The sequence below is a fragment of the Kingella pumchi genome (assembly GCF_022288825.1).
In the GTDB taxonomy this organism is placed as follows: domain Bacteria; phylum Pseudomonadota; class Gammaproteobacteria; order Burkholderiales; family Neisseriaceae; genus Kingella_D; species Kingella_D pumchi.
This window is the reverse complement of sequence record NZ_JAKOOW010000021.1, coordinates 1-49483: the sequence shown is the minus strand read 5'-3', so window position 1 is coordinate 49483 and position 49483 is coordinate 1. Positions and strand designations below refer to the sequence as shown.

The following is a 49483-nucleotide window of genomic DNA, read 5'->3' as shown; positions in this document are numbered from 1 at the left end:
TTTTTTTTTTGTCTTTCCAGCAGCCAAGCAGCCTGAAAGGCTTGTTTCGATATTGTTTATCAATTACATTCTGTAAATCGGATTATCGATGAATTGGAGCGGTTTATGGGTATGGATGAAAACGAACGCTATGCTTGGGTGCAGTTGGCGTTAACGCCCTATATCGGCGCGGAAAGTTTTTTGCGGCTGTATCAGCATTACGGCAGCGCGCAAGCGGCATTGCGGGCGCCGGCATCGGAAGTGCGGCGTTTGGCGGTTCACGGCAATCAGGCCGCAACTGCATGGACAGATAAAGACCAAGCCCGTATGGCGGCGGATGAAGCGCTGGAGTGGGAGCGACAAGCGGGCTGCCGTTTGCTGCTGCTGTGCGATGACGATTATCCGATGATGCTGAACGAAGGTTTGACTGCTCCGCCATTGCTGTTTTTACGCGGCAACAGCGAATTGCTGCAACGGCCGGCGGTAGCGATTGTCGGTAGCCGCCATGCCACGCCGCAGGCCATGCGTATTGCCTGTGATTTTGGCCGGGACTTGAGCGGGCGCGGTATTACCGTAGTTTCCGGTATGGCGGCGGGAATTGATACCGCCGCGCACACCGGTGCGCTGCAGGAGCAGGGCGGTACGATTGCGGTGTGGGGCACCGGTATTGACCGTGTTTATCCGCAGTCAAACAAAGCGCTGGCGCACAAAATTGCCGAATCGGGGCTGATTGTTTCCGAATTTCCACTCGGTACACGGCCGCTGGCGGGCAATTTCCCGCGCCGCAACCGCCTAATCGCCGCGCAAAGCCATGCCGTGTTGGTGGTGGAGGCCGCGGTGGGCAGCGGCTCGCTGATTACCGCATCGCAGGCGGCGGAAATGGGGCGCGAAGTGATGGCGGTGCCCGGTTCGATTGATAATCCGCACAGCAAAGGCTGCCATCATCTGATTAAAAACGGCGCCAAGCTGGTGGAATGCAGCGACGACATTCTCAGCGAGTGTCCCGCGCTCGTCCCGCTTTCAGGCAGCCTGAAAACCAAAAAGGCAGACAACAAGCAGCCTGAAAAAGCTTCCGCTGCCAAGCGCCGCCCCCAATCTGCCATCCACCTTCCCGCAACCGCAGCAAAGCAGCCTGAAAACCCAGAAGCCGATATTCCGGAGCAGACGCCGCCCGTTGCCGTTTCGTCGGACGACGAACACCCGCTGCTGCGTGGGATGGGTTACGGCGCGGTGCATCCCGATGTGCTTGCCGAAAGCCTGTCGCTGCCCGCGGCCGACGTATATGCCTGCCTGGTTGAATGGGAGCTGGACGGCATCGTTGCCGCCATGCCCGGCGGGCGTTATCAGCGCATCCGCTAAACCGGATAATGCGTTTTCGCTTTTTTAGGCTGCCTGAAAGCAAAAAAGCAGCCTGAAAAACAGACAAATGCCCCAATATGCTTGCAAAGTGGCCGGTTCTTGTTAGAATCGGCCGCGGACGCAATCCCGCAACACCAATAACCAAGGAAACCTTTATGACGCAAAATCTTTCGCAATTTACCAACAGCCACACCTTATCGGATCCGGAGGTTACGCTGCAGAAAACCTACGGCCTGCTTTCCCTGTCGTTCATTCCCTGCGCCGCCGGCGCTTTGCTGGGCATGGCCTTCAACCCCTTTGCCATGCTCGGCGGCGGTTGGGCAAGCGTGATTGTGATGATGGCGTTTTTCTACGGCATGTGTTTTGCCATTGAGAAAAACCGTTACAACAAAACCGGCGTTACCCTGCTGATGGTGTTTACTTTCGGCATGGGGCTGATGCTCTCGCCCCTGCTGCAATACAGCGCCAATTTCAGCAATGGCGGCGGCTTGGTGGCAACCGCCGCGCTGATGACGGCCGGCATTTTCTTCAGCATGACCACGCTCGCCCGCCGTTTGAACTTCAATACCAACGCGCTCGGCCGTTCGCTATCGATGGGTGTGATTGTGCTGATGATTGGCGTGGTGGCCAATCTGTTTTTCAATATTCCCGCTTTATCGCTGGCCTTGGCTGCCGTTTTTGTGATTGTCAGCTCGCTGATTATCATGTGGCAAGTGCGTACTGTAATTGAAGGTGGCGAAACCAGCCACATCAGCGCTGCGCTTACCATCTTTATTTCCATCTACAACATCTTCAGCAGCCTGCTGCGCCTGCTGCTGGCCTTTGCGGGTAGCGACGATTAAACCCGGTTCCCGTGTTTCAGGCTGCCTGAAACGCGAAATGCAGCACCCAAATTTTCAGGCTGCCTTCGATGATTCGAAGGCAGCCTGAAAAGTTTTGGGCGTTTGGTGTTTGGCAGACCATTTAGGCTTCCAGTTTTTCCAGCCCACCCAAATACGGGCGCAGAGCGGCGGGGATGTTGATGCTGCCGTCGGCGTTTTGGTGGTTTTCCAGCACCGCCACCAAAGCGCGGCCGACGGCCAGACCCGAGCCGTTGAGCGTGTGCACCAGGCGATTTTTGCCGTTTTCGTCTTTAAAGCGCGCCTTCATGCGGCGGGCTTGGAAGTCTTCGCAGTTTGAGCAGCTGGAAATCTCGCGGTAGGTGTTTTGCGCGGGCACCCACACTTCCAAATCGTAGGTTTTGGCCGCGCCGAAGCCCATGTCGCCGGTGCACAGGGTAATCACGCGGTAGGGCAGTTCGAGCGCTTTGAGAATGTTTTCAGCGTGGCCGACCATCTCTTCCAGCGCGGCGTAAGACTGATCGGGGTGCACGATTTGCACCATTTCCACTTTGTCGAACTGGTGCTGGCGGATCAGGCCGCGCGTGTCTTTGCCGTGCGAGCCGGCTTCGCTGCGGAAACAGGGCGAGTGGGCGGTGAGTTTCAGCGGCAGGGCTTTTTCCGGTAGGATTTGGCCGGCTACGGTATTGGTCAGCGTTACTTCGGCGGTGGGAATCAGATACTGGGTGTGCTTGGTTTCATCGCCGCCACGGGTAACGTGAAACAGGTCTTCGCCGAATTTGGGCAGCTGGCCGGTGCCGAACAGCGCCGAATCGTTGACGATATAGGGCGTGTAGCATTCGGTGTAGCCGTGCTGCCGGGTGTGGGTGTCGAGCATAAACTGCGCCAGCGCGCGGTGCAGGCGGGCAATCGGACCTTTCATCAGGCTGAAGCGGGCGCCGGAGAGTGTGGCGGCGGTTTCAAAATCCAAGCCCAGTTTTTCACCCAAATCAACATGGTCGCGAACGGTAAAATCAAATTCGCGCGGCGTGCCGATGCGGCGCACTTCCACATTGTCGTTTTCGTCTTCGCCCACCGGCACGCTTTCGTGCGGCAGGTTGGGAACGGCGGCCAGCCACGCTTCTAATTCCTGCTGGATTTGCGCCAGCGCCGCTTCGTTGGCGATCAGGCTGTCTTTGATGCGGGCGACTTCAGCCATCGCCGCTTCGGCTTCGGCGTGCTTGCCTTGGCCTTTGAGGGCGCCGATTTGCTTGGAGGCGCTGTTGCGCTGCGCCTGCAGCTCTTCGGTGGCGGTTTGCAGCTGTTTGCGCTGCGCTTCCATGTTTTCAAAAGCGGTGCTGTCCAAAGCAAAGCCGCGCTGCGCCAGCTTGGCGGCAACGGCGGCGGGATCGGCGCGGAGCAGTTGGATGTCGAGCATATCGGTTCCCGTATGTAAAGAAATGGCAAAGGCGGTATTCTAATGGAAACGCCGCCGCCGTGCAGCTTTCGAGCGCTGCCGGAGTGTATTCAGGCAGCCTGAAAAGCAGGGTGTGGCGGAGAATCGTTTGTAAAAATAAAATCCTGTAAAAAAACGCCGGCGCGCGTCTTGACGCTCTTTCAGGCTGCCTGTATATTTCGCCCTTTCATGCGGGGCGTAGCGCAGCCTGGTTAGCGCATCTGCTTTGGGAGCAGAGGGTCGTGAGTTCGAATCCCACCGCCCCGACCACATGAATCAGCCCGCAAGCGAATGCGCCCGTAGCTCAACTGGATAGAGCACCGACCTTCTAAGTCGGGGGTTACAGGTTCGATTCCTGTCGGGCGCGCCAAAAAGTTTTATGGTGGCTGTAGCTCAGTTGGTAGAGCCCCGGATTGTGATTCCGGTTGTCGTGGGTTCGAGCCCCATCAGCCACCCCAAATAAAAACCGCACCTGCTTCAGGTGCGGTTTTGCTTTGCCCGACGTTTTCAGGCTGCTTTTCAGACAAAGGCAGCCTGAAAACTTATTTGTGTGAAAAACGGGTAATGCCGCGTTCGCAGACGAAATAATCGGTGCGGATGTCGTGTACTTCGGTGGGGAAGTCGTCGCAAAGCTGGCAGGCAAAGCCGATGCCGATTTTTTTCGGCTGCAGCCGCCCGCGCGTGGCACCGAGGCTGACGTCGTAATAACCGCCGCCCTGGCCGAGCCGGTAGCCGCGCGAGTTGATGCCGACCAGCGGCAGCAGCATGGCGTGCAGCCGTTCGGCACGGATTTTCCGACCGGCAAACTGCGGGATTTTCAGGCTGCTTTTGCCGCGCGGGTGCTCGGTTTTCGCCTTGCCGGCAGGGTAGGGGGTAAACCACAGCCGCAGCGAACGGCTGTCGATATAGGGCAGATAGATTTGCGCGCCGCGGCGGCGGGCGCTGCGGATAAAGTTGTCGAGCCGCATTTCGCTGCCCACCGGCCAATACACGGCGATGCGTTTGCCACGACGGATAAAGCGCTTGAGCAGGCGGTTGGCCTGTATTTCGGCGCGCTGTTTTTCGGCCGGCGACAGGGCGGCACGCCGGCGGCGCAGGGCTTGGCGCAGGGCTTTTTTGCCGTTCATGCGTTTCAGCCGCGGCCGGTGCTGCCGAAGCCGCCTTCGCCGCGCTCGCTGGCAGCAAAGTCGCTAACCACTTCAAAAGCAGCCTGAACCACGGGCACAATCACCATCTGCGCAATCCGCTCGAAAGGTTGGACGGTAAAGGCGCTTTGGCCGCGGTTCCATACCGAAACCATCAGTTCGCCCTGATAGTCGGAGTCGATCAGGCCGACGAGATTGCCGAGAACGATGCCGTGTTTGTGCCCCAAGCCGGAGCGCGGCAGAATCATCGCCGCCAGATTGGCATCGGCCAGATGGATGGCGATGCCGGTGGGGATCAGCTCGGTTTGGCCGGGTTGGAGAATGAGTTCGCGCTCGATGCAGGCGTGCAAATCCAGGCCGGCGGAGCCCTGGGTGGCGTAACGCGGCAGGCGCTCCTGCATTTGCGGGCGGACGATTTTGAGTTGGACGGTTTGTTTGGACATGGCGGGTTTCCGTTGGTTTTGGGCGCTTAACGGCGGCTGCCTTCGCGCCACATATAGTAGTCGCGCAGCGGCGGTACGGGCGGGTTGAGACAGTGCGGACAGATCAGGGTGGTTTCTTCGTCTTCATCTTCGTAGTCGATGTGCGAAGCGTTGGGGTCGAAGCGGCTTTGCTGCATCACCGCTTGCACCAGCGCCTGCTCTTGGACGACATCGAAGTCGAAACGTTCGAGAATTTCGTCAAGCAGCGCCTGCTCAGGTGGAGTGAAGCCGGCGGCATTGCGGCGAATCATGCCGGCGTAGTCGGGATTGCGGATTTTTTGGTCGAGTAACGGATACATGATGTTTTCAGGCTGCCTGAAAGCGCTGCGGCAGCCGGCAAAAAAAGCGCCATGATACCCGAATCTGCCGGCGGACGGCAGCGCGGCGAAGCATGCCGCTTCGCTGCGTTTTCAGGCTGCTTTGCCGGCCGGCGCAGTTGGGCGGTGCGGGGAATTCGAGTACAATGCCCGCCGTTTTGCCGCAAGGCTTGGTAACGAGAGGAATTGGGATGGACGGATCGGTTTGGCAGCAGAAATGGGTAATCGGCAACTGGAAAATGAACGGCCGGCTGCAGGACAATAATGCTTTGGTGCACAATTTGCGGACGCTGCCGGAAATGCCGCGCGTCTGCATCGGCATCGCGCCGCCTACGGTTTATCTGCTGCAGGCTTTCAATGCGGTGCAGATTGTTCTCGACAATCCCATCCGCACTTGCGCCCAAGACGTCAGCCGCTTTGCCGGCAAGGGCGCCTATACCGGTGAAGTGTCCGCCGAAATGCTTGCTGATGTGGGCGTGGACATCGTGCTGATCGGCCATTCCGAACGCAGCCTGTATTTCAATGAAAAAAACGATACCCAGCGCCACAAAATCGAAAACGTGCTGAAAGCCGGCATTACGCCGCTGCTGTGCGTGGGCGAAAGCTTGGAAGAGCGCGAAGACGGGCGCGAAAAAGAAGCTGTGGCTTACCAGTTGTCGGTATTGAAAGGGCTGCCGACCAAGAATTTTGTTGTCGCATACGAGCCGGTTTGGGCGATCGGCACCGGAAAAGTTGCCACAAAAGAGCAGATTGCCGATATGCACGAATTTATTTACCGCGAAGTCTTGTTATTGTGTGGTGAAGGTGTTAATATCCGCGTCCTTTACGGCGGCAGCGTTAATGAAAAGAACGCCGCCGAAATTTTTAGCGTGCCGCATGTCGATGGCGCACTTGTCGGAGGCGCATCGCTGAAATACGAATCTTTCAGCGCTATTATTCGCGCCGCACAAGAAGCTTGAAAACATTATGGTAGCGTTTAAGACCCTGATTTGGATTATTAATATTTTCTCCTCTTTGTCGATTATCGTGCTGGTTTTGATGCAGCAGGGCAAAGGGGCAGATGCCGGAGCCGGTTTAAGCGGTACCGGCAGCGCGCAGGGCGTATTCGGTTCGGGCGGTAACGCCACATTCCTAACCCGGATGACTGCCATCGCCGCCGCAGTATTCTTTGCTTCCGCACTCGCTTTGAGCTACATCCACTCCAATGCCGCCGGCACCACACTGGATTTCAGCAGCGTGAAGCAGAAAAAACAACCGGCCGCAGGCCATACCACTCCCAGCCAGCAGCAGCCGGCATCCGGAGTAAACAACTGAGTTAAAGTCTATTGCCGACATGGTGGAATTGGTAGACACGCTATCTTGAGGGGGTAGTGACCGTAGGTCGTATGAGTTCAAGTCTCATTGTCGGCACCACATTAGAAAAGCCTGCTAAATCAGCAGGCTTTTTCTTGCTTTTCATTTGCGACACATTGTGATAGACGGAAATAAAAAAGACCGCGGTTTGCGGTCTTTTTCTAATTTGGTGCCCGGGGTCGGACTCGAACCGACACGCCTTGCGGCGGGGGATTTTGAGTCCCCTGCGTCTACCAGTTTCGCCACCCGGGCGGCAGCAAAGCGGGCATTATAGTTTTTTTTCGGCGTTTGTCAAAAGAATGTGCGTGAAAACGGGATGGTTTCCGAATAAATATTTGTTGAAATATCGTTTTTAGTTTTATTTTTGGGTCTTTTCAGGCAGCCTGAAAAGGCAAATTAAAGATATTTGCCCGCTTTTCTTTTTGTGATTAAACGGTTATAATCCGCAAAATTTTTCATGTTTACTTTTAACTGAGAAATGGCCCCCGCAGGCCATTTTTTGTTTTTTATAGCAGATGTAAATGGATATTCAGCAAATTTTAGACAAAACCCTGCCGGGTTTGGGTTACGAGCTGGTGGATTCCGAATTGGATGCCCACGGCACCCTGCGCGTATTTATCGACAAAGAAGGCGGCATTACCGTGGAAGACTGCGCTACCGTCAGCAACCACCTGAGCCGTTTGTTTGCGGTGGAAGACATCGACTACCGCAATCTGGAAGTGTCCAGCCCCGGCTTGGACCGCCCTTTGAAGAAAGCAGCCGACTTCGTGCGTTTTTCAGGCAGCCTGATCAAGTTGAAAACCCGCTTGCCGGTGGACGGGCAGAAAAACTTTATCGGCCGCATCGAGGGTTTTGACAACGATGTATTGGCCTTGTCTTTCGACGGCAAGACCGTTGCCATCGAACTTTCCAATATCGACCGCGCCCGAATCAAGCCGGAATTTAAATTTTAACCGCATGGCGGATAAACAGGAGACAACATGAGCCGCGAGATTTTGCAGTTGGCCGAAGCCTTGGCCAGTGAGAAGAACGTTGATGCCGAAATCGTATTCGGTGCTTTGGAATTTGCTTTGGGCATCGCCGCCAAGAAAAAGGCCGAGCGCGAGCATATGGACGTGCGCGTGGAGATCGACCGCGATACCGGCAGCTACCAGACTTTCCGCCGGTGGCTGATTGTGGAAGACGAAGCCTATACCTATCCCGAACTGGAAAAAACCATCGAGCAGATTCAGGAAGAAATTCCCGGCATCGACATTGCCGTGGGCGATTACTACGAAGAAGAGTTGCCCAACGAAAGTTTTGGTCGCCAAGCCGCGCAAACTGCCAAACAAATCATCCTGCAGCGCATCCGCGATGCCGAGCGCGAGCAGATTCTGTCCACTTTCCTGGCAAACCGCTCTGATATCGTGGTCGGTACGGTCAAGCGAGTTGAGCGTCAGGGCATTATCGTCGAGCTGGCACCGAAACTTGATGCGCTGCTGCCGCGTCAGGAAATGCTGCCGCGCGAAAACTACCGCAATGGCGATCGCATCCGCGCCCTGTTTTTGCGGGTGGAAGAATTTAACGGCGGTCGCAAACAAGTCATTCTGAGCCGTACGCAGCCTGAATTTCTGCGCCATCTCTTTGAGCAGGAAGTGCCGGAAATCGGCGACGGCCTGCTCGATATCCGCGAAGTGGCGCGCGATCCTGGCCAGCGTGCCAAAATCGCCGTTAAGGCCAACGACCAGCGCATCGATCCGCAGGGCACCTGCATCGGCGTGCGCGGCGCCCGCGTCAATGCCGTTTCCAACGAATTGGGCGGCGAGCGCATCGATATCGTGCTGTGGTCGATGGATACCGCGCAATTTGTGATTAACGCCCTGTCGCCTGCCCAAGTCAGCCGCATCGTGATTAACGAAAGCGACGACGGCCGCGAATCGGTGGACGTAATCGTTGCCGAAGACCAGCTCGCGCTGGCTATCGGCCGCAGCGGCCAGAACGTGCGTTTGGCCGCCGAGCTGACCGGCAAAGAGCTGAACATTATGACCGTGGAAGAGGCCGAAGAGCGCCATGCCGCGGAAGACGCACAAATCCGCGCCCTGTTTGTCGAGCACCTGAATGCCGACGAAGACACCGCCAATATTCTGGTGCAGGAAGGCTTCACTTCCTTGGAAGAAGTGGCTTATGTGCCGGCTGAAGAGTTGCTGGAAATCGAAGGCTTCGATCAGGAAACCGTCGATACCCTGCGCAGCCGTGCCCGCGATGCGATTCTCACGCTGGCCATTGCTTCCGAGGAAAAACTCGACAATATCGCCGAAGATCTGCGCACCTTGGAAGGGGTTGACCAAGACATGCTGCGCGATTTGGCCGATGCCGAAATCACTACCCGCGACGATTTGGCCGAGCTGTCGATTGACGAGCTGATTGAAATCACCGGCATCGAAGAAGAAGAAGCCAAAACCGTCATTATGGCCGCCCGCGCCCACTGGTTTGAAGAAGACAGCGGCAACGGGCAGGCGGAACAACAACAATAAAGGGGGCCGAACACAATGAGTAATACCGTAGAACAATTTGCCGCCGAGCTGAAAAAAAACGTTGCCGATTTGTTGGAGCAGTTGAATAACGCCGGCGTGGCCAAACAGTCCGGCAGCGACAGCATCACAGCAGACGACAAAGCCGCACTGCTGGCTTATCTGCGCCGCACCAACGATACCCAAAGCAGCACCATCCGCGTTGCGCGCACCAAAACCGAAGTGAAAACCATCGGTTCCGTCGAAGTGGCCACCAAGCGCCGCAGCCGCAAGGTGGTGGTGCCGTCCAGCGAGGAGATTCTGGCGCAGGCGCGTGCTGAGCAGGCGCTTCAGGCTGCCGAACCGCAGCCCGATGCCGCCGAAGAAGCCGCCCGCGCCGAAGCACGCGCCAAAGCAGAAGCTGAAGCCGCCCGTCTGAAAGCGGCCGTCGACAGCAAACGCAGCGCCGGCAAAGAGCAAAGCGAAGCGGCTGCTGAAGCAAACGCTGCGCCTGAAACGCCTGCCGAAACCGTTGCCCCCGAGCAGCCTGAAACTGATGTAAGCGAGCCTGCTACTGCCGTGGCAGCCGATAAGCAGCCTGAAAAAACCGCAGCTGCAGGTGACGAAGGCGAAGCCAAAGGCCGCCGCAAGAAAAAGGCCAAGGCTGCCGAAGAGCCGCAGCAGCCGGTTGAAGTCGTCAGCGCTGCCGAAGCAGAGCGCCGTGCCGAAGAAGAGCGCCGTGCCGTCGCCCTGCGTGAGCATCAGGAAAAACTGCAGCGCGAAAAACTCGAACGCGCCGAGCGTCAGGCCCGCCGCGAAGCCGCGAAAAAACAGGCGCAGGAAGAAGCCCGTGCCGCGCAGGCCGGCGCCCAGCGCAGCGCCAAGCCCAGTCAGGAAAAACCTGCTGTGGCCGCGTCTGCCCAAAGCGCTCCGTCTGCCGCCAAACTGGTTTCAGGCAGCCTGAATGATTCCGGCAGCGGCAACAGCCGTAAAAAAGACGAACGTCGCAACAGCCGCGACGACGAAGGCCAAGGCCGCAACGCCAAAGGCAAAGGCGGCAAGGGCGGCCGCGACCGCAACGCCGGCCGCGACGACGAGCGCGTGCGCGGCGGCAAAAAAGGTAAGAAACTCAAACTTGAGCCCAATCAGCACAGCTTCCAAGCACCGACCGAGCCGGTGGTGCACGAAGTGCTGGTGCCCGAAACCATCACCGTGGCCGATTTGGCACACAAAATGGCGGTGAAAGGCGTGGAAGTGGTCAAAGCCCTGATGAAGATGGGCATGATGGTCACCATCAACCAATCGCTCGATCAGGACACCGCGCTGATTGTAGTGGAAGAACTCGGCCACATCGGCAAACCGGCCGCCGCCGACGATCCGGAAGCCTTCTTGGAAGACGGAGCAGTACAGAACGATGCCGAAGCCCTGCCGCGTCCGCCCGTCGTTACCGTGATGGGTCACGTCGACCACGGTAAAACCTCGCTGCTCGACTACATCCGCCGCGCCAAAGTGGTGCAGGGCGAAGCGGGCGGCATCACCCAGCACATCGGCGCCTACCACGTGGACACCCCGCGCGGCGTCGTTACCTTCCTCGATACTCCCGGCCACGAAGCCTTTACCGCCATGCGTGCGCGCGGTGCGAAAGCCACCGACATCGTAATTTTGGTGGTGGCCGCCGACGACGGCGTAATGCCGCAAACCATCGAAGCCATCGCCCACGCCAAAGCGGCGGGCGTGCCGATTGTCGTTGCCGTCAACAAAATCGATAAGGACGCCGCCAATCCCGAGCGCATCCGCCAAGAGCTGACCGCGCACGAAGTGATCGACCAGGCTTGGGGCGGCGACGTGCAGTTTGTCGACGTATCTGCCAAAAAAGGCACCAACATCGACGCCCTGCTCGAAGCCGTGCTGCTCGAAGCCGAAGTGCTCGAACTCAAAGCCCCCGTCGCCGCGCCCGCCAAAGGCATCATCGTCGAAGCGCGTCTGGACAAAGGACGCGGCGCCGTCGCCACGCTGCTGGTGCAGAGCGGTACGCTGAAAAAAGGCGATATGCTCTTGGCCGGTACGGCGTTTGGCAAAATCCGCGCCATGACCGACGAAAACGGCAAAGCCATCAGCGAAGCCGGTCCGTCGATTCCCGTGGAAATCCTCGGTTTGTCTGACGTGCCCAACGCAGGCGAAGATGCCATGGTGTTGGCCGACGAGAAAAAAGCCCGCGAAATCGCCCTGTTCCGCCAAGGCAAATACCGCGACGTGCGTCTGGCCAAACAGCAGGCCGCCAAGCTGGAAAACATGTTCAACAACATGGGCGAAAGCCAGGCGCAATCGCTGTCGGTCATCATCAAAGCCGACGTGCAGGGTTCTTACGAAGCGCTTTCGGGCAGCCTGAAAAAACTGTCCACCGACGAAGTGAAAGTCAACGTGCTGCACAGCGGCGTCGGCGGCATCACCGAATCCGACGTCAATCTGGCAATTGCCTCCGGCGCCTTCATCATCGGCTTCAACGTGCGCGCAGACTCCTCCGCCCGCAAGCTGGCCGAAAACGAAGACGTGGAAATCCGCTACTACAACATCATCTACGACGCCATCGACGATGTAAAAGCCGCCATGAGCGGCATGCTGGCGCCGGAAGAGAAAGAGCAGATTACCGGCACGGTGGAAATCCGCCAGGTCATCAGCGTGTCCAAAGTGGGCAACATCGCCGGCTGTATGGTTACCGATGGCGTGGTCAAACGCGATTCGCACATCCGCCTAATCCGCAACAACGTCGTTATCCACACCGGCGAACTCTCCTCGCTCAAACGCTTCAAAGACGACGTCAAAGAAGTACGCATGGGCTTCGAGTGCGGCCTGATGATCAAGGGCTACAACGAAATCATGGAAGGCGACCAGCTCGAATGCTTCGACATCGTCGAAGTGGCGCGTTCGCTGTAAATAAAGCCAAACAAAAGCAGCCTGAAAACCGGAATAAGGTTTTCAGGCTGCTTTTTTGCGTTTGATTCGGCGTTTGGGAAGCAATTGTTGCAGTTGGTTTTCAGGCTGCCTGAAAACACGTTGCGGGTGGGCGGCACGGATAATCAGACCGAGATTCGTATCAGCCTTTTGTAGAGATGGGAAGCTTTTTCAGGCTGCTTTGGATTCGGATAAAACAAACAGGCAGCCTGAAAAAGTTTCAGGCTGCCTGTTGGGTAGGCCGCGTGCGGGCTTATTGGCAGTATTTGGCGATATCGGAGTCGTAACGCTGAACCAAGTCGCCGCGGGATTTGGAGCTGCGGGCGGCGTTGTCGCGGTTCATGCGCGCCATTTTGCAGTTCTCGGCCTTGGTTTCTTGTTCGCGTTTGGCGTTTTCTTCTTCAATTTTTTTGTTTTGCTCAGTGATTTCCTGATTCAGCTGCGCCTGGCGCTCGGCCAGGGTTTGCGGTGCGGCGGCCGGTTTGGTGGGCGGAATCACGGTGTTGGTGCGCACGTTGAGTACGTTGGTACGACCCATCAGCATGTTGCGGGGCGTGTCGGCGTAGGAGTTGCCGCTTTTTCCTTTCCAGTAGAACACTTCGTTGTCGGCGGCGGTGCCGGCGGCGGATACGGCCAGAAGTACGGCGGCGGCGAGCAGTTTTTTCATCATGATAATGTTTCCCTTTGCTGTTTTCAGTAGGATGCAGATAATTCGGGATTGTACTGGGTTGTGCCGTGCCTGTCATGGGAAACCCTTTTCAGGCTGCCTTTAGCGGGGCAAATATGCTACAATCACGTGCATTTTAAGCAAAACCGCCAAAGGTAGATAAAATGCGTATCGTAGAAAAAGCCTACACTTTTGATGATGTTCTTCTGGTGCCGGCACACTCTCAAGTTCTTCCCCGCGATGTCTCGCTCAAAACTCCCCTTACCCGCGAAATTACTTTGAATCTGCCGCTGCTCTCTGCGGCGATGGATACCGTTACCGAAGCGCGTCTGGCCATTTCGATGGCGCAGGAAGGCGGCATCGGCATCATCCATAAAAACATGACGATCGAACAGCAGGCGCTGGCGGTGCGCAAAGTGAAGCGCCACGAAAGCGGCGTGGTTAAAGATCCGGTAACTGTGGCGCCCGATATGCTGATCGGCGATTTGCTGGCGATGCGCGCCGAGCGCAAACGCAAAATGTCCGGCCTGCCGGTGGTGAAAGACGGCAAAGTGGTCGGCTTGGTTACCAACCGTGATTTGCGGTTTGAAACCCGATTTGACCAGCCGGTTTCCGCGATTATGACTGTTCGTGCCGATTTGGTTACCGTGCCGGAAGGCATCGGCATCGACGAAGCGCGCGAGCTGATGCACCGCCACAAGGTTGAGCGCGTGCTGGTGCTGAACGAGCGCGACGAGTTGCGTGGTCTGATTACCGTGAAAGACATCATTAAAAACACCGAATTTCCCAATGCCAATAAAGACAGCGAAGGCCGCTTGCGCGTCGGCGCAGCCGTCGGCACCGGCGGCGAAACCGAAGAGCGCGTGCGCGCGCTGGTAGAAGCGGGTGTGGACGTGATTGTCGTCGATACCGCCCACGGCCACAGCCAGGGCGTGATCGACCGCGTGCGCTGGGTCAAACAGAATTTCCCGCAGGTTCAGGTAATCGGCGGCAACATCGCCACCGCCGCCGCCGCGCTTGATTTGGCCAAAGCCGGTGCCGACGCGGTGAAAGTGGGCATCGGCCCGGGTTCGATCTGCACCACCCGCATCGTCGCCGGTGTCGGCGTGCCGCAGCTGACTGCGGTGCACAATGTGTCCGAAGCGCTCAAAGGCACCGGTATTTCAGTAATTGCCGACGGCGGCATCCGTTTTTCCGGCGACATTGCCAAAGCGCTGGCGGCCGGCGCCCATTGCGTGATGCTCGGCGGCATGTTTGCCGGTACCGAAGAAGCCCCGGGCGAAATCGAGCTCTATCAAGGCCGCTCGTACAAATCCTATCGCGGCATGGGTTCGCTCGGTGCCATGAGCCAGGGTTCGAGCGACCGCTATTTCCAAGACAAACAGGAAAGCGCCGACAAATACGTTCCCGAAGGCATCGAAGGCCGCGTGCCTTATAAAGGGCCGATTGTGCAGATTATCCACCAGCTCGTCGGCGGCCTGCGCTCCAGCATGGGCTATCTCGGCTGCGCCAGCATTGCCGAAATGCACGAAAAAGCCCAGTTCGTCGAAATCACTTCGGCAGGCATGAGCGAATCGCATGTTCACGACGTGCAGATTACCAAAGAAGCGCCGAACTACCAGCTGCGTTAAGCGGTTGGGCATCGTCTAAAAGCAGCCTGAAAACTTTTCAGGCTGCTTTTTCGTTTGGTTTTTGCATTCAGGCAGCCTGAAAGGGCATATCGTATAGAAGCGATTGCTCCTAAGCGCGCTTGCGCAAGCTGTTAGAATGCCCCGCGGTATCGGTTGCCGGCCAAACGGCAGACCGAACCGCCCAAACCGGCGCGGCAGAATTTTTCAGGCTGCCTGAAACGCCGCACATCACGATTATTATCCGACGGAGTAGAAACCATGTACCTGAATCCCAGTTTGAAAAGCATATTGGCTGCCGTAGCGCTCAGCTTCGGGCTAGCCGCCTGCGACGGACAAGGCGGCAAATCGGCCAGCCAACCGCAGCAGGCTGCCGGCGGCGACACGCTGGCCACCATCCGTGCCAACGACAAAATCCGCATCGGCGTTTTCGGCGACAAGCCGCCCTTCGGCTATGTGGACGCCAACGGCCAAAACCAGGGCTTTGATGTCGAAATCGCCAAAGAAATGGCCACCGATCTGCTCGGCAGTCCCGACAAGGTTGAATTCGTGCTGACCGAAGCGGCCAACCGCGTCGAATACCTGAAATCCGGCAAAGTGGATTTGATTCTCGCCAACTTCACGCAAACGCCCGAGCGCTCGGAAGTGGTTGATTTTGCCAGCCCGTATATGAAAGTGGCGCTCGGCGTGGTGTCGCCGGAAAAAGCGAAAATCACCGATGTCGCGCAGTTGAAAGACAAAACACTGCTGGTAAACAAAGGTACGACTGCCGATGCGTTCTTCAGCAAAAACCATCCTGAAGTCAAACTGCTGAAATACGACCAAAATACCGAAACTTTCGACGCGCTGAAAGACGGCCGCGGCGTGGCGCTGGCGCACGACAATGCGCTGCTGTGGGCATGGGCGAAAGAAAACCCCGGCTTTGAAGTGGCCATCGGCAACATCGGCCCGGCCGAGAACATCGCCCCCGCGGTACGCAAAGGCGATAAAGCGCTGCTGGACTGGGTGAACCAAGAAGTGGCAGAATTGAAGAAAAACGGCAAGCTCAAAGCGGCCTACGAGAAAACCCTGAAGCCGGTTTACGGCGACAAGGTCAAACCCGAAGAGCTGCTGGCGGAATAAACGTCCCGCCTTCGGCCTCAAGGCAGCCTGAAAACCGTTTTCAGGCTGCCTATTTTGTTTTCCAACGCTTGAAACCGCAGCATCCAACCTTTATATAGGCGTGCATATGAAATTCACCAATCCGTTCAAAAAAGGCAAAACCATGACCGAACAAAACCAGAATCCCGAAACTGTCGAAACCGCCGAGCAGCAGGCTGCCGAACTCAGCCATGAAGAGCTGCAGGCGCGCGTGGCCGAATTGGAAGGCATGCTGAAAGACGAACAGCTGCGGGGCTTGGCCAACGAGCAAAATCTGCGCCGCCGCCATCAGGAAGAGCTGCAGGCCGCGCATAAATTCGCTGCCCAGCGCTTTGCCGCCGAAATGCTGACGGTTAAAGATTATCTGGAAATGGCTTTGCTCGATCAGAGCGGTAATTTCGATGCTTTGAAAATGGGTGTGAGCATGACTTTGAACGAGCTGAACAAGGCGTTTGAAGCTACCAATATTCAGGAAATCCAAGTAGCGGCAGGCGACAAACTCGACCCGCACCGCCATCAGGCGATGCAGGAAGTGCCGAGCGAACAGGAAGCCGGCACCGTGGTCGGCGTGCTGAAAAAAGGTTATGCGATGAACGACCGCGTACTGCGCCCGACTTTGGTTACCGTGGCCAAAGCGGCCGCGGGAGCGGAGCAGTAGGGTGGTTGCCCAAAAACATTTTCAGGCTGCCTTTTTCGTTTCAGGCAGCCTGAAAAAACCAAACAGCCGAATGCGCTTGGGCATTCGGCTGTTGTTTTTTGCGTGGAAAGCCTGCTTACTTATTGGGCAGCCTGTTCTTCGCTTTGTTGGTACATGGCTTCAAAGTTTACCGGAGCCAGCAGAACCGGCGGGAAACCGGCGCGGCTGATGGTGGAAGAAACCACTTCGCGGGCGTAAGGGTAGAGAATATTCGGGCAGGCTACGCCGAGCAGCAGTTTGATGTCGTCTTCCGGAATGTTGGATAGACGGAAGATGCCGGATTGGGTAACTTCGTTCAGGAAAACCACGCGGCCGTCGGAGAGTTTGGCGGTAACGGTGGCGGTTACGCTGCACTCGTAGAAGCCGTCTTCAACCGGTTTGCTGTCGGTGCTGATGCGCAGATCTACTTCGGGCGTTTCCTGTTCCAAAAAGATTTGCGGTGCGTGCGGCACTTCCAAAGACAAATCTTTTACATACAGTTTTTCAATGGTAAAAACCGATTGTTGTTGCTCTTGGTCTTGTTCGCTCATAAGTCTCTTTCTTTCAAAAATTGGGCTGTTGGCAACAGCGCGGGAGGGAAAAGCGGCATCGGTATTTCCGAGACGGAAAACTGTCGGACATCCGGTTGAACGCGGGCAGATTCTAACATTATTGCCGGCGCTTGGCAGCAAAATAAAAACCGGACTCCTTTGGGAGTCCGGCCGTTTAATCGCGCTTGGAAACGGATTATTGTACTTCGCGGGTAATCAGAGAGCGGATGCGTACGTCTACGCGGCGATCCGGCTCGATACATGCGATAAGGGCAGAGCGTTTTTTCGCTTTGGATACTTTTTTGCCCAGTTTCGCAACTTCGGCTTGGCAGCTCTCGGTCATGCGGGCTTGGCTTTCGCCCAGACCAACTGCAGACACTTTGCCGGCAGGTACGCCGTGGCTGGTCAGGTAGTTGGCCACAACATTAGCACGGCGCTCAGACAGAGCTTGGTTGTACTGCTCGGTACCCATGAAGTCGGTGTTGCCTTCTACGCGTACGGATTCTACGCGGGTGTCAGACAGGCGTTGAACCAGGTTGTCCAGAGTTTGAACGGCTTCAGTGCGCAGAGTGTCTTTGTCAAAGCCGAACAGGAAGTTGCTGGACAGGTTAACCACTTCCTCTTTGTATTGCGGTTCGGGTTGCGGTTCGGGTTGGGGCGGAGCTTCGGGCTGACGGTCGCCACATTCAACCAGGCCGTTTTCGGCTTTGTTCAGGAAGCTGTTTTCCCAGCATTCGTTGTAGCTGTTGCGAACCACTTCGCCTGATTCTTGGCTGGTGGTGTAACCGTAGGCGTTTTGTTCGTGAGCCATAGCGCCTGAAGAAGCCAGCAGGGCAACGATCATTGCGCTTAATTTCAACTGTTTAGTCATTGTTATTCCCTCATCAAAAATGATTTGTGGGGCGGAGGATACAGAACTTCCGCCTAGTATAGGAGGTCTGAGTGCCGTGTTGGCGGCGCTTTGCAAACCTGAATTTAACCGCGTCTACTATAAGAACCTGCATGCGTTCTGTCAATAGAAATGCGGTTTGCCAAAGGGGTTTGGCTGACTTTAATAATGCACAACTGGCTGTTCTTTGTCATATATTTTATGGTGCCGCGGTGGGTTTTGCGGCAAATTGCGTTGCAATAATGCAACAGAAAAGCAGGCGAATTCGAGTTTTTGATTTATTGCGGTGCGCATGCTACATTTGCGCGCTTTATTTACATTTTTGCCAAAATTCAAACCACTATGAAATTACAGCAATTGCGCTATGCGGTGGAGGTTTTCCGCCGCAATCTGAACGTTTCGGAAGCGGCCGAGGCGCTGTTTACTTCCCAGCCCGGTGTGTCCAAGCAGATACGGCTTTTGGAGGAGGAGCTGGGCACGCAGATTTTTATCCGCAGCGGCAAGCGCATTGTATCGGTTACCCAGCCGGGGCAGGCGATTTTGGAAACTGCCGAGCAGATTTTGCGCGAAGTTCAAAACATTAAAAACATCAGCGGCGAATTCACCGGTACGCGCAGCGGCAGCCTGACTTTGGCGGCCAGCGGCACATTGGCGCGTTTCAGGCTGCCTGAAACCGTTGCCCGCTTTACCGCGGATTATCCCGACGTTCATTTAAACATCAAATGCGGCAGTCCGCAGGAAGTGGCCGATATGGTGTACCGCGGCGAAGCCGATTTGGCGCTTTCCGGCGATTTGCCCGACTTGCCGGCCGATGTCGGCAGCCTGCCGTGCGGGCAATGGCATTATGCAGTGTTTGTGCCGCCGTCGCACCGTTTGGCCACGCTGCCTGAAATCACGCTGCGCGATTTGGCCGACGAGCCGCTGCTGGCTTACGGGTTCAGCTTTGACGCCGGTACCGTGCTGGCGCGCGCCTTTGGCCGTGGTCGGGTGGCGGATTATCGCGTGGCGCTGGCGGCGGACGATGACGATTTGCTGAAAACCTATGTCCGTCTCGGTTTGGGCGTCGGCCTGCTCAACCGCGATGCCCACGACGATGCTGATGCCGGTATTGTGATGCGCGACGCCGGCCGCCTGTTCGAGCCGGTGCCGGTGCAGATTCTGCTGCGCGGCGACGCCCTGATCCGCAACTACGTTTACGATTTCATCGCCATGCTGGATGCCGGCCTGACCCGCGATCGCGTCAACCAGCTGCTTTACACTCCCGCCCAAGAAGACTTTTCCATCTGATGATGAACGAGCTGCTGCACCGCATTTCCCGTTTGCCGCCTTTCGGATTCGCCGCCTTTGTTTGGCGGCGTTTTCAAAAAGTGCGGCTGATGCAGGTCGCGTCCAGTCTGACCTTTACCACGCTGCTGGCGCTGGTGCCCCTGCTGACCGTTACGTTGGTGGTGCTGACCGCGCTGCCCGACTTCAGCGGTTTTCAGGCTGCCTTAAACGGTTTTATCACCAGCCTTATCGTTCCCAGCGGCGCAGCGGCGGTGGCCGACTATCTGCAGGGTTTTCGCGAGCAGGCCGGGCAGCTTACCGCCGTGGGCGTGGCGTTTATGGCGTTTTCGTCGCTGCTGCTGGTGCAGACCATCGACGAAACCTTCAACCGCATCTGGAACATCCAAAAGCCGCGCCCGCTGCTGATCGCCCTGCCGATTTATGTGCTGCTGCTGACTTTCGGGCCGGTGCTGGTTGCCGTGAGTTTGTCGGCATCGGCGTATGTGTTCAGTCCCGAATATCTCGATGCCCATCTGCCGTGGCTGGCAGGCAGCCTGAAACAGCTCGGCGCATCCCAGATCCCCGGCCGCTTTTTGCTCGACACGCTGACCCTGTGGCTGCTCTACCGTGTGGTGCCCAACTGCCTGGTTCCCGCCGCCAACGCCCTGATCGGCGCCGCGCTCACTGCCGCGCTGCTGGAAGCCGCCAAATGGGGCTTTGCTTTTTATATCGCCAATTTCAACAGCTACCGGCTGATTTACGGCGCGTTTTCAGTGGTGCCGGTGTTTTTGGTGTGGCTGCATCTGTTGTGGCTGATTGTGCTGTTCGGCGCTCTGATTACCGCCTGCCTGCCCTACTGCCGCCGCCGCGCCTATCTCAAGGCCGACGGCGCGCAGGTTTTGTTTGACGACGCCGTTTACGTGCTGCTGGTGCTGTGGCGCGCGCAAGAGCAGGGCGGTTTGCGCCAACGCGATTTCAGGCTGTATATCGCCATCGGCTACGACGCGCTGGCCAATCTGCTGGACGCCTTAAAACGCCTGGGCTACATTAAAACCGTCCGCGGCCGCTGGCAGCTGAAGCCCGATGCCGGCGAAATCATGCTCGACAGGCTGTTTGCCCAGTTTGTGTACGACCCCAAACACCATCCCGACGGCCGCATCGCCGCCGAAATGGCCGGCCTGCTCGAACCCGCTATCCGCGCCCTGAATATCAGCCTGCGCGAATGGGGTGAGCGCAATCCGCCGCAATAAACTGCCGGCGAACCAGTTTTCAGGCAGCCTGAAACGGCTGCCACCCGTTTGTTCACCCCCAACCATAAAGGAAGTGCTATGAAACCCGTTTTATACCGTCCGCTTGCTGCGTTTACCCTGCTGGCGCTTGCCGCCTGCGGCAACCAGCGCGCCCCCGAATCCCAAGTTGCCGAAGTATCCGGCGTGCCGGCCGAAGCGATGGACAGAGCGGAAGTGATGTACAAAGCCGAACCCTCAAGCGCCAGCAGCAAACGCTCGGGCGGCGTAACCCTGTATGGCCAAATCATGCCCTTCGCCATGATGGTCAACCAACGCAGCCGCACCGCCGCCGAAGCCCGCCCCCTGCGCACCGACACCGAACGCTACCAAAAGCAGCCTGAAAACCCCGTCAAAGCCGTTGCCCAAGAGCCCGTTTCCACCTTCAGCATCGACGTCGATACCGGCAGTTACGCCAACGTGCGCCGCTTTCTCAACAACGGCCGCCTGCCGCCCAAAGACGCCGTGCGCATCGAAGAAATCGTCAACTACTTCCCCTATTCCTACCCCTTGCCGCAAGACGGCCGCCCTTTCGCCGTCCACACCCAAACCGTCGATTCCCCGTGGCAGCCTGAAGCCAAACTCGTCAAAATCGGCATCCAGGCGCAGGACACCGCCAAGAAAAACCTGCCGCCTGCCAACCTTGTCTTTTTGGTGGACGTCTCCGGCAGCATGAATTCGCCCGACAAACTGCCGCTGGTGAAAAAAGCCCTGCGCCTGCTCACCCAGCAGCTTCGAGCGCAGGACAAAGTTACCATCATCACCTACGCATCCGGCGAAAAACTCGTGCTGCCGCCCACTTCCGGCAAAGACAAAGACACCATCCTACGCGCCGTCAACAGCCTGGAAGCCGGCGGCGCAACATCGGGCGAGCGCGCCCTACGCATGGCCTATGACGAAGCGCAAAAAGCCTTCGTTAAAAACGGCATCAACCGCATCCTGCTAGCCACCGACGGCGACTTCAACGTCGGCGTTGCCGACACCGAAACCCTCAAATCCATGGTCGCCGAAAAACGCAAAAGCGGCATCTCGCTCAGTACCCTCGGTTTCGGTACCGACAACTACAACGAAGAGATGATGGAACAAATCGCCGACGCGGGCGACGGCAACTACAGCTACATCGACAGCGAAAAAGAAGCGAAAAAAGTGCTGCAACACCAGCTCACTTCCACCCTCGCCACCGTTGCCCAAGACGTCAAAATCCAAGTCGAATTCAACCCCGCCACCGTTAAAGAATACCGCCTGGTCGGCTACACCAACCGCACCCTACGCAACGAAGACTTCAACAACGACAAAGTCGATGCCGGCGACATCGGCTCCGGCCACAGCGTCACCGCCCTTTACGAAATCATCCCGCAGGGCAAAACCGGCTGGCTGGACAGCTCCCGCTACCAAAAAGCCCCCACCGCAGACGGCAGCAAAAACGAATACGCCTACGTCAAAGTGCGCTACAAACTGCCCGGCCAAAGCGCGAGCAAACTCATCGAACAGCCCGTACCCGCCCGCAGCATTCCGCTGGCGCAGGCCGACGCCGACACCCGTCTCGCCCTCGCTGCCGCCTCCTACGCCCAACAACTGCGCGGCGGCGAATACAACGGCAAGCTCGACTGGAGTGCCATCGAAAAAATGGCCGCCGCCACCCGCGCCAAAGATCCCTACGGCTTCATCGCCGAGTTCCAAGAACTCATCGGCATCGCCAAAAGCCTGAGCAGCAAGCAGCCTGAAAAACAGGGCGAGTAACGCGGCCAAAGGCAGCCTGAAAAACGGAAAACCGGTTTTCAGGCTGCCTGTCCTTTCAGACGACCTCAAAGTACCCGCACTCTCTTACCGCCTGCGCGGGAATGACGGCGCTTATAATCGGTTACAATCGTTTTTCAGGCTGCCCGAAACCGTTTCATGCGTCCTTAAAAGCAGCCTGAAACCCATCCCCAACAACGGAGCCATTCCATCCATGAAGAAAATCCTAAGCGCAGTTTTTGTTTTGACCTTTTCTCTCGCAGCGACAGCCGGTGGCGGACAGCCGCAGCCAACGGTTCAGGGGCTGCTGCGTACCGTTTTGCAAGAGTGTGACGGCGCAACCGATGCCGCGCAGTTGACGCCCGGCTGCCGCGCCGCGATTGCCGAATACAAAGCGCGGATACCTGCCGAAACCGCCAAAATCAGGCAAATGGATCTGGCGCAGATCGACCGCGCGCAGCCTGTGTACTGCGGCGGCGACCCTTGGGGCACCAGCCCGCTGTGCCGCGAGCTGATCTGGCGTTACCAAACGCTCGAAGAAGCCGAAGTGGGCAGCCTGCTGAAGGACAAAACCCGTCTGCGGCGCGAATACCAGGCCTGCACCGACAAAATCCTGCCACTGCGCGCCCAAGCCGAAGCCGCGCGAAAGCGTTATTTCGAACAAGGGGAAAAAGATGCGGATCAGCAGGAATGGTTTGCCCGCAGCGATCAAGCCCGGCAAATCGCCGCCACCTATCCCTGCCGCGAAGTGAAAAAAGCCCGCCAGCATGCGGGCGGCAGCGAAAATGCCGGCAGCGAATGGTAGAGTCTTGCCAAGCTGCCGGTAAAAAAGCAGCCTGAAAAGCCTTCAGGCTGCTTTTTCTGTTGCCAAACTGCTGCGGCGCGCCGGCTTTTTGCATGCGGCGGCGCATGGCGTGGGCGGGGCGCGGTTATAATGCGCCGTCTGTTTTTTCCGTCGGATTCCGTCTGCCCAAGCCCTTATGAATACCAACGACCGCAACCAACAGTACCTGCTCGAGTGCCTGCTCAAAAGCCGCCTGCCTACCGGCGGCATGGCGTTTACCGGGCTGTGGAAAATCCGCCCCGACTTCACGCCGGTGAGCCTGACGCTGCTCTCGTCGCTGCTGCGCCATATCCACCAGAACGCCGGCACCGATTACGACACGCTGGCGCAAAGTCACGAGGGGCGCAATTTTCTGCGGACGGTTGCCGCCTATCTGGCCGAATATGTAGCGCGCCACAGCGGCGCGTCTTATTCGTGGGACGAAGAGGGCGGGGCGCGTTTCGGCCGCTGGACGTTCCGGCCGTTGGCGATGGTCAAGGCGCGGCTGGAGGGCGACGAGCGTCCGGTAGCGCTGGACGGGGCGCTGTGGCAGGCTTTCCGCATGAGCGACGATGCCGACTGCGGGCGGATGTCTGCTTTTGCGCTGGAATGTTACGCCCAGCGCCGCAACCTGCCGGGCGGCCTGGCCTATGGCGAAGATCTGGCGGCGCTGGAACTGCCGGGCGGCGAAGGCAGCCTGAAAAATATCGACGAATTGGTTATCCTGATCCGCGAGCGCGAAAACATCGGCGAAGACAATTACACCCGGCATTTCAGCGGCGTGGAAGCCGGCAATTTTCTCTATCTGCTGGCGTTTTTCACCGTCCGTGCTTTGGGCGAAACGCAGAATGCGGCGCCCGAATGGTTCAACCGCAGCCAGCTGGCGCGCATGGGCGGGCGCCGCATCCGCGCCGAAGGTTTGGAAGACAGCATGTTCGCCCGCATCGCCCGCCGGCCGGTGCCGGTGTTCCACCTGCTGCGCGACGCCTTCTGCGGCGGCCTGTCGCTGGCCGATTGGGCGCAGCACGGTTTTCAGGCTGCCCAGCCGGCAGCGGCGGGCGAAATCGTGCCGGACAATCCCAACCAGCTTGCCCGCCGGCTGATCGACATCGTGCTCGAAGGCGCGCCGCGCGACGGCAGCCGTTTGCCCGAGCCGGCCTATCTGGACGCGCTGCGCAGCGTGGTGCGCCCCGATTATTCGCTGCGCAGCCTGGTGCAGCTCGACAAACTGCTGGCGGAAATCCATGCCGGCGGGCCGGATATGGACGAATTTCTGGCGCGGCCGGACAACCAGGCTTTCGTGTATTTTTGCGCCTGCTATCTGGCGCGCACCGCTGCAGAGCTGTCGGCCAATACGCTGAAACTTTTAACCTACCAAGAAGCGCAGGCGCAGCTTCCCGAGCTGCCGCCCGAGTGGTACACCCGCCTGTGCGCGCAAATCGGCAGCGGCGTGTTTTTCCCGCTCGGCCGCATTATCGAGCAGCTGTTTTATCCCGCATCGTCCGCCGGCTGCGTGAATTTCGCCAAAGAGCTGCAGCGTAACCACCGCGGCACGGTCAGTATCCGCACCGCGCTGGCCGAGCCTTCCGAAGCCGTACTGCCCGACTTGTGGCGCAAACCGCTGCTGCAGGCCGGCTTTGCCGCCGCTTTCGCCCTGCACGAACGCCTGCCGCTTGCCGGCGCAGGCAGCCTGAAACTGCTGACGCCCGCGCTGTTTACCCCCGCCGGCATCCAATGGCGCATGAGTAGGCTGTCTGCCGGCAGCGTGCAAGAGAGCGTGCAAAATGGCTATCGGCAGCTGCAGGACAATCCGCAGCAGCTGCCGCATCAGGTTTTGAGCTTTGAAGGCCATGCCAACCTGCCGCGCGGCCGCTTCCATGCGGTGATGGTCGAAGTGCGCAGCTACCGCGGCCGCACGCTGAATTTAAGCGCGGTGGTGCCGTTTATCGCCGACGAAAACGGCCGCCCGTTTATCGGCAGCCTGGCCGTGAGCAGCACCGATTTCCGCACACCCGGCGAAGCCGCCGCCGCCGCCGACGTAATCTACAAAGGCATGGACGACTTCCAAGCCCCCGAATTGGGCAAACGCTGGTGGCGCGGCTTTTACCGCAAGAATCTGTGAAACGCCCTTGTCCGGTAGTTTGGCAACAATAAAAGCAGCCTGAAAAGCGGAAAAACCGTTTTCAGGCTGCTTTTTTCAGGCTGCCTTGGGCGTTTGGGATGGCTTGAATTGGTGCACGGCTTTGCCGCACGGTGGCGACGGACGGGCGGCGGACGGTGTTTGCTGTGCCGTCCGCTAGAAAAGCAGCCTGAAAACCGTCGTGGGGTTTTCAGGCTGCTTTTGTTGTGTTGTGAGAAAGAGCTTAGCGGCGGCTGTGCCGGATAAAGTCGATTTCGGCTTTGGCTTTGTCGTCGTTGGGGTTGAGTTTCAGCGCTTCGTTGTAGAAGCCGAGGGCTTTGTCCCATTGTTTGCGCTCGACGGCGATATAGCCCAAGCCGCGCAGGGCGAAGCCTTGGTAGCCGATGGCATCGGCGGGGTTGGCGGACATTTTGCCGTATTCGCGCATTTTGTTCAGGTCGACTTCGGCGGCGGCGAAGTCTTTGCGGTGCATGGAGATTTGGGCGCGCTCGCCCAGGGCGCGGGGGGTGTAGGGGGAAATGGCCAGTACGCGGTCGAGATCGGCGCGGGCGCGGTCAAGTTGGCCAAGTTCGATCAGGGCATAGGCGCGGGCGTACAGCGGGGCGATCCAGTCGGTGGAAACGACAACGGCAGACTGCTTGCGCTTGGCGGCTTCCAGCAGGGAGGCAATCACGAAGTTGCGGTCGTCGGCGGCATAGACGCGGTTTTGGGTATCGCGCTTGAGCGTGGCTTCGGCTTCGGCGACCAGTTTGTCGAGCTGCGGCAGGGCTTGGGCAGCCTGCCCGCGTTGCAGCAGCGCCATGGCGGCTTCCACCCGGCGGCGCATATCATCGGGCATGTGGTTGGGGACGGGGCTTTCCGCCTGCGCAGGCGCGTTTGATGTGGCTTGGGGCGCAGACTTGGGTGCGGCATAGACGGCGGGGACGCAAACGGCTGCTGCCAGCAGCAGGGCGGTGAGACGAGGATACATGGCTTTCCTTTAACGTTGCTTGGTTGATGGAGACAAAAAGCAGCCTGAAAACGGATTTGCTGCTTTCAGGCTGCTTTTCGGGCTTTCAGGCTGCCTATTTCATGCCGGGGAAAATCCCCTTCATGCCTTTGGCCATTTTCATCAGCTTCATCATGTTGCGGCCGCTGAACATTTTCATCATCTGCTGCGATTGCTCAAACTGCTTGAGCATTTTGTTCACTTCCTGCACGGTGGTGCCGGCGCCGGCGGCGATGCGCTTTTTGCGGCTGGCTTTGAGCAGGGCGGGATTGGCGCGCTCTTTGGGTGTCATTGAATTGATGATGGCTTCAACGTGTCCCATCGCTTTTTCCGCCGTGCCTTCGGGAATCTGCTTGGACATCTGGCCCAGCTCGCCGGGCATTTTCGAGAGCAGGTTTTCCAGTCCGCCCATATTGCGCATCTGTTGGATTTGCGCTTTGAAGTCGTTGAGATCGAAGCCTTTGCCGCGATGCAGTTTTTTCGCCATTTCGGCGGCGGTTTCTTCGTCGATGCCTTTTTGAACGTCTTCGATTAAAGTCATCACGTCGCCCATGCCGAGTATGCGGCTGGCGATGCGGTCGGGATGGAAGGGCTCAAGGCCGCTGATTTTCTCGCCGATACCGATAAACTTAATCGGCTTGCCGGTAATCTGGCGCACGGAAAGCGCTGCGCCGCCGCGCGAATCGCCGTCCATTTTGGTCAGCACCACGCCGGTGAGCGGCAGGGCTTCGTTAAACGCCTGGGCGGTATTGACGGCATCCTGGCCGAGCATGGCATCGACCACAAACAAGGTCTCAACGGGATTGACGGCGGCATGGATGGCCTGGATTTCGTCCATCATTTCCTGATCGATGGCCAGGCGGCCGGCGGTATCGACCATCAGCACGTCGTAAAAATGCTTTTTAGCGTAGTCCTGCGCGGCAAGGGCGATTTCAACGGGCTTTTGCGAAGTGTCGGACGGAAAAAAGTCGGCCTTGACCTGCTCGGACAGCAGGCGCAGCTGCTCGATGGCGGCAGGGCGGTAAACGTCGGCGGAAACCAGCAGGATTTTCTTTTTCTTGTCCTGCTCGTTGATCAAACGGGCAAGCTTGCCGACGGTGGTGGTTTTGCCCGCACCCTGCAAGCCGGCCATCAAAACCACGGCCGGCGGCTGGCTGCTGAGGTTCAGGGCACTGTTTTCTTTGCCCATCAGCTCGACCAATGCTTCGTTCACAATGCCGAAAAAGGCTTGGTCGGGCGTGAGATGGTCGGCAATTTCGCTGCCGAGGGCGCGTTCTTTTACTTGGTTGACGAAGTCTTTGACAATCGGCAGCGCTACGTCCGCTTCCAACAGCGCCAGCCGCACTTCGCGCAGGGCGTCTTTGATATTGTCTTCGCTCAGGTGCGTTTGGCCGCGGATGTTTTTGAAAATCTTGCCAAAGCGTTGGGTAAGGTTGTCTAACATATATGGATTCCTTGATTTCCAGGTTTTCAGGCTGCCTTTCAAAGCGTAAGGCAGCCTGAAAACGAAACGACGCATTCTAGCATATCCGACACCGCGCCCGCGGAGCTGCAGGTGTCGGCGGTATGCCGAAAAATGCCGCTTGGTTTGTAATTGTTGTTGAAGATTTTGCCGTATCTGTAGTATCATCGCCGACTTGGCATTCTGTGCCAAGTGTTTGTTTTTATCTAATTGATTGGCCAATCGCAGCCAATCCCTTGTTAATAAGGAAAAATCATGACTTTAGGTCTGGTTGGACGCAAGGTGGGCATGACCCGCGTGTTTACCGAGCAGGGTGTATCCGTGCCGGTAACCGTGCTGGAACTCTCTCCGAATCGCGTTACACAGGTAAAATCCAAAGATACCGACGGCTATGCGGCTGTTCAGGTTACCTTTGGTCAGAAAAAAGCCAACCATGTAAACAAAGCTGCTGCAGGACATTTTGCGAAAGCAGGTGTTGAAGCCGGCCGCGGTTTGCTGGAATTTGCTTTGACTGAAGAAAAACTGGCCGAAGTGAAAGTGGGTGACGAAATTGCCGTTTCCATTTTCGAAGCCGGCCAGTTGGTTGATGTAACCGGCACCTCTAAAGGTAAAGGTTTCTCAGGTACCATCAAGCGCCACAACTTTGGTGCGCAACGCACCTCTCACGGTAACTCCCGTTCCCACCGCGTTCCCGGTTCTATCGGTATGGCGCAGGATCCGGGTCGTGTGTTCCCTGGTAAGCGCATGGCAGGCCAATACGGCAATACCAAATCTACCGTTCAGAATTTGGAAGTTGTCCGCGTGGATGCCGAGCGTAATCTGCTGCTGGTAAAAGGTGCTGTTCCCGGTGCGGTTAACAGCGATGTGGTTGTGCGTCCCAGCGTGAAAGTAGGTGCATAATGGAATTGAAAGTAATCGACGCAAAAGGCCAGGTTTCAGGCAGCCATGCGGCTTCCGATGTTCTGTTTGCCCGCGAATACAATGAATCACTGGTTCACCAGCTGATCGTTGCCTATTTGGCAAATGCCCGCTCCGGCAATCGCGCGCAGCTGACCCGTGCTGAAGTAAAACACTCCACCAAAAAACCCTGGCGCCAAAAAGGTACCGGTCGTGCCCGCTCCGGTATGACTTCTTCTCCGTTGTGGCGCAGTGGTGGTCGTGCGTTCCCGAATAAACCCGATGAAAACTTCACTCAGAAAGTGAACCGCAAAATGTATCGTGCCGGTATGGCCACCATTTTGTCTCAGTTGGTTCGCGACGAGCGTTTGTATGTAATCGACGAGTTGTCTGCAGCTACTCCCAAAACCAAAGCCTTTGCCGAGCAGGTAAAAAATCTTGGTTTGGAACAGGTACTGTTTGTAACCAAGCAATTGGACGAAAACGTCTACCTGTCTTCACGCAACCTGCCGAATGTGCTGGTTTTGGAAGCTCAGCAGGTTGATCCGTACAGCTTGCTTCGTTACAAAAAAGTAGTCATCACTAAAGAAGCTGTTGCACAGCTTGAGGAGCAATGGGTATGAATCAACAACGTTTGATGAATGTAATTCTGGCTCCGGTTGTTTCCGAAAAAAGCAATCTGCTGGCTGAAAAACGCAACCAAATGACTTTTAAAGTTTTGCGTGATGCAACTAAGCCTGAAATTAAGGCTGCTGTTGAATTGCTGTTTGGTGTTGAAGTGGCTTCTGTTACTACCGTAACCACCAAAGGCAAAGTTAAGCGTTTTGGCCGAACTCTGGGTCGCCGCAGCGATGTGAAAAAAGCTTACGTGAACTTGGCTGCCGGACAGGAGCTGAATCTGGATGCAGCCGCTGCAGCTGCTGATAAGGAGTAATGTAATGGCTATTGTAAAAATGAAGCCTACTTCTGCAGGTCGTCGCGGCATGGTTCGCGTGGTTGCAGAAGGTCTGCACAAAGGCGCGCCTTATGCTCCTTTGGTGGAAAAAAAGAATTCGACAGCCGGTCGCAACAATAACGGTCATATCACAACCCGTCATAAAGGTGGCGGTCACAAGCATCATTATCGCGTTGTTGATTTTAAACGTGATAAAGACGGCATTCCTGCCAAAGTGGAAAGAATTGAGTACGATCCTAACCGTACTGCGTTTATTGCGCTGCTTTGCTATGCTGATGGCGAGCGTCGCTATATTATTGCCCCGCGTGGTGTTCAGGCCGGTGCTGTTTTGCTATCTGGTTCTGAAGCAGCCATTAAAGTTGGCAATACTCTGCCCATCCGCAATATTCCGGTTGGTACTACCATTCACTGTATTGAGATGAAGCCGGGTAAAGGTGCTCAGATTGCTCGCTCTGCCGGTGCTTCTGCTGTCCTGCTGGCTAAAGAAGGTATTTACGCCCAAGTACGCTTGCGCTCTGGTGAAGTTCGTAAAATCCATATTGATTGCCGAGCAACTGTTGGCGAAGTGGGTAATGAAGAGCAAAGTCTGCGAAAAATTGGTAAGGCTGGCGCCAATCGTTGGCGCGGTATTCGTCCTACCGTTCGTGGTGTGGTAATGAACCCTGTTGATCACCCGCATGGTGGTGGTGAGGGTCGTACTGGCGAAGCTCGTGAACCCGTTAGCCCATGGGGAACTCCTGCTAAAGGCTATCGCACTCGCAATAACAAACGCACGGATAATATGATTGTTCGTCGCCGCTACTCCAATAAAGGCTAATTGATATGGCTCGTTCATTAAAAAAAGGTCCGTATGTGGATCTCCATCTGCTGAAAAAAGTAGATGCTGCTCGTGCAAATAACGACAAACGCCCGATTAAAACTTGGTCGCGTCGTTCTACAATTCTCCCCGATTTTATCGGCTTGACTATTGCTGTTCATAATGGCCGTACTCACGTGCCAGTGTTTATCAGCGATAATATGGTTGGTCATAAATTGGGTGAGTTTTCTCTGACTCGTACTTTTAAAGGTCACTTGGCCGATAAAAAGGCTAAGAAGAAATAAGGTGGATCATGAGAGTAAATGCACAGCATAAAAATGCCCGTATTTCTGCGCAAAAAGCGCGATTGGTTGCTGATTTGATTCGTGGTAAAACAGTATCTCAAGCTTTAAACATCTTGGCATTCAGTCCTAAAAAAGGTGCTCTTTTGCTTAAGAAAGTTCTGGATTCTGCTATTGCGAATGCAGAGCATAATGAAGGTGCTGATATCGACGACTTGAAAGTTGTAACTGTGTTTGTTGATAAGGGTCCTAGTCTCAAACGGTTTCAGGCTCGCGCCAAAGGTCGAGGAAACCGGATTGAAAAGCAAACCTGCCATATCAATCTGACAGTCGGTAACTAAGGAATAATTATGGGACAAAAGATTAACCCGACCGGTTTTCGGTTGGCTGTAAATAAGGACTGGTCATCTAAATGGTTTGCCAAGACTTCGGATTTTTCCGCTGTTTTGAAGCAAGATATTGATGCTAGAAATTATCTGAATAAAAAATTAGCTAATGCATCTGTTAGCCGTATTGTAATTGAGCGGCCCGCAAAATCTGCGCGTATTACCATCTTTACAGCTCGCCCTGGAGTTGTAATTGGTAAAAAAGGTGAAGATATTGAGCTGTTGAAAATTGATTTGCAAAAGCTGATGGGTGTTCCGGTTCATGTGAATATTGAAGAAATTCGTAAACCTGAATTGGATGCTCAGATTATTGCGGATGGTATTGCCCAGCAGTTGGAAAAAAGGGTTCAGTTCCGTCGCGCTATGAAGCGTGCTATGCAAAATGCAATGCGTGCTGGTGCACAAGGCATTAAAATTATGACTTCTGGTCGGCTTAATGGTGCCGATATCGCGCGTAGTGAATGGTACCGAGAAGGTCGTGTTCCCTTGCATACCTTGAGAGCTGATGTAGATTACGCAACTAGTGAAGCTCATACAACGTATGGTGTAATTGGTTTGAAAGTTTGGGTGTATAAAGGCGAATTTGGCCAAGTTCAGACGGGTGCTGAAAAAGAGCATGGTAAACGTAGGAAGGTAGGGGGTAGAAATGCTTCAACCAACTAGACTGAAATATCGTAAGCAGCATAAAGGTAGAAATACCGGTTTGGCTACTCGTGGCAATACGGTTAGCTTTGGTGATTTTGGGCTTAAAGCTGTAGGTCGTGGTAGATTAACCGCTCGTCAGATTGAGTCTGCCAGGAGGGCAATGACTCGCCATATTAAACGCGGCGGTCGCATTTGGATTCGAGTTTTCCCTGATAAACCTATTACAGAAAAGCCAATCCAAGTGCGTATGGGTGGAGGAAAAGGCTCTGTTGAGTATTATGTAGCTGAAATTCAACCAGGTAAGATACTTTATGAAATGGATGGAGTTTCAGAGACTCTTGCTAGAGAGGCGTTTACTTTGGCTGCTGCCAAATTACCTATTGCCACTACATTTGTATTAAGACAGGTAGGTAAATAATGAAATTAGATGAATTAAGAAATAAGTCGGCAGTTGAGCTGGAGGCCGATCTGGTCGAGTTGCTTAAGACGCGTTTTGGTTTGCGCATGCAACACGCGGCAGGGCAGTTGGGTGATGTTAGTCAATTAAAAAAACTTCGTCGTGATATTGCCCGGATCAAGACAATCATGAGCCAGAAGGTGTAAGAGATGAGCCAGACTAAAAATGTACGAACTTTACAAGGTCGAGTAGTCAGTGATAAGTCAGATAAAACGGTCACTGTTTATGTTGAAAGAAAAGTTCGTCATCCTTTGTACGGAAAAATCATACGGAAATCTACAAAAATTCATGCGCACGATGAAAATAACCAATACAAAATTGGTGATGTTGTTGTGATAGCTGAATCTCGCCCCTTATCTAAGACTAAATCGTGGGTTGTTTTGAAGTTGGTTGAGTAGGCGGTTTCCGTTATTTAATAAGTGGTTAGTAAATTCACTTCTTGGGGGTCTTGCTTTCGGATGATTTAAAGTGTAGACTCCCTATTTTCGTCTTGCCATCTTGTGGTGGATCTTCCCTTTGGGGCCAAAACTGACCTAAGCGTATATTAGGTTAAGTTGGATATTGAAAGAGTTAAAAATGATTCAAATGCAGACTATCTTAGATGTCGCAGATAATTCTGGTGCGCGTCGAGTAATGTGTATTAAAGTGTTGGGTGGTTCGAAGCGGCGTTATGCTAGCGTTGGTGATGTTATTAAAGTTGCCATTAAGGACGCGGCTCCGCGTGGTCGAGTAAAGAAGGGTGATGTTTATAATGCGGTTGTTGTAAGAACCGCTAAGGGTATTCGCCGTGCGGATGGTGCTTTGATTAAATTTGATAACAATGCTGCTGTATTGTTGAATAATAAATTGGAGCCCATGGGGACTCGTATTTTTGGTCCGGTAACTAGGGAGTTGAGAACTGAGCAATTTATGAAAATTGTATCGTTGGCTCCGGAAGTTCTGTAAGGAGAGTAGTGTGAAAAAAATTATTAAAGGCGATTTGGTTGTCGTATTGTCTGGTAAGGATAAGGGTAAGCAAGGACGTGTCTTGAGTGTTCTCGGTGATAAAGTAACTGTGGAAGGTGTTAACGTTGTTAGGCGTCACCAAAAGCCCAGCCAGGTTAGAGGGATTGAGGGCGGTATTGTAGAGAAAAATATGCCTATTTATGTATCTAAAGTTGCTTTCTTGAATCCTGAGACCCGTAAGGTAGAGCGAATTGGTATTAAAGTTGTTGAAAAAAACGGCAAACTTACTCGGGTTCGAGTTTTGAAATCAACTGGTGTTGAAGTATAAATTGAGGTTTCCAATGTCACGGTTAAAAGAATTTTATAACGCAGTTGTTGTTCCTGAGTTGATGAAGCAATTTGCATATAAGTCAATTATGGAAGTTCCCAGGATTGAGAAAATAACTTTAAATATGGGAGTTGGCGAAGCGGTTGCAGATAAGAAGGTTATGGAGCACGCCGTTTCTGATCTTGAAAAGATATCCGGGCAAAAGGCTGTCGTTACGGTGGCAAGAAAGTCTATTGCAGGATTTAAGATTCGTGACAATTATCCAGTTGGGTGTAAGGTTACCCTGCGTAGAGATAAGATGTTTGAATTTTTGGATCGTTTAATTTCTATTGCGTTGCCTCGGGTTCGAGATTTTCGGGGTGTTAATGGCAAATCTTTTGATGGTAGCGGAAATTATAATATGGGTGTGAGAGAGCAGATTATATTTCCTGAAATTGAGTATGACAAAATAGATGCTATCCGCGGTTTGAATATAACCATCACCACGACAGCAAAGACTGATGAAGAGGCAAAAGCGTTGTTGTCATTGTTTAAATTCCCGTTTAAAGGTTGATTTATGGCTAAGAAGGCTCTTATTAATCGAGAATTGAAGCGTGTTCGCTTGGCAAAAAAATATGCAAGTAAGCGATCAGAAATTTTTTCGGTTATTAATGATTTTAGTAAGAGTGATGAGGAAAAGTTTGAGGCTCGTCTAAGATTGCAATCTATTCCTAGGAATGCTTCACCTGTTCGGCAAAGACGACGCTGCGCTTTAACTGGACGTCCCAGAGGAACTTTTAGAAAATTTGGCCTTGGTAGAATTAAAATCAGGGAGATTGCAATGCGTGGTGAAATTCCAGGTGTTGTTAAAGCTAGTTGGTAATGGAGTTATCTAATGAGTATGCATGATCCTGTTGCAGATATGTTGACCCGAATTCGTAATGCTCAACAATCTAGCAAATCTTTTGTATCCATGCCGTCATCAAAAATTAAATGCGCAATAGCAAATGTTTTAAAGGATGAAGGTTATATTGAAAGCTTTTCTGTATCTAATGAGAGTAAGCCTGAATTAAGCATAGAGTTAAAATACTATGCTGGTCAGCCAGTTATTGAGCAGATTAAGCGAGTATCTCGTCCTGGTTTGCGCGTTTATAAAGGAGTAAATGAGATTGCTCCCGTAATGAATGGTTTAGGTATTGCCATTTTGAGTACCTCTAAAGGTGTAATGACTGACATTAAAGCAAGAAAAGCCGGAATCGGTGGTGAATTGCTTTGTATCGTGGCGTAAATTTTAAAAGAGGTATTTTGAGATGTCTCGTGTAGCAAAAAATCCAGTGGTGCTTCCATCTGGTGTTGAAGTGACGGTTCAGAATGGTCAGGTTTGTGTGAAGGGTAAAAATGGCAACTTATCTCTTTCACTGCCTTCTTGTGTTTCGGTTGATATTCGTGACAATAAAGAACTAGTTTTCAAGCCAGCCAATCAAGATAAGCATTCTCTTTCTATGTCAGGAACAATTAGGGCACTATGCGCTAATATGGTAAAGGGTGTTTCTGAAGGCTTTGAGAAAAAATTGCAACTTATTGGTGTGGGATATAGGGCCCAAGCTCAGGGTTCTGTATTGAATCTCTCGCTGGGTTATTCGCATCCGATTGTTTATCAGATGCCTGAAGGTGTCTCAGTTCAGACGCCTAGTCAAACCGAAATTATAATATCTGGTGCAGATAAGCAGAAGATTGGTCAAGTTTCTGCAGAAATTCGCGCTTTCCGCGCCCCTGAGCCCTATAAAGGTAAAGGTGTTCGTTACGCTGACGAAGTTGTTGTGATGAAAGAAGCGAAGAAAAAATAAGGATAGTATTACTATGTTGAATAAACGAATTTCAAGACTTCGTCGAGCTCAGAAAACTAGAGCCAAAATAGCTGGTAAGTCTGCTGTTAGGTTATGTGTTTTTAGAAGTAATAGTCACATTTATGCTCAAATAATTTCTGCTGATTCTTCTAGTGTTTTAGCACACGCTTCAACTGTTGAGTCTGATGTGAAATTAAAGCTTGCTAATGGAGGCAATATTTCAGCAGCTAAGCTTGTTGGGGAGAGAATTGCTAGTAAAGCTAAAGAATTGGGGATTAAAAAGGTCTCATTTGACAGATCTGGATTCCAATATCATGGTCGCGTGAAAGCCTTGGCAGATGCTGCACGAGATGGTGGTCTAGAGTTTTAGTTATTGTCTTGCATATTTATACTTTGATTGGAATTTAAATAATGGCGAAGCATGAGATTGAAGAGCGCGGTGACGGCCTAATTGAAAAAATGGTGGCTGTTAACAGAGTTACAAAAGTAGTTAAAGGCGGGCGTATTATGGCCTTTTCCGCTTTAACAGTTGTCGGTGATGGCTCTGGGCGCATAGGTATGGGAAAAGGAAAGTCTAAAGAGGTTCCAGTTGCAGTTCAGAAAGCTATGGATCAAGCCCGTAAAAATATGATTTATGTCGCTTTAAAAAATGGAACTATTCATCATCGTGTAATAGGCAAACATGGTGCGACTAGAGTCCTTATGCAGCCTGCTAAAGAGGGTAATGGTATTAAGGCTGGGGGACCTATGCGTTTGGTATTTGACGCAATGGGGGTTCGGAATATTTCGGCCAAGGTTCATGGATCTACAAATCCATATAATATTGTTCGTGCGACATTGGATGGATTGTCTCGGCTCCATACTCCCTCAGATATTGCTGCTAAACGGGGGATTAATTTAGAAAGTTTGCTTGGAGAGAATAATGACTAGTCTAAAAATAAATAAGATTAAAGTTACTTTGATCAAGAGCCTTATTGGTACTGTTAGCTCTCATAGAGCTTGTGTCTATGGTTTGGGATTGAGGCGTAGAGAAAATACCGTTATTGTTGCAGATACACCTGAAAATCGTGGAATGATTAAAAAAGTGAGCTATTTATTGAAAGTGGAGTATAACTAAATGTTTATTAATTCTATTACTTCTGGTTGTGGGGCTCGACATTCGCAAAGACGAGTCGGTAGAGGTATTGGTTCAGGCTTAGGTAAGACCTGTGGCAGAGGTCATAAAGGGCAAAAAAGTAGATCTGGCGGTTTTCATAAGGTAGGCTTTGAGGGTGGGCAAATGCCTTTGCAGAGACGCTTGCCTAAAAGAGGATTTAATTCTTATCTTAAAAAAGATGCTGCTGAAATTACTGTAACCCAGCTGAATCTCATTAATACAACTGAAGTTGATGTTTTGCTTCTAAAGCAGCTGGGGGTGATTTCTAAAAAAACTAGTATTGTTAAGGTTATTGGTAATGGTGAAATTTTAAAACCTTATGTACTTAGGGGAATAAGGGTTAGTAAAAGTGTTGACGCCGCGATTCAACGTGCCGGCGGAAAAGTAGAATAACGAGAGTGATAACGTGCCTAATAATTTATCTCTATCAAATAAGCCCACCTTATGGAATAACTTGGATTTTAGGCGACGTGTCGTTTTCTTGCTGTGTGCTTTAATTGTTTTTAGGATTGGAGTGCATGTTCCTGTTCCTGGGGTAGATGCGGCTGGTCTTGCTCGATCCTATTCAAATAGTTCTGGTAGTGGGATACTTGGTCTTCTTAATATGTTCTCTGGGGGGGCATTAGAAAGATTTAGTATCTTCGCTATCGGTATAATGCCCTATATTTCAGCATCAATTATCATGCAACTTGCAGTTGAGGTTATTCCAAAACTTAAAGAGCTAAAGAAAGAGGGGGATGTTGGTAGGAAAGCTATTACGAAATATACTAGAATAGGGACAGTCATATTGGCAACAGTGCAGAGTTTGTTTGCCGCTAGCGTGGTTATCCAGCAGGGGGTTGTCGTAATAGATAGAATTGAGTTTTATATTTCTGCTATTTCTTGTTTGGTTGGTGGAACTTTGTTTCTCATGTGGCTGGGGGAGCAGATAACCGAGAGAGGTATTGGGAATGGGATATCTCTACTTATTACTGCAGGTATTGTATCAACTTTTCCTGTTAGTGCTATCCAGATTGTAGAGGCTATAAGTAGGGGAGATGTCGTTAAGTCATTGCTTATAGTTCTATCTATATTGGCATTGATAGTAGCGATAGTTTTTTTTGAAAGTGCTTTGCGTAAAATTCCCGTTAACTATGCTCGGGGGCAGAATTTAAATTATGGTAATAGTAGTACCCATATTCCGCTCAAGCTAAATATGTCTGGGGTGATTCCTCCAATTTTTGCTTCAAGTTTAATCGCCTTTCCTGCTTTAGTTTCCAGCTGGGCGGAGGGTTTTAATAGTAGGTTAATTACTAGATTTTTGTCACTTTTTCAGCATGGCACCTTAAGTTACATGCTGCTATTCTCAATATTAGTGGTATTTTTCTGTTTTTTCTATACTGCGTTGGTTTTTAGCCCAAAAGAAATGGCAGATAATTTAAAAAAAAGTGGCGCCTTTATTCCTAGTATAAGGCCTGGCGAAAAGACTGCGTATTATTTAGAGCAAGTTGTTTTAAAATTAACATTTTGGGGTGCTATATATATAACGTTAGTGTGTTTGATTCCTGAGGTTTTTACCTATTTTAGTAATATTCAGGTTTATATAGGCGGTACTTCTCTGTTAATTTTAGTGGTTGTTACAATGGACTTTATGGTGCAAATTTCGTCTTATAGGATGACGCAACAGTATGAGGTTCTGACTACTAAGAAGTAGGATTTTAAGCATGGCTAAAGAAGATACAATACAAATGCAGGGTGAAATTTTAGAAACTTTACCCAATGCTACTTTCAAAGTTAAGTTGGAAAATGAGCATGTTGTGCTTGGTTATATTTCGGGAAAGATGAGGATGCATTATATTCGTATTTCTCCCGGTGACAAGGTAACTGTAGAGCTTACTCCTTATGATTTATCACGTGCTCGTATTGTGTTCAGGGCTCGTTAATTTTGTTCAATATTTGAAGGAATTTATATGCGTGTACAACCGTCCGTAAAGAAAATTTGTCGTAATTGTAAAATTATACGACGTAATCGAGTTGTTCGTGTGATCTGCACAGACGCTCGTCATAAGCAGCGTCAAGGTTAAAACTTGGCGGTTGGTTTTTAATTTTAAGGAAATAATAGTATGGCTCGTATAGCTGGGGTAAATATCCCCAATAATGCCCATATTGTCATTGGATTGCAGGCAATCTATGGTATAGGGAGCACTCGCGCTAAACAAATCTGTGAATTGGCTAATGTTGAGATGTCAACAAAAGTTAAGGATCTCACAGAAAGTCAATTAGAAGCTTTGCGTGAACAAGTTTCTCGTTATGAGGTAGAGGGTGATCTTCGACGAGAGGTCACGATGAGTATCAAACGACTGATTGATATGGGTTGCTATAGAGGATTTAGGCATCGTAGAGGACTTCCTTGTCGCGGGCAAAGAACTCGAACTAACGCTCGCACTCGTAAGGGACCCCGCAAGGCAATTGCAGGTAAAAAATAATTTTGAAGGATTAAATTGAATGGCTAAAGCAAACACAGCTTCGCGTGTACGTAAAAAAATACGTAAGACAGTTAGTGAGGGTATCGTGCATGTTCATGCATCTTTTAACAATACCATCATAACAATCACAGACCGCCAAGGAAATGCATTATCTTGGGCTACTTCAGGCGGCGCGGGCTTTAAAGGCTCCCGTAAAAGTACACCATTTGCGGCACAAGTTGCTGCAGAGTCAGCTGGCAAAGTTGCCCAAGAATATGGCGTAAAAAATTTAGAAGTTCGTATTAAGGGTCCGGGTCCGGGTCGTGAATCTTCTGTACGTGCGTTAAATGCATTGGGATTTAAAATTACTAGTATTACTGACGTAACGCCATTGCCCCATAATGGTTGCCGTCCGCCTAAGAAACGTCGTATTTAATTTGGAAGGTTAAGAATAATGGCTCGTTATATTGGACCAAAATGTAAACTGGCTCGTCGTGAGGGGACTGACTTATTTTTAAAAAGTGCCCGTCGCTCATTGGATTCAAAGTGTAAGTTAGATTCTGTTCCTGGTCAGCATGGTAATAGACGCACTCGCCTGTCTGATTATGGATTGCAGTTGCGTGAAAAGCAGAAAATTCGTCGCATTTATGGTGTTCTTGAACGTCAGTTCCGACGTTATTTTGAAGAAGCTTCTCGTAGAAAAGGCTCTACAGGTGAGTTGTTGCTCCAATTGCTGGAATCTCGTTTGGATAACGTGGTTTATCGTATGGGGTTTGGCTCTACCCGTGCAGAGGCTCGCCAATTAGTAGCTCATAAAGCGATTACTGTTAATGGGCAAGTAGTTAATATCCCGTCTTTTTCAGTTAGGGCAGGGGATGTTGTTGCAATTCGTGAAAAGGCTAAAAAGCAGACCCGCATCCAAGAAGCTTTGAATTTAGCAACTCAGATTGGCCTGCCTAGCTGGGTATCGGTTGATGCTAATAAAATGGAAGGTACATATAAAAATGTACCTGATCGTGTAGAATTGTATAGCGATATTAATGAGCAGCTGGTAGTTGAGTTCTATTCAAAATAATATTGCGAAGGGGAAGGACAGTTAAATGCAAAACAGTGCCTTGGAGTTCTTGAAGCCCCGTCAAATCAACGTAGACACTCTTTCTTCTACTTATGCAAGAGTGTCTATGCAGCCTTTCGAACGTGGTTTTGGCTATACTTTAGGTAATGCCTTGCGTCGTATCTTATTGTCCTCTATGGATGGTTTTGCTGCTACTGAAGTAACCATCTCAGGTGTTCTTCATGAATACTCGACAATGGATGGCGTTAAAGAAGATGTTGTAGATATTCTTTTGAATATTAAAAATGTAGTGTTTAAACTTCATGGTAATCGAACAGAGGCTACAGTTTCGCTGAAAAAATCTGGTGCTGGTGCAGTTGTAGCTGGTGATTTTGAATTGCCTCATGATGTGGAAGTTGTTAATCCTGATCAGTTAATTTGCAATTTGGCAACAAATGGCAGTATTGAGATGGAAATTAAAGTAGAGCGTGGGCATGGCTATCAGTCTGCATCGAGCCGACGCAATACTAAAGATGGAAATAAGATTGGCGTTATTCAATTGGATGCCAGTTTTTCTCCCATTAGCAGAGTTAGTGTTGATGTTGAAGCTGCCCGTGTTGAACAGCGTACCGATTTGGATAGCCTGATCTTGGGAGTGGAGACCAACGGCTCTATCGATCCGGAAGAAGCTGTTCGTACTGCGGCAAAGATTTTGATTGATCAAATGTCGATTTTTGCTGATTTACAAGGTACTCCGGCTGAAGTTGAAGAAGAGAAGGCTCCTCCGGTTGATCCGGTTCTGCTGCGCCCGGTTGATGATTTGGAATTGACAGTTCGTTCGGCAAATTGTTTGAAAGCTGAAGATATTTACTACATTGGTGATTTAATTCAGCGTACCGAGACCGAATTGTTGAAAACGCCTAATTTAGGTCGTAAATCATTGAATGAGATTAAAGAGGTGCTGGCATCCAAAGGTTTGACTCTGGGTTCCAAATTAGACTCTTGGCCTCCTGCAGGTTTGGAAAAACCCTAGTTTTAAAGGATATTCGAAATGCGTCATCGTAATGGCAACCGTAAATTAAACCGCACGAGCAGCCACCGCGCTGCAATGCTGCGTAACATGGCTAATTCTTTGCTGACCCATGAAACCATCGTTACTACTCTGCCGAAAGCTAAAGAGCTGCGCCGCGTAGTAGAACCGCTGATTACTTTGGGTAAAAAGCCGTCTCTTGCTAACCGTCGTCTGGCATTCGATCGCACACGCGACCGTGATGTTGTTGTGAAACTGTTTGATGATTTGGGTAACCGTTTTGCTTCCCGCAACGGCGGCTATATCCGTATTCTGAAATATGGTTTCCGCAATGGCGACAATGCTCCGTTGGCATTGGTTGAGTTGGTGGAAAAGGTTGAAGCTGCAGAATAAATCTGTAGTTGATAAGTTTAAAGAGCCGAACCATTAAATTGGTTCGGCTCTTTCTATGGGATAACAACTAGTGTGCTTGGCCCCCCTTCTTTCTGAGTGCGTCTTTTTTGCCGTTTATCGCCTTATTTGGTAGCCTGAAACACGACAACTATTAGTGTGCAGGCTACAATTCCCAGTTTTCAAATTTTGCAGAAAGATCCCATGTCTATTCAGCCCGTAAACGAAGAGATGAAAAAATTCATCCATAATTTGCTTAACCACATGGTTCAGAATAAAGGCTCTGACCTGTTTATTACCGCCGGTTATCCGCCGGCAATGAAGCTCGACGGCAAACTTACCAAAATCACCGATAAGCCGCTTACGGCAGAGCATACTGCCCAAATCGCCCGTTCGATTATGGATGAAAAACAGGCGCAGGAATTTGCCGATACCAACGAATGCAATTTTGCCATTAGCTTGGCCGGCGTATCCCGTTTCCGTGTGAACGCCATGATTCAGCGTGGTGCGGCGGCATTGGTTTGCCGTGTGATTACCAGCGATATTCCGCAATTTGATAATCTCAACCTGCCGTCGATTTTGAAACAAGTAGTGATGGAAAAACGTGGCTTGGTGATTTTTGTCGGCGGTACCGGCTCGGGCAAGTCCACTTCATTGGCGGCAATGATTGATTACCGCAATGCAAACAGCTATGGCCATATTATTACCATTGAAGATCCCATCGAATTTGTTCATCCGCATAAAAACTGCATCATCACCCAGCGCGAAGTGGGCGTGGATACTGAAAACTGGTTTGCCGCGCTGAAAAATACTTTGCGTCAAGCGCCGGACGTTATTTTGATTGGCGAAATTCGCGACCGCGAAACCATGGATTACGCACTGGCCTTTGCCGAAACCGGCCACCTGTGTATGGCAACGCTGCATGCCAACAATTCCAACCAAGCGCTTGACCGCATTATCAACTTCTTCCCTGAAGAGCGTCGTGCCCAGCTGTTGAACGATCTTTCGCTCAATCTCAAAGGCTTTATCTCGCAGCGCCTTGTTCCCAAGGCCGGTGCGAAAGGCCGCGTGGCGGCGGTGGAAGTGCTGCTCAACTCCCCCTTGATTTCTGAATTGATTTTGCGCGGCGACATTCACGGTGTGAAAGAAATCATGGCCAAATCGCGCGATATCGGCATGCAAACATTCGACCAGTCGCTGTTTGATTTGTATGAGGCTGACTTGATTACCTATGACGACGCCCTGAAAAACGCCGATTCGGTGAACGACTTACGCCTGCAAATCCAGCTCAACAGCAAAAAAACCGGCACCGCCGGCAGCGGAGGCAGCATCGACGGCCTGGCGATTGTCGATTTTGCCGACGAAGAGCAGAAAGAAGAGCAATAACCCGTATGCTATATTTCAGGCTGCCTGAATGCAAGGCAGCCTGAAAAAACCAATCCCGTTTGTTTTCGCTTGCCCACCCCGAATCTCGATTCGGGGTTTTGTTTTGCCTGTGGCTACGGGTTTCTATTTGCGTGATGAGACGTTTTTCAGGCAGCCTGAAAGCCGCTTTGTCTTTTGGGCGCGATATTTTATCCGTTTGTCCGGCTGCTTTTGTGCTGAAGTTCTATGATGCGTATCAATTGCAAATTCTTGCAAAGAAAAAGCGCTTGTGTTGAAATGCAGACGCGCAGATGCGGTTTTCTGCGTATAACCATCAGTAAAACAATCGATTGTGCTTACAATCAGAAAAGAGGAAATCATGAACGACGCAAATTGGATCCAAGTGCTCAACGAGCTGGTCGATAAAATCAGCACCCGGGTATGGGGGCCGTATATGCTCACGCTGCTGGTCGGCACCGGCATTTTGTTTACTTTCAGGCTGGCTTTTCTCCAGTTCCGCCTGCTGCCTTATGCGCTCAAGCAGGCTTTTGTGCCGCATAAATCGTCGGCCGACCATGAGGGCGACGTTTCTCATTTTGGTGCCCTGATGACCGCGCTTTCGGCCACCATCGGCACCGGTAATATCGCCGGCGTTGCCACCGCCGTTGCACTGGGCGGGCCGGGCGCGGTGTTTTGGATGTGGATGACCGCGCTGGCGGGCATGGCCACCAAATATGCCGAAGGCGTGCTGGCGGTGAAATACCGTGAGACCAACAGCCGCGGCGAAATGTCCGGCGGGCCGATGTACTACATTGAAAAGGGCATGAGGCAAAAATGGCTGGCAGTGCTGTTTGCCCTGTTTGCCGTGCTCGCGTCTTTCGGCATCGGCAGCTCGGTGCAGTCCAACTCCGTGGCCGATGCCGTTTACCACAGCTTCAACATCGACCCGCTGTGGACGGGCGTTTTCCTAACCGTCTTTACCGGCGTCGTCGTGCTCGGCGGCATCCGCTGGATTGCCACCGCATCGTCTTTCATCGTGCCGCTGATGGCTGTCGGCTATGTGCTGGGCGGACTGGCGGTGCTGGCCTACAACGTCGAACTCTTCATTCCCGCCGTCAAAATCATCCTGAACGACGCCTTTAGCGCATCGGCCATCGGCGGCAGCGCCATCGGCACCATGATCCGTTACGGCGTGGCGCGCGGTGTGTTTTCCAACGAAGCCGGTATGGGTTCCGCGCCGATTGCCGCCGCCGCCGCCCGTACCGACCACCCCGTGCGCCAAGCACTGGTTTCGATGACCGGCACCTTTCTCGACACCATCGTCGTGTGCAGCATCACCGGCATCGTTTTGGTGATGGGTCTGATCAAAATGAAGGTTATTGCCATCAGCGGCGGCGCTTTCCTGCAGCCGATATCCGGCGGTGCATCACTCACCGTTACCACCTTCGATCAAATGCTGCCGGGGCAGGGCGGACTGCTGGTCAGCGTCGGCCTGATGTTCTTTGCCTATTCCACCATTCTCGGCTGGTGCTACTACGGCGAAAAATGCGCCGCCTACCTGCTGGGTGACCGCTTCGTGCCGGTGTACCGCATCATTTATGTCGCCACCGTTATGCTCGGCTGCATGGTGGTGCAAACCGGTAACGAAGCCGGCGATCAGGCCGGCGTGAAGCTGGTATGGAATATCGCCGACACCTTCAACGGCCTGATGGCCGCCCCCAACCTGATTGCCCTAATCTGGCTCTCCAGCGTGGTTGTGGCCGAAACCAAAGACTTTCTCGCCAAACGCAAGTCCGGCGAACTCGAATAGCTTTGCGTTTTAGCTTTTCAGGCTGTTTTCAGGCAGCCTGAAAACTTTTCCGAAGCGTGTGGCACTGAACATTGAAACCCATCCCCAAGCAGCCGCTGCATCGCGCCAACAGGCAGCCTGAAATCCTTTCAGGCTGCCTGTTGTTCCAAACGTCCCAATCCGCCCAAAGCAGCCTGAAAAGCACGGCAGCCGGCACGGGCGCGGTTTCCAAAACCGTCAAAATTTGTTATCTTGCCTCCCTGTTTTCCAACCCGTATCCGCCGCGGGGCGCCGAATTGCGGCCGCCGCGCAGCCTGAAGATTCTATGACAGAGTCCCGCTTTATTCCGCCGCCGTTTCACAACCACAGCCCGCTCACCTGGTATCAGGCCGCCGCCCAGCAGCCCGGCTTTATCAGCGATCCCGCCCAGGCGCGCGCCATCGAATATCTCGACCAGCTGTGGACGGAACTGATGATGTTCAAGCGCAAGCGCAACCGATTTCTCGGTCGCAGCCTGCGCTCGCCGCAAGTGCCCACCGGCCTGTATTTCTACGGCGGCGTCGGCCGCGGCAAAAGTTTCCTGATGGACGCCTTCTACGGCTGCCTGCCGTACCAGCGCAAACGCCGCGTCCACTTTCACGCCTTTATGCAGGAAATCCACCAGCGCATGCGCGAAAAACGCAATACGCCCGACCCGCTCAAAGCCGTTGCCCAAGACATTGCCGTCGAGCTGCGCGTACTCTGTTTCGACGAATTTCACGTCAGCGACATCGCCGATGCCATGATACTCGGCCGCCTGCTGGAAAACCTGTTTGCCGAAGGCGTGGTGCTGGTGGCCACTTCCAACTACGCACCGTCCGAACTCTATCCGCAAGGGCAGAACCGCAGCAGCTTTTTGCCCACCATCGCCCTCTTGGAAAAGAAACTCACCGTGCTCAACGTTGACAGCGGCGAAGATTACCGCATGCGCACGCTCACGCCCGCCGAAGTGTTTTACGTGCCGGACAACGCCGAAAACGAAGCCAAGCTGGCCGCCTTGTTTGAACGCTTTACCGGCGGCGAAGAAAAGCAGCCTGAAAAACTGGAAATCCACGGCCGCGAGCTGACGGCGAAAAAACGCACCGAGCGCGTCGCCTGGTTTGATTTCCGCACCCTGTGCTTCGGCCCGCGCTCGCAGGCCGACTATCTGTGGCTGGCGCAAAACTGCCACACCGTGCTGATTTCCGGCTTTGAAAAAATGACGCCCAACGAAAAAAACGAAGCCCGCCGCCTTACGCTGCTGGTGGACGTGTTTTACGACTACCGCGTCAAAATGTGCATCACCAGCGCCGTGCCGGTGGAAGAGCTTTATACCGAAGGTGATTTTGCCCACGAATTCGTGCGCACCGTCAGCCGGCTGGTGGAGATGCAGTCGCAAGACTATCTGGCGCAGCCGCATCTGACGCTGACGCTTTAGGGTCTTTTGCATTGGTGGGCGGTATCCGCCGTTTCCCGATACAAGCCCGATTCAAAAGCCGAATTACCAATAGACCCCCGAGCCCTAAATTTTCAGGCTGCCTGAAACCGCCATCCCGTGTTTCAGGCTGCCTTTTTTGCGAAAACCCCATGATCGAAATCCAATCCCTTACCCTGCAGCGCGGCAGCAAAGTGCTGCTCGAACAAGCTACCGCCACCGTCGCCCCGGGGCGGCGCGTCGGCCTGATCGGCCGCAACGGCACCGGCAAGTCCAGTCTCTTCGCCCTAATCAAAGGCGAAATTTCCGCCGACGGCGGCGAAGTGCGCATTCCCAAACATTGGAAAACCGCCGCCGTGGCGCAGGAAACGCCCGCGCTCGATATCTGCGCGCTCGACTACGTTTTGCAGGGCGATGCCAAGTTGCAGGCTTTTCAGGCTGCCTTGGCCACAGCCGAAGCGCAGAACGACGGCATCCGTATTGCCGAAATACACGCCAAGCTCGAAGAAATCGACGCCTACACCGCCCCCGCCCGCGCCGCCAAACTGCTGGGCGGACTCGGCTTCGCGCAGGAAGAACACGGCAAACCGGTTAAAGCCTTTTCCGGCGGCTGGCGGATGCGGCTCAATCTCGCCCAAGCCCTGATGTGCCGCGCCGATTTGTTGCTGCTGGACGAACCCACCAACCACTTGGATTTGGAAACCGTGCTGTGGCTGGAAAGCCATCTGGCCGCGCTGCCCTGCACCCAAATCATCATTTCGCACGACCGCGATTTTCTCAACGCCGCCACCAACCACACCATCGAACTCTCCGGCCGCAAGCTGCACAGCTACGGCGGCAACTACGATTTTTACCTGAAAGAGCGCGCCGCGCGGCTGGCCAACCAGCAGGCCGCCTATGTGAAGCAGCAGGCGCACATCAAACATTTGCAGTCCTTTATCGACCGCTTCAAAGCCAAAGCCACCAAAGCCACGCAGGCGCAGAGCCGCATCAAAGCGCTGGCCAAACTGGAAAAAATCGCCCCCGCCCATTTGGACAGCGAGTTTTCCTTTGAATTTGCCACACCCGACCATCTGCCCAATCCGCTGTTGAAACTGGACAAAGTGGATTTGGGCTACGGCGGCGAACCCGTTTTGCGCGGCGTCAGCCTGTCGCTGGAAAACGACGCCCGCTACGGCCTGCTCGGCGTAAACGGCAGCGGCAAGTCCACCTTTATCAAAGCCCTTTCAGGCAGCCTGAAACCGCTGTGCGGCGAGATTATCCGTTCCGACAAACTCAATATCGGCTATTTCGCCCAACACCAACTCGACACCCTGCGTGGCGACCAAAGCCCGCTGTGGCACATCCAAAAACTCTCGCCCGAAGCCAAAGAGCAGGACATCCGCAATTTTCTCGGCGGTTTCAATTTCGTCGGCGACGCCGCCCTGCAAGCCGTCGCCCCCTTTTCCGGCGGCGAAAAAGCGCGATTGGCACTGGCGATGCTGGTATGGCAGAAACCCAATCTGCTGCTGTTGGACGAACCGACCAACCATCTCGATTTGGACATGCGCCACGCGCTCACCCTTGCGCTGCAGAGTTTTCAAGGCGCGCTGATCCTGGTATCGCACGACCGCAGCCTGATCGAAGCCACCACCGACCAGTTTCTGCTGATCGACGCAGGCAGTCTGAAACCCTTCGACGGCGATTTGAACGACTACCGTCAATGGCGGCTCGAGCGCGAAAACGCCGCATCCACCCCCGCCGCATCCGCACAGACCCAAAGCCGTAAAGATGCCAAACGGCAGGAAGCGCAAATGCGCCAAGAGCGCGCACGGCGCAGCAAGCCGCTGTTGCAAAAAATCGAAAAAGCCGAAAAAGAAATGGCGGCGCTGCAAAGCCAACAGGCCGCCGCCGAAGCATTTTTGTCGCAAGAAAGTGCCTATTTGCCGGAAAACAAGGCAAAATTGCAGCAAACACTCGCCGATGTGGCGGAAATCAAAGTAAAATTAAGTGAACTGGAAGAAAGCTGGCTGCAATGGCAGCAGGATTTGGAAACGCTGGAAGCCGCGCTGGCGGCAGAATTCGATAATTTCTAAACACTTTCAGGCAGCCTGAAAAAATGTAAAAAAGATAAGGAAGTCAGTCTATGAACAGGAAAACAAGCAGCCTTTTAATCGCTTTGGCGCTGCTGGCCGGCGCCGCCCATGCCGATGTGCGCAGCTGCGGCCCGGGCTGTTATACCGACAGCCCCAAACGCGGCGGCGGCAAAGTCAAACTGGCCAAAATCGGCAGTTATACCGCAGTTGAAGTAAGACGCGAACGCGCGCCCGAAGCTGCTCCCGAAGTTGCCGCCGCACCGGCCGCCCAGCCGGCTACCCGCCAGGTTGCCGCCAGAGTGCCGGTAGCGCCGCGCCGCAGCGTGCCGGTGGCAGCCGCCAATCCGGTTCCGGCCGTGGCTGCCGCACCGGCAACCGTGCCTCAGCGTCTGAACCCGCAACGTGCCAATACCCGCCGCACCATTCTGGAGCAGGAATTGAACAACGAGCGCAATGCCTTGGCCGCCGCGCAAAAAGCGCTGGCTGAAGGCCGCGCGGTCAATAAGCAGTCCGATGCCGGCCATCAGGCGCGCGTACGCCAACTGCAAAGCGCGGTGTTCGACCGCGAGCAGAATATCCAGGCTTTGCAGCGCGAACTCGGCCGGATGTAGGCAGCCTGAAAAGCTCAAACAAGCTGCAAACTGCATCTTTCAGGCTGCCTGAAGATTCAGTTTGCGGCTTTTTTGCGGCAGTTTTCAGGCAGCCTGAAAAGTTTTTCGAGGCAGGATAGGCAGCAGTTGCCGCCGTTTGCGGCAGATTGTGGCAAAAAATGCCGGATTGCCGCACAAATGTCTAACGAGCGGCATCGCTAAAGCGGCGGGCGATTGTGCTTTAATTAACGTTAGATTATGATAAGAAAGCGTTATTTGCCGTTTTCAGGCTGCCTGAAATGGTCTGAAAGGTGCGATAAAAACAGCTAAATAAAGGAGGAGCAAATCATTATGGCGCAAGTCAATCTGGATAAAACCGATTTGAAAATCCTGCAGGTTTTGCAGGAAAACGGCCGCTTAAGCAATGTCGAATTATCCGAGCGGGTGGCCTTGTCGCCCTCACCGTGCCTACGGCGCTTAAAGCAGCTGGAAGACCAGGGCGTGATCCAAAGCTATGCCGCACTGCTAAAGCCCGCGCGGCTGGGGCTGAATCTGCAGGTTTTTATCCGTGTCAGCATTGAAAAAACGCAAGAAGCGCGCGAAAAATTTTCCGAAGCGATGCAGTCTTGGCAGGAAGTGCTCGGCTGCTACGCGCTCACCGGCGAGTCCGACTATATGCTGCACGCTTTTTTTACCGATATGGACGCATTTTCCCATTTTGTTTTGGATGTGCTGCTGTCTCACTCTTATGTGCAGGAAGCCCGTTCCAGCTTTGTGCTGAAAGAGATCAAAAACACCACTGCCCTGCCTTTGGGGCATCTTTAAAAAAGAGACTTGCAGTCTCTTTTTTATTTTTTCAGTCTGCCATATAAAAAACATTTCCTTTTTCGATATGGATTTGGGCTTTGTTTGGGGATTTTGTTGTTGGGTAGTAGTTGACCGGATTGGTTTGGGTGGGTATGATTGCGGTCTTTCGCTGCTTCTGTGGCGACGTTCT

General features: G+C 53.3%; 59 protein-coding genes and 5 tRNA genes. 54 read left to right on the top strand and 10 right to left on the bottom strand.

Annotation, left to right across the window (positions count from 1 at the left end):
- Positions 1 to 111 precede the first annotated feature (111 nt).
- Positions 112 to 1338 (top strand): DNA-processing protein DprA, encoded by a 1227-nt coding sequence (dprA, locus tag MB824_RS04890; protein ID WP_238746495.1) that lies wholly within the window; start codon positions 112 to 114, stop codon positions 1336 to 1338.
- Between the two features lie 155 nt (positions 1339 to 1493).
- Entirely contained in the window at positions 1494 to 2180 is a 687-nt protein-coding gene (locus MB824_RS04885; RefSeq protein WP_238746437.1) for a Bax inhibitor-1 family protein, read from the top strand.
- 121 nt (positions 2181 to 2301) lie between these two features.
- Here the strand turns inward: MB824_RS04885 and serS are convergent, their stop codons facing one another.
- Positions 2302 to 3594 (bottom strand): serine--tRNA ligase, encoded by a 1293-nt coding sequence (serS, locus tag MB824_RS04880; protein ID WP_238746436.1) that lies wholly within the window; start codon positions 3592 to 3594, stop codon positions 2302 to 2304.
- A gap of 210 nt (positions 3595 to 3804) precedes the next feature.
- On the opposite strand from serS, the gene MB824_RS04875 reads away from it, so the two are divergent.
- The 3 genes from MB824_RS04875 to MB824_RS04865 all read left to right on the top strand — a co-directional run bounded on the left by MB824_RS04875 (position 3805) and on the right by MB824_RS04865 (position 4070).
- A tRNA-Pro gene (locus MB824_RS04875) sits at positions 3805 to 3882 on the top strand.
- A gap of 23 nt (positions 3883 to 3905) precedes the next feature.
- Positions 3906 to 3982, top strand: a tRNA-Arg gene (locus MB824_RS04870).
- Positions 3983 to 3994: 12 nt separating this feature from the next.
- A tRNA-His gene (locus MB824_RS04865) sits at positions 3995 to 4070 on the top strand.
- Between the two features lie 84 nt (positions 4071 to 4154).
- Here MB824_RS04865 and MB824_RS04860 read toward each other — a convergent pair.
- The 3 genes from MB824_RS04860 to MB824_RS04850 are packed head-to-tail and all read right to left on the bottom strand — an operon-like array spanning position 4155 to position 5538.
- Complete coding sequence (locus MB824_RS04860; protein ID WP_238746435.1) at positions 4155 to 4739, bottom strand: 5-formyltetrahydrofolate cyclo-ligase; 585 nt, start codon at positions 4737 to 4739, stop codon at positions 4155 to 4157.
- Between the two features lie 5 nt (positions 4740 to 4744).
- Positions 4745 to 5200 (bottom strand): dUTP diphosphatase, encoded by a 456-nt coding sequence (gene dut, locus MB824_RS04855; RefSeq protein ID WP_238746434.1) that lies wholly within the window; start codon positions 5198 to 5200, stop codon positions 4745 to 4747.
- 26 nt (positions 5201 to 5226) lie between these two features.
- Positions 5227 to 5538, bottom strand: a complete 312-nt coding sequence (locus tag MB824_RS04850) for a hypothetical protein (RefSeq protein ID WP_238746433.1) — start codon at positions 5536 to 5538, stop codon at positions 5227 to 5229.
- Between the two features lie 209 nt (positions 5539 to 5747).
- Between MB824_RS04850 and tpiA the strand changes: the two genes are divergently transcribed.
- The 3 genes from tpiA (at position 5748) to MB824_RS04835 (ending at position 6969) form a co-directional block, all read left to right on the top strand.
- Positions 5748 to 6515 (top strand): triose-phosphate isomerase, encoded by a 768-nt coding sequence (gene tpiA, locus MB824_RS04845; protein ID WP_238746432.1) that lies wholly within the window; start codon positions 5748 to 5750, stop codon positions 6513 to 6515.
- Positions 6516 to 6522: 7 nt separating this feature from the next.
- Entirely contained in the window at positions 6523 to 6870 is a 348-nt protein-coding gene (gene secG / locus MB824_RS04840; RefSeq protein ID WP_238746431.1) for a preprotein translocase subunit SecG, read from the top strand.
- Between the two features lie 13 nt (positions 6871 to 6883).
- Positions 6884 to 6969 (top strand) — tRNA-Leu (locus MB824_RS04835).
- Positions 6970 to 7076: 107 nt separating this feature from the next.
- On the opposite strand, the gene MB824_RS04830 is transcribed toward MB824_RS04835, so the two are convergent.
- Positions 7077 to 7161, bottom strand: a tRNA-Leu gene (locus MB824_RS04830).
- A 269-nt stretch (positions 7162 to 7430) separates the two neighbouring features.
- Here MB824_RS04830 and rimP point away from each other — a divergent pair.
- From rimP to infB, 3 genes are read left to right on the top strand one after another with little or no spacing between them, the layout of a single operon-like run.
- Positions 7431 to 7862 carry a ribosome maturation factor RimP gene (gene rimP, locus MB824_RS04825; RefSeq protein ID WP_238746429.1) on the top strand — a complete coding sequence of 144 codons (432 nt, stop codon included), beginning with the start codon at positions 7431 to 7433 and terminating at the stop codon, positions 7860 to 7862.
- Positions 7863 to 7889: 27 nt separating this feature from the next.
- Positions 7890 to 9422 (top strand): transcription termination factor NusA, encoded by a 1533-nt coding sequence (gene nusA / locus MB824_RS04820; RefSeq protein ID WP_238746427.1) that lies wholly within the window; start codon positions 7890 to 7892, stop codon positions 9420 to 9422.
- 15 nt (positions 9423 to 9437) lie between these two features.
- Positions 9438 to 12332, top strand: a complete 2895-nt coding sequence (gene infB / locus MB824_RS04815) for a translation initiation factor IF-2 (protein ID WP_238746425.1) — start codon at positions 9438 to 9440, stop codon at positions 12330 to 12332.
- Between the two features lie 271 nt (positions 12333 to 12603).
- On the opposite strand, the gene MB824_RS04810 is transcribed toward infB, so the two are convergent.
- The gene (locus MB824_RS04810; RefSeq protein ID WP_238746423.1) at positions 12604 to 13020 is read right to left on the bottom strand and encodes a hypothetical protein; all 417 of its coding nucleotides are present in this window, start codon (positions 13018 to 13020) and stop codon (positions 12604 to 12606) included.
- Positions 13021 to 13181: 161 nt separating this feature from the next.
- Between MB824_RS04810 and guaB the strand changes: the two genes are divergently transcribed.
- The 3 genes from guaB to grpE all read left to right on the top strand — a co-directional run bounded on the left by guaB (position 13182) and on the right by grpE (position 16443).
- Positions 13182 to 14648 (top strand): IMP dehydrogenase, encoded by a 1467-nt coding sequence (guaB, locus tag MB824_RS04805; protein ID WP_238746421.1) that lies wholly within the window; start codon positions 13182 to 13184, stop codon positions 14646 to 14648.
- A gap of 258 nt (positions 14649 to 14906) precedes the next feature.
- Positions 14907 to 15767, top strand: a complete 861-nt coding sequence (locus tag MB824_RS04800) for a cysteine ABC transporter substrate-binding protein (protein ID WP_238746419.1) — start codon at positions 14907 to 14909, stop codon at positions 15765 to 15767.
- Between the two features lie 142 nt (positions 15768 to 15909).
- Positions 15910 to 16443 carry a nucleotide exchange factor GrpE gene (gene grpE, locus MB824_RS04795; protein ID WP_238746493.1) on the top strand — a complete coding sequence of 178 codons (534 nt, stop codon included), beginning with the start codon at positions 15910 to 15912 and terminating at the stop codon, positions 16441 to 16443.
- Positions 16444 to 16562: 119 nt separating this feature from the next.
- Here grpE and secB read toward each other — a convergent pair whose 3' ends face one another.
- Both secB and MB824_RS04785 read right to left on the bottom strand, forming a co-directional pair.
- Complete coding sequence (gene secB / locus MB824_RS04790) at positions 16563 to 17012, bottom strand: protein-export chaperone SecB (RefSeq protein ID WP_238746418.1); 450 nt, start codon at positions 17010 to 17012, stop codon at positions 16563 to 16565.
- Between the two features lie 196 nt (positions 17013 to 17208).
- A complete protein-coding gene (locus MB824_RS04785) occupies positions 17209 to 17883 on the bottom strand; it encodes an OmpA family protein (RefSeq protein WP_238746417.1) in 675 nt (224 codons plus the stop codon).
- Positions 17884 to 18243: 360 nt separating this feature from the next.
- Between MB824_RS04785 and MB824_RS04780 the strand changes: the two genes are divergently transcribed.
- The 5 genes from MB824_RS04780 (at position 18244) to MB824_RS04760 (ending at position 25135) form a co-directional block, all read left to right on the top strand.
- Positions 18244 to 19188: a LysR substrate-binding domain-containing protein gene (locus MB824_RS04780; protein ID WP_238746416.1), complete on the top strand. Its 945-nt coding sequence runs from the start codon at positions 18244 to 18246 to the stop codon at positions 19186 to 19188.
- Positions 19188 to 20417 (top strand): YihY family inner membrane protein, encoded by a 1230-nt coding sequence (locus MB824_RS04775; protein WP_238746415.1) that lies wholly within the window; start codon positions 19188 to 19190, stop codon positions 20415 to 20417. The genes MB824_RS04780 and MB824_RS04775 overlap by 1 nt, the downstream gene beginning before the upstream one ends.
- A gap of 78 nt (positions 20418 to 20495) precedes the next feature.
- Positions 20496 to 22193, top strand: coding sequence for a vWA domain-containing protein (locus MB824_RS04770; protein ID WP_407659224.1), 1698 nt, complete (start codon positions 20496 to 20498; stop codon positions 22191 to 22193).
- 241 nt (positions 22194 to 22434) lie between these two features.
- Entirely contained in the window at positions 22435 to 22995 is a 561-nt protein-coding gene (locus tag MB824_RS04765; protein ID WP_238746414.1) for a hypothetical protein, read from the top strand.
- Positions 22996 to 23170: 175 nt separating this feature from the next.
- Positions 23171 to 25135 (top strand): hypothetical protein, encoded by a 1965-nt coding sequence (locus MB824_RS04760; protein ID WP_238746413.1) that lies wholly within the window; start codon positions 23171 to 23173, stop codon positions 25133 to 25135.
- Positions 25136 to 25376: 241 nt separating this feature from the next.
- On the opposite strand, the gene MB824_RS04755 is transcribed toward MB824_RS04760, so the two are convergent.
- Both MB824_RS04755 and ffh read right to left on the bottom strand, forming a co-directional pair.
- Positions 25377 to 26123, bottom strand: coding sequence for a tetratricopeptide repeat protein (locus MB824_RS04755; RefSeq protein WP_238746411.1), 747 nt, complete (start codon positions 26121 to 26123; stop codon positions 25377 to 25379).
- A gap of 94 nt (positions 26124 to 26217) precedes the next feature.
- Complete coding sequence (gene ffh / locus MB824_RS04750) at positions 26218 to 27585, bottom strand: signal recognition particle protein (RefSeq protein ID WP_238746409.1); 1368 nt, start codon at positions 27583 to 27585, stop codon at positions 26218 to 26220.
- Between the two features lie 273 nt (positions 27586 to 27858).
- On the opposite strand from ffh, the gene rplC reads away from it, so the two are divergent.
- The 35 genes from rplC to MB824_RS04575 all read left to right on the top strand — a co-directional run bounded on the left by rplC (position 27859) and on the right by MB824_RS04575 (position 49311).
- Positions 27859 to 28503 carry a 50S ribosomal protein L3 gene (gene rplC / locus MB824_RS04745; RefSeq protein WP_238746407.1) on the top strand — a complete coding sequence of 215 codons (645 nt, stop codon included), beginning with the start codon at positions 27859 to 27861 and terminating at the stop codon, positions 28501 to 28503.
- Positions 28503 to 29123 (top strand): 50S ribosomal protein L4, encoded by a 621-nt coding sequence (rplD, locus tag MB824_RS04740; protein WP_238746405.1) that lies wholly within the window; start codon positions 28503 to 28505, stop codon positions 29121 to 29123. The genes rplC and rplD overlap by 1 nt, the downstream gene beginning before the upstream one ends.
- Positions 29120 to 29434 carry a 50S ribosomal protein L23 gene (rplW, locus tag MB824_RS04735; RefSeq protein ID WP_238746402.1) on the top strand — a complete coding sequence of 105 codons (315 nt, stop codon included), beginning with the start codon at positions 29120 to 29122 and terminating at the stop codon, positions 29432 to 29434. The genes rplD and rplW overlap by 4 nt, the downstream gene beginning before the upstream one ends.
- A 4-nt stretch (positions 29435 to 29438) precedes the next feature.
- Positions 29439 to 30272 carry a 50S ribosomal protein L2 gene (rplB, locus tag MB824_RS04730; RefSeq protein ID WP_238746400.1) on the top strand — a complete coding sequence of 278 codons (834 nt, stop codon included), beginning with the start codon at positions 29439 to 29441 and terminating at the stop codon, positions 30270 to 30272.
- 5 nt (positions 30273 to 30277) lie between these two features.
- Positions 30278 to 30556 (top strand): 30S ribosomal protein S19, encoded by a 279-nt coding sequence (rpsS, locus tag MB824_RS04725; protein ID WP_009119027.1) that lies wholly within the window; start codon positions 30278 to 30280, stop codon positions 30554 to 30556.
- An 8-nt stretch (positions 30557 to 30564) separates the two neighbouring features.
- Positions 30565 to 30894: a 50S ribosomal protein L22 gene (gene rplV, locus MB824_RS04720; protein ID WP_238746398.1), complete on the top strand. Its 330-nt coding sequence runs from the start codon at positions 30565 to 30567 to the stop codon at positions 30892 to 30894.
- Between the two features lie 9 nt (positions 30895 to 30903).
- Positions 30904 to 31602 carry a 30S ribosomal protein S3 gene (gene rpsC / locus MB824_RS04715; protein ID WP_238746396.1) on the top strand — a complete coding sequence of 233 codons (699 nt, stop codon included), beginning with the start codon at positions 30904 to 30906 and terminating at the stop codon, positions 31600 to 31602.
- Positions 31586 to 32002 carry a 50S ribosomal protein L16 gene (gene rplP, locus MB824_RS04710; RefSeq protein ID WP_238746394.1) on the top strand — a complete coding sequence of 139 codons (417 nt, stop codon included), beginning with the start codon at positions 31586 to 31588 and terminating at the stop codon, positions 32000 to 32002. The genes rpsC and rplP overlap by 17 nt, the downstream gene beginning before the upstream one ends.
- Complete coding sequence (gene rpmC, locus MB824_RS04705) at positions 32002 to 32187, top strand: 50S ribosomal protein L29 (RefSeq protein WP_238746392.1); 186 nt, start codon at positions 32002 to 32004, stop codon at positions 32185 to 32187. Before rplP ends, rpmC begins: the two co-directional genes overlap by 1 nt.
- Positions 32188 to 32190: 3 nt before the next feature.
- Positions 32191 to 32439, top strand: coding sequence for a 30S ribosomal protein S17 (rpsQ, locus tag MB824_RS04700; RefSeq protein ID WP_238746390.1), 249 nt, complete (start codon positions 32191 to 32193; stop codon positions 32437 to 32439).
- Positions 32440 to 32617: 178 nt separating this feature from the next.
- Complete coding sequence (rplN, locus tag MB824_RS04695; protein WP_238746389.1) at positions 32618 to 32986, top strand: 50S ribosomal protein L14; 369 nt, start codon at positions 32618 to 32620, stop codon at positions 32984 to 32986.
- Between the two features lie 10 nt (positions 32987 to 32996).
- Positions 32997 to 33314, top strand: a complete 318-nt coding sequence (gene rplX / locus MB824_RS04690) for a 50S ribosomal protein L24 (protein WP_238746388.1) — start codon at positions 32997 to 32999, stop codon at positions 33312 to 33314.
- A 13-nt stretch (positions 33315 to 33327) separates the two neighbouring features.
- Entirely contained in the window at positions 33328 to 33867 is a 540-nt protein-coding gene (gene rplE, locus MB824_RS04685; RefSeq protein WP_238746387.1) for a 50S ribosomal protein L5, read from the top strand.
- 3 nt (positions 33868 to 33870) lie between these two features.
- Entirely contained in the window at positions 33871 to 34176 is a 306-nt protein-coding gene (rpsN, locus tag MB824_RS04680; RefSeq protein WP_238746386.1) for a 30S ribosomal protein S14, read from the top strand.
- A gap of 12 nt (positions 34177 to 34188) precedes the next feature.
- Positions 34189 to 34581, top strand: coding sequence for a 30S ribosomal protein S8 (rpsH, locus tag MB824_RS04675; protein WP_238746385.1), 393 nt, complete (start codon positions 34189 to 34191; stop codon positions 34579 to 34581).
- Positions 34582 to 34603: 22 nt separating this feature from the next.
- Positions 34604 to 35140, top strand: a complete 537-nt coding sequence (gene rplF / locus MB824_RS04670) for a 50S ribosomal protein L6 (protein ID WP_238746383.1) — start codon at positions 34604 to 34606, stop codon at positions 35138 to 35140.
- Between the two features lie 16 nt (positions 35141 to 35156).
- Positions 35157 to 35510: a 50S ribosomal protein L18 gene (gene rplR / locus MB824_RS04665; RefSeq protein ID WP_238746489.1), complete on the top strand. Its 354-nt coding sequence runs from the start codon at positions 35157 to 35159 to the stop codon at positions 35508 to 35510.
- Between the two features lie 41 nt (positions 35511 to 35551).
- A complete protein-coding gene (gene rpsE / locus MB824_RS04660; RefSeq protein WP_238746381.1) occupies positions 35552 to 36070 on the top strand; it encodes a 30S ribosomal protein S5 in 519 nt (172 codons plus the stop codon).
- Entirely contained in the window at positions 36063 to 36257 is a 195-nt protein-coding gene (gene rpmD / locus MB824_RS04655; protein WP_238746378.1) for a 50S ribosomal protein L30, read from the top strand. Before rpsE ends, rpmD begins: the two co-directional genes overlap by 8 nt.
- Positions 36258 to 36689, top strand: coding sequence for a 50S ribosomal protein L15 (gene rplO, locus MB824_RS04650; protein WP_238746376.1), 432 nt, complete (start codon positions 36258 to 36260; stop codon positions 36687 to 36689). It abuts the gene before it with no gap.
- 13 nt (positions 36690 to 36702) lie between these two features.
- On the top strand, positions 36703 to 37989 hold the full coding sequence (gene secY / locus MB824_RS04645) for a preprotein translocase subunit SecY (RefSeq protein WP_238746374.1): 1287 nt from the start codon (positions 36703 to 36705) through the stop codon (positions 37987 to 37989).
- A gap of 10 nt (positions 37990 to 37999) precedes the next feature.
- Positions 38000 to 38218, top strand: coding sequence for a translation initiation factor IF-1 (gene infA / locus MB824_RS04640; RefSeq protein WP_238746372.1), 219 nt, complete (start codon positions 38000 to 38002; stop codon positions 38216 to 38218).
- A gap of 27 nt (positions 38219 to 38245) precedes the next feature.
- Positions 38246 to 38359, top strand: a complete 114-nt coding sequence (gene rpmJ / locus MB824_RS04635) for a 50S ribosomal protein L36 (RefSeq protein WP_238746370.1) — start codon at positions 38246 to 38248, stop codon at positions 38357 to 38359.
- A 39-nt stretch (positions 38360 to 38398) separates the two neighbouring features.
- Positions 38399 to 38761 carry a 30S ribosomal protein S13 gene (rpsM, locus tag MB824_RS04630; RefSeq protein WP_238746368.1) on the top strand — a complete coding sequence of 121 codons (363 nt, stop codon included), beginning with the start codon at positions 38399 to 38401 and terminating at the stop codon, positions 38759 to 38761.
- Between the two features lie 19 nt (positions 38762 to 38780).
- Positions 38781 to 39176 carry a 30S ribosomal protein S11 gene (gene rpsK / locus MB824_RS04625; protein WP_238746367.1) on the top strand — a complete coding sequence of 132 codons (396 nt, stop codon included), beginning with the start codon at positions 38781 to 38783 and terminating at the stop codon, positions 39174 to 39176.
- Between the two features lie 18 nt (positions 39177 to 39194).
- Positions 39195 to 39815 carry a 30S ribosomal protein S4 gene (gene rpsD / locus MB824_RS04620; RefSeq protein ID WP_238746364.1) on the top strand — a complete coding sequence of 207 codons (621 nt, stop codon included), beginning with the start codon at positions 39195 to 39197 and terminating at the stop codon, positions 39813 to 39815.
- A gap of 25 nt (positions 39816 to 39840) precedes the next feature.
- Positions 39841 to 40827 (top strand): DNA-directed RNA polymerase subunit alpha, encoded by a 987-nt coding sequence (locus MB824_RS04615; protein ID WP_238746362.1) that lies wholly within the window; start codon positions 39841 to 39843, stop codon positions 40825 to 40827.
- An 18-nt stretch (positions 40828 to 40845) separates the two neighbouring features.
- On the top strand, positions 40846 to 41217 hold the full coding sequence (rplQ, locus tag MB824_RS04610) for a 50S ribosomal protein L17 (protein ID WP_238746361.1): 372 nt from the start codon (positions 40846 to 40848) through the stop codon (positions 41215 to 41217).
- Between the two features lie 201 nt (positions 41218 to 41418).
- Positions 41419 to 42600: a PilT/PilU family type 4a pilus ATPase gene (locus tag MB824_RS04605; protein ID WP_238746359.1), complete on the top strand. Its 1182-nt coding sequence runs from the start codon at positions 41419 to 41421 to the stop codon at positions 42598 to 42600.
- A 358-nt stretch (positions 42601 to 42958) separates the two neighbouring features.
- On the top strand, positions 42959 to 44389 hold the full coding sequence (locus tag MB824_RS04600) for an alanine/glycine:cation symporter family protein (protein ID WP_238746358.1): 1431 nt from the start codon (positions 42959 to 42961) through the stop codon (positions 44387 to 44389).
- Positions 44390 to 44460: 71 nt separating this feature from the next.
- The gene (locus MB824_RS04595) at positions 44461 to 44697 is read left to right on the top strand and encodes a hypothetical protein (RefSeq protein ID WP_238746357.1); all 237 of its coding nucleotides are present in this window, start codon (positions 44461 to 44463) and stop codon (positions 44695 to 44697) included.
- Entirely contained in the window at positions 44694 to 45824 is a 1131-nt protein-coding gene (gene zapE, locus MB824_RS04590) for a cell division protein ZapE (RefSeq protein WP_238746356.1), read from the top strand. Before MB824_RS04595 ends, zapE begins: the two co-directional genes overlap by 4 nt.
- A 149-nt stretch (positions 45825 to 45973) precedes the next feature.
- Positions 45974 to 47896 (top strand): ATP-binding cassette domain-containing protein, encoded by a 1923-nt coding sequence (locus MB824_RS04585; RefSeq protein WP_238746355.1) that lies wholly within the window; start codon positions 45974 to 45976, stop codon positions 47894 to 47896.
- A gap of 50 nt (positions 47897 to 47946) precedes the next feature.
- Positions 47947 to 48507: a hypothetical protein gene (locus tag MB824_RS04580; protein ID WP_238746354.1), complete on the top strand. Its 561-nt coding sequence runs from the start codon at positions 47947 to 47949 to the stop codon at positions 48505 to 48507.
- A gap of 330 nt (positions 48508 to 48837) precedes the next feature.
- Entirely contained in the window at positions 48838 to 49311 is a 474-nt protein-coding gene (locus MB824_RS04575) for an Lrp/AsnC family transcriptional regulator (RefSeq protein WP_238746353.1), read from the top strand.
- Positions 49312 to 49483 lie beyond the last annotated feature (172 nt).

Excerpts from the sequence above, each read along its gene's own strand:
- dprA (WP_238746495.1), top strand. The coding sequence starts at position 112 with ATGGATGAAAACGAACGCTATGCTTGGGTGCAGTTGGCGTTAACGCCC.
- MB824_RS04885 (WP_238746437.1), top strand. The coding sequence starts at position 1,494 with ATGACGCAAAATCTTTCGCAATTTACCAACAGCCACACCTTATCGGAT.
- serS (WP_238746436.1), bottom strand. The coding sequence starts at position 3,594 with ATGCTCGACATCCAACTGCTCCGCGCCGATCCCGCCGCCGTTGCCGCC.
- MB824_RS04860 (WP_238746435.1), bottom strand. The coding sequence starts at position 4,739 with ATGAACGGCAAAAAAGCCCTGCGCCAAGCCCTGCGCCGCCGGCGTGCC.
- dut (WP_238746434.1), bottom strand. The coding sequence starts at position 5,200 with ATGTCCAAACAAACCGTCCAACTCAAAATCGTCCGCCCGCAAATGCAG.
- MB824_RS04850 (WP_238746433.1), bottom strand. The coding sequence starts at position 5,538 with ATGTATCCGTTACTCGACCAAAAAATCCGCAATCCCGACTACGCCGGC.
- tpiA (WP_238746432.1), top strand. The coding sequence starts at position 5,748 with ATGGACGGATCGGTTTGGCAGCAGAAATGGGTAATCGGCAACTGGAAA.
- secG (WP_238746431.1), top strand. The coding sequence starts at position 6,523 with ATGGTAGCGTTTAAGACCCTGATTTGGATTATTAATATTTTCTCCTCT.
- rimP (WP_238746429.1), top strand. The coding sequence starts at position 7,431 with ATGGATATTCAGCAAATTTTAGACAAAACCCTGCCGGGTTTGGGTTAC.
- nusA (WP_238746427.1), top strand. The coding sequence starts at position 7,890 with ATGAGCCGCGAGATTTTGCAGTTGGCCGAAGCCTTGGCCAGTGAGAAG.
- infB (WP_238746425.1), top strand. The coding sequence starts at position 9,438 with ATGAGTAATACCGTAGAACAATTTGCCGCCGAGCTGAAAAAAAACGTT.
- MB824_RS04810 (WP_238746423.1), bottom strand. The coding sequence starts at position 13,020 with ATGATGAAAAAACTGCTCGCCGCCGCCGTACTTCTGGCCGTATCCGCC.
- guaB (WP_238746421.1), top strand. The coding sequence starts at position 13,182 with ATGCGTATCGTAGAAAAAGCCTACACTTTTGATGATGTTCTTCTGGTG.
- MB824_RS04800 (WP_238746419.1), top strand. The coding sequence starts at position 14,907 with ATGTACCTGAATCCCAGTTTGAAAAGCATATTGGCTGCCGTAGCGCTC.
- grpE (WP_238746493.1), top strand. The coding sequence starts at position 15,910 with ATGACCGAACAAAACCAGAATCCCGAAACTGTCGAAACCGCCGAGCAG.
- secB (WP_238746418.1), bottom strand. The coding sequence starts at position 17,012 with ATGAGCGAACAAGACCAAGAGCAACAACAATCGGTTTTTACCATTGAA.
- MB824_RS04785 (WP_238746417.1), bottom strand. The coding sequence starts at position 17,883 with ATGACTAAACAGTTGAAATTAAGCGCAATGATCGTTGCCCTGCTGGCT.
- MB824_RS04780 (WP_238746416.1), top strand. The coding sequence starts at position 18,244 with ATGAAATTACAGCAATTGCGCTATGCGGTGGAGGTTTTCCGCCGCAAT.
- MB824_RS04775 (WP_238746415.1), top strand. The coding sequence starts at position 19,188 with ATGATGAACGAGCTGCTGCACCGCATTTCCCGTTTGCCGCCTTTCGGA.
- MB824_RS04770 (WP_407659224.1), top strand. The coding sequence starts at position 20,496 with ATGAAACCCGTTTTATACCGTCCGCTTGCTGCGTTTACCCTGCTGGCG.
- MB824_RS04760 (WP_238746413.1), top strand. The coding sequence starts at position 23,171 with ATGAATACCAACGACCGCAACCAACAGTACCTGCTCGAGTGCCTGCTC.
- MB824_RS04755 (WP_238746411.1), bottom strand. The coding sequence starts at position 26,123 with ATGTATCCTCGTCTCACCGCCCTGCTGCTGGCAGCAGCCGTTTGCGTC.
- ffh (WP_238746409.1), bottom strand. The coding sequence starts at position 27,585 with ATGTTAGACAACCTTACCCAACGCTTTGGCAAGATTTTCAAAAACATC.
- rplC (WP_238746407.1), top strand. The coding sequence starts at position 27,859 with ATGACTTTAGGTCTGGTTGGACGCAAGGTGGGCATGACCCGCGTGTTT.
- rplD (WP_238746405.1), top strand. The coding sequence starts at position 28,503 with ATGGAATTGAAAGTAATCGACGCAAAAGGCCAGGTTTCAGGCAGCCAT.
- rplW (WP_238746402.1), top strand. The coding sequence starts at position 29,120 with ATGAATCAACAACGTTTGATGAATGTAATTCTGGCTCCGGTTGTTTCC.
- rplB (WP_238746400.1), top strand. The coding sequence starts at position 29,439 with ATGGCTATTGTAAAAATGAAGCCTACTTCTGCAGGTCGTCGCGGCATG.
- rpsS (WP_009119027.1), top strand. The coding sequence starts at position 30,278 with ATGGCTCGTTCATTAAAAAAAGGTCCGTATGTGGATCTCCATCTGCTG.
- rplV (WP_238746398.1), top strand. The coding sequence starts at position 30,565 with ATGAGAGTAAATGCACAGCATAAAAATGCCCGTATTTCTGCGCAAAAA.
- rpsC (WP_238746396.1), top strand. The coding sequence starts at position 30,904 with ATGGGACAAAAGATTAACCCGACCGGTTTTCGGTTGGCTGTAAATAAG.
- rplP (WP_238746394.1), top strand. The coding sequence starts at position 31,586 with ATGCTTCAACCAACTAGACTGAAATATCGTAAGCAGCATAAAGGTAGA.
- rpmC (WP_238746392.1), top strand. The coding sequence starts at position 32,002 with ATGAAATTAGATGAATTAAGAAATAAGTCGGCAGTTGAGCTGGAGGCC.
- rpsQ (WP_238746390.1), top strand. The coding sequence starts at position 32,191 with ATGAGCCAGACTAAAAATGTACGAACTTTACAAGGTCGAGTAGTCAGT.
- rplN (WP_238746389.1), top strand. The coding sequence starts at position 32,618 with ATGATTCAAATGCAGACTATCTTAGATGTCGCAGATAATTCTGGTGCG.
- rplE (WP_238746387.1), top strand. The coding sequence starts at position 33,328 with ATGTCACGGTTAAAAGAATTTTATAACGCAGTTGTTGTTCCTGAGTTG.
- rpsN (WP_238746386.1), top strand. The coding sequence starts at position 33,871 with ATGGCTAAGAAGGCTCTTATTAATCGAGAATTGAAGCGTGTTCGCTTG.
- rpsH (WP_238746385.1), top strand. The coding sequence starts at position 34,189 with ATGAGTATGCATGATCCTGTTGCAGATATGTTGACCCGAATTCGTAAT.
- rplF (WP_238746383.1), top strand. The coding sequence starts at position 34,604 with ATGTCTCGTGTAGCAAAAAATCCAGTGGTGCTTCCATCTGGTGTTGAA.
- rpsE (WP_238746381.1), top strand. The coding sequence starts at position 35,552 with ATGGCGAAGCATGAGATTGAAGAGCGCGGTGACGGCCTAATTGAAAAA.
- rpmD (WP_238746378.1), top strand. The coding sequence starts at position 36,063 with ATGACTAGTCTAAAAATAAATAAGATTAAAGTTACTTTGATCAAGAGC.
- rplO (WP_238746376.1), top strand. The coding sequence starts at position 36,258 with ATGTTTATTAATTCTATTACTTCTGGTTGTGGGGCTCGACATTCGCAA.
- infA (WP_238746372.1), top strand. The coding sequence starts at position 38,000 with ATGGCTAAAGAAGATACAATACAAATGCAGGGTGAAATTTTAGAAACT.
- rpmJ (WP_238746370.1), top strand. The coding sequence starts at position 38,246 with ATGCGTGTACAACCGTCCGTAAAGAAAATTTGTCGTAATTGTAAAATT.
- rpsM (WP_238746368.1), top strand. The coding sequence starts at position 38,399 with ATGGCTCGTATAGCTGGGGTAAATATCCCCAATAATGCCCATATTGTC.
- rpsK (WP_238746367.1), top strand. The coding sequence starts at position 38,781 with ATGGCTAAAGCAAACACAGCTTCGCGTGTACGTAAAAAAATACGTAAG.
- rpsD (WP_238746364.1), top strand. The coding sequence starts at position 39,195 with ATGGCTCGTTATATTGGACCAAAATGTAAACTGGCTCGTCGTGAGGGG.
- MB824_RS04615 (WP_238746362.1), top strand. The coding sequence starts at position 39,841 with ATGCAAAACAGTGCCTTGGAGTTCTTGAAGCCCCGTCAAATCAACGTA.
- rplQ (WP_238746361.1), top strand. The coding sequence starts at position 40,846 with ATGCGTCATCGTAATGGCAACCGTAAATTAAACCGCACGAGCAGCCAC.
- MB824_RS04605 (WP_238746359.1), top strand. The coding sequence starts at position 41,419 with ATGTCTATTCAGCCCGTAAACGAAGAGATGAAAAAATTCATCCATAAT.
- MB824_RS04600 (WP_238746358.1), top strand. The coding sequence starts at position 42,959 with ATGAACGACGCAAATTGGATCCAAGTGCTCAACGAGCTGGTCGATAAA.
- zapE (WP_238746356.1), top strand. The coding sequence starts at position 44,694 with ATGACAGAGTCCCGCTTTATTCCGCCGCCGTTTCACAACCACAGCCCG.
- MB824_RS04585 (WP_238746355.1), top strand. The coding sequence starts at position 45,974 with ATGATCGAAATCCAATCCCTTACCCTGCAGCGCGGCAGCAAAGTGCTG.
- MB824_RS04580 (WP_238746354.1), top strand. The coding sequence starts at position 47,947 with ATGAACAGGAAAACAAGCAGCCTTTTAATCGCTTTGGCGCTGCTGGCC.
- MB824_RS04575 (WP_238746353.1), top strand. The coding sequence starts at position 48,838 with ATGGCGCAAGTCAATCTGGATAAAACCGATTTGAAAATCCTGCAGGTT.